We start from the raw sequence: 57,106 nt of genomic DNA on the forward strand, positions 1-57,106 counted from the left end.
CCCATCAGACTGCAGAAGTGCGTCCTTTGGTTCCTTCGTTGAAGTCAATCGTTCATCGCACAACAGTTGTCGAACAAGGCAGTAGTCGCCGACCGTCCGACGAGCCCGCCCATCCCTAGAAGCAGTTTCGGAGGGCATCGCGCCTGCCGGATAGATCGCGAAGGGAGTAGGCAACACTGGCGAGAGCCGCTTGCTGTGGGCTGACGGGAAATTCATCTTCACATAGCAGCGAGGGAATGCTGCAGTTTGCCTGCGTTTGGGCTCGACATCAGACGATTATCGAGGGTAATAAATGGTGGCGAAAGGGCGGTCAACTCGCCGAAAGTTCGAGGTTCGACATGAATGAAATCCGGGAATTCAGATCGTCCAGAGGCATCCAGATCGAGGACGTCTTCGGGGCGGCCGATGCGCTGCTGGCCGAGGGGCTGCGGCCCACCATCGAGCGCGTGCGACTCAAGATCGGGCGAGGCTCGCCGAACACCGTGAGCCCGATGCTGGAGAAATGGTTTTCTTCGCTCGGACAACGGATTGCGGGCGGAACGAATCCTGCGGCCAATCTGGCGGCGGGCAACGACGCGGACGGCGTGCCGGTGAGCGTACGCAACGCGACCAGGCTGCTCTGGGAGACGGCGCGGCGAGAAGCCGATGATGTTCAGCGACAGGAACTGGAAGGCGCCCGGGCACAGCTCGAGGAAGCGGGCAATGTGCTGACGGTGGGCCAGGCCGACCTTGCGCAGCGAGAAGCGGCATTTGAACAAGCCCGGGCGAGCCTGGACGCGGCGCTGGCCTCCTCGCAGCAGGCGCGCGAGACGCTGGAGCGACAACTGGCCGAACAGACGGCCGAGATCGCACGGCTGCGGGCCGCTTCGGAGCAGGAGATCGCCCGGCTCAACGCCCTCCTCCAGGAGTCTCATGCCAGCAAGGAAGTGCTGCGGCAGGAGCAAGCGGCGGCGCTGGCTGCCCGCGACACGGACTGTAAGCAAGAGCGCGACCGTCACGCAGCCCAGGAGCGCCACTTACATGAGGAAGTCGACCGGGCGCGACAAGGTTCGAAGCAACTGGAAGCCGGACTGGCCAGGGAACAGCAACAGCGCCTGCGCAGTGAGGAGGCCGCGGCCCAGACGCTGGAGGCTGGCCGACGGATGCTGCGCGAGACGCAGCAGGCCGCCCAGCACGTCGAGCGCGAGCTTCGCGATCAACTCACCCACCAGCCAGCCTGCTCGCACAAGCGAAGGCGGAGGATGCGGCCTCGGCGCAGCGGCTGGACGACCTTGAACGTCAGTTGGGCGAAGAAAAGAAGGCGCACGAGGGTACGCGCGCGCTGCTGGCCGGCGCCCTCGCGACCGAGCTCAAAGAGGACTCGCGCAAGCGCGGAGTTGGACCCAAAGTCAGGCGGCCCAAGGGGTAGCGACGGGGCGATTACGGCCTCTTGAAACGCGTTCACTTTCGGTTGGCGCGCAGGGCGAGACTTCATGCAGGCAATCGAACCGGTGGTCAGATCCATTGAATGGGCGGCCTCAAATCTGAAGTGCAACACCTCATCGCATAAGGTGTGCACATGAATGAACGAACCAGGTACCAGCAGCTTCAACCCGAGGACCGGATCACGATAGCAAGCATGCGTCAGCAGTCTTTGAGCATGCGGGCCATGGCCCGCATGCTCGGGCGCTCCGCGTCCACGATCAGCAGGGAACTGGAGCGCAACACGCTGGGCGAGTTGCCCTACGCCTCGCACTCGGCTCAAGCCTGCAGCCAGGGGCGTCGCCAGGCCGCGCGTGCGCCGCGCAAACTCGACATGCAGGGCGTGGGCTAAGATCGTGCTGACCTTGCTGGATTGGCGCTGGTCGCCCCAGCAGATCGCGGGTACCCTGAAGCGTGCCTTCCCCAACGAGCCCGAGCGCCACGTGTCCCACGAAACCATCTACAACGCCATCTACGCGCAGCCGCGAGGCGAACTGCGACGCCAGCTCGTCGCCTGTCTGCGCCGCGGCCACAGCACGCGCATGCCCGCACCCGGGGCGATGATCGCCGTGGCCAGATCCCGGACATGGTCAGCATCCATGTGCGCCCGCCCGAGGTGAACGACCGAGTCATGCCGGGGCACTGGGAGGGCGACTTCATCAAAGGCGCAGGTAACAAGTCCTCGGTGGGCGTGCTGGTCGAGCGCACGAGCCGGTTGGTGCTGCTCGCCAAGATGGACGACGCGACCGCCGCCTCGGCGCTTGCGGGCTTTTCTGCCAAGCTGAACTCGATTGCCGAGCCCATGCGTCAGAGCCTGACCTACGACCAGGGCAAGGAGATGTCGCGTCATGCGGATCTCGCTGCACAGACGGGCGTCAAGGTGTACTTTTGCGACCCGCACAGCCCCTGGCAACGCGGCACTTGCGAGAACACGAACGGCCTGCTGCGTCAGTACATGCCCAAGGGCACGGACCTGAGCCTGTTCAGTCAAGACGAGCTCGACGGAATTGCCGGCAGCATGAACAACAGGCCTCGCGCCACGCACGCGTGGCACACGCCGCTTGAGGTGTTCGCGCAGACGGGGCTCCCCCCTCCTCCTCTTCGCCTGGGTGTCGAGTGGACGGTGGCGCTCGGCGGTGTCCGAAGCGGTGTTCGAGAACCTGCACCGCGGCGATGAAGGAACCTATCTGTACACGCTGGCCAGCTCGAAGACAATGGGAAGGTTCGTGCCGAGGAGTGTGAAGCCCTCGTGTCATCTTAAAAGTATGCTGAAAGCGGTAGACCACTAGCCACGGCGACTGAAAAAGAACACATTGTTCGCAGCATATTCGGCTGGAATCCGGTCATAGGAGAAGAACAATGAGGAAACTCGTCTTCAGATGCCGATGGGTGGTGTGGATGCTGCTTTGTGGAGCGGCGTCAAGCCACGCTGACCTGAACGACAGGTGCGGCTGCAATGCAGGGCTTGCACGTCAAGTATTTTCTTCCACTTCTCAGTCGACACTCGAACTCGCCTTCTTAGAGCAAGTCGACGAAACCCAATTCGAGAAGCTTAAAAAGGAAGCGTCGGGCGAAGGCAACTACTTCTACGTGATCTCGGGATCTGCCAACTACAAGGAGTTTCAGACGAAGTTGGCGACTCTCAAGCGGCAAACCAGGTTTGATCTCAAGTCGGCGCAGTCGCAGGCCCTCTTGTTCAGCAAGGTCGATACCAAAGACTGGCTTACGTGTAAGACGCAGTGCATTGCGAAGGACACTGGTTTTTTTTGTGACGTCTCCGATCTCACCATCAAGACGGTTGTTGTGAGTTGCAGTTGGCGCCCGCAGGGAACGGCGAAGCGATCCACGGTGCACGTTGTGGCCGACACAGTAGCAGAGCCGCCCAGACCAATCGATCCCAATACAATCGCAACGTGGCAGTTTCACAGAGACCCCGAGCGACCGATGCTGGTCACACTGTCTCTTCAGGGTGGAGACAGCACGACTCTTCGAGTAGAAGCCATACCAAAGATTGAGGACGTGAAGGTCCAACTGACCGGTGCCACGACTACTGCGACCGCGACTGGAAGAAATCCTCATGCAATCGCGTCGCCCTCAAACTCCGGCAGCGCGCTGGTTGGGGGCGGCTGCGCAGTGTCAGACGCGCAGACAGGGTCGCCTCATGCGCTCGTCATGGTGACGTCCCAACCCACTGGCACTGGTTGGGAATGCAAGGGCTCGGACCCGCCAGGCTTGCCGGTCGCCGGCTGGGCGCGTGCGACGGCAGTTGAGGTGGGGATTGCAACCTCAAGACCATCGGTACGTCTCGCATGCATCTCGACTTCCCAGGCCAGTGCTGTTGTTAGGGAGCCGACAGCAACAGTCAGCCTCAGTCCAACACAGATCAGCGATGGATTTGTCATCGTGTCCGGTGGCTGTGCAACTGCACACGCAGGATTTGGAGCGGCTCACGCCGGGGCCCTAGTCAATGCTGTTCCCGCCAACGGCCTGACCGAATGGACGTGTAAGGTCGTTGATCAACCCAATGTCCCGATCGTCACTCAGGTCACAGCGAGCCTCCGGGCTTGCCGGATCGAAGACAGTTCTCCTACGCCCCTTGCGCCGCTTCCGAGGCTACAAAGCCAGACCTTCGACGGTAAAAAAATCTCCGGAATGTATCCGACTTCTACTGTGCAAGTGGACTCCGGTTGGACGTTGACGGGGGGAGGCTGCAGTCTGGGGTATGCCAACAATGGTGCACCGCATGCCGAGTCCTATGTCGCTGGCGAACCTACGCCACATGGCTGGAAATGCTCGGGCGCTGATCCGCCCGGAACACCAAACAGCGCCTTCGTCGCGCCGGTAGCGATCGGGGTGCGGATCGGTCCGTAGGTTTTTCGTGCAAAGTCTCCGGCCAAGGTCACGTGCACGTGCCGGGGGCGAGAGCCTGTCTTGAATTTTGTGTGCGAGGCATGACGATCAGGAGCGAGAAGGCGGCGATCTCGTCCGAGGGGTAACCGCAACTTTGATGAAAACTGACACCTTTGCCCTCAGAAAACCCAGAGCTGCGGCGCGCCGCATTCAGAGTTGTTGCTGCGCGATCAGAGTGAGCGACCCTGCTTCGCCTGCTTCGCCTGCTTCGCCTGCATCGTTGCGAACTGTTCCACCGTCAATTCACCCCTTGACGGTGCGCACGCCCCGGATGTACGACACTTCGGCCGGAAGATGGGCGGCTTCTCGAACATCTTCGCGTCATGCTTCACGATCGCGCCTGTGGGGGCGAGCTGGTGGACGGTTGTGTCGTCGGCATGCAGGACCTGGCTCAAGCCGTTAGCTGACTACAACACCATCAGCAGCCTGGAACTCGACGCCCTGTCGAATCCTGCAGCTGCTGGTCTACGCTGGTTGGCGCCATCCGGGACGATCCATGGGCAGCGCGCGACTCGAGGCCGGAGCTCGTCTGCAAACCATCGACCGGCCTCGCCGTTTTGGATATCCTGTGCCCACACGCTTTGCATTCTCGCAAGATGCCAACAAGTAACGACCGCAAAGAAGATTCCGAATGCGCCTCTGCTGCGAGCGCATTGGCCTTCGATCGTGAGAAGTGGGAGGCAAGCCGGGAAACAGAAAAGCGAGATTACAGTTTGCGCGAGCGGGAACAAGACTTCAAAGAAGCGGAAGCAAAGCGCTCACGTCTGACCAATCCCCTTGTGATTGCAGTTGTAGGAGGCCTGCTCACGGCTATCGCAAACATCTATTCGACGCGCACCACGTCGGCAAATCAACAAGATATCGAACGGAATAAACTGTCGCAAGAGCGCCAACTTGCCAGCCAAAAGGCCGAAGAAGAACGAATACTTGATGCAATGAAGCTAGCGGGCTGCGATCAGATTAAGGATCGACTAACTGCGCTTATCCATGTTGGGCTGATAAGTGATCTTAATCGCAGGGCGAGTGTCGCTCAATACGTGAGCACTTTGAGCTGTGCGAACCCAATTCCTCCGCAACCGCCGTCGACGTCCCCACCTTTTGAGCTGAGTTCAGATTGGCTCGGCGGTGGCCACAATCAAGGTGAGCTTTGCCAAGCGCTGAGGTCACAAGCGCTCGCGCGCTATCCAAACAGAGTAATTATTCAATTGTCATCCCGCGAGGAGAGCAAAAAAGATTGGCTGGGTCATGTCGAATACAGATATTTTTGTACGTTCCAGCCCCAATAAGTCATACGCGACCGGCTATTCGAGTCGACAAACTGCGTCCTTGAATCTCGGGTCCTGAGTTGACAGCCTACGTTCCCACGTAGATAAACGTGGAAACATGATGTCAAATCTTGAAGATTGGCAGCTCGGCTGTTAACCGGCCGCAAGCGCGACGGGCGCTCCGTATGTGACGAACAGGCCAGGGCCGAGTTGGTTGCCGAGTGTGGCAAGCCGGAGTGCCGCCACGGGTGCACGCTGGCACCGCGTGGACACCGGCGTGGGGAAGCCTCGGTGTGACGACCTGCGCTTTTTGCTTGGCGTCTTGTGGTTGCTTTTAAGGGGTGATCGTCCCTTCCGTGCGCTTTGTCACGGGGGGCGGGTGAAAACGCCCTGAAATCAGCAACTTGCATTCGGATGTCTTGCGCGAGAACCGCTTTACGCAAGTCGCTGATCCATAACGGTACTTTTGCCCTGACCGTGACAATCCGCACGGAAAGGACGTTCACCCCGGGCAGGGACACGGCGGCGATCCTGCCCACGGTGACCGTGTTTGAGCGCACATCACCAACCTCGTGGAGGTCAGGCGAAGGGTGCGAATACTCGTCTAGCCTTGCGGCACCTTGCCCGATAAGCTCGCTGCCCAATATCAATGCGGGCATAAGCCACGCCGACTTCGCGAGGAGGCGATGGAGAATTTCGACGTATTCCTCAGCTACCACTGGCGCGACCATGCGGCGGTGGAGGCGTTGGCACAGCGTCTGCGCGGCGCGGGGCTGCATGTCTTCCTTGATCGTTGGTACCTGACGCCGGGCACGAGCTGGGTGCGCTCCCTGGAGGACACCTTGTCCTACTGCCGCGCGGTGGCCATCTGCACCGGGAGCGAGATGGGATCCTGGCAGCCTGGCAGCAACGCGAGGCTGATGCGGCGCTGGACCGCCAAGTAAGGGACGGCCGCGACGGCAAGGTCTTTCCCGTCATCCCGGTGCTGCTCCCAGGTGCCGAGGCACCGCTGGGCTTCCTGCGCCAGAACACCTGGGTCGATCTGCGCGAGCGCGCCGACGATGCGCGGCGTCTTGCGATCCTGGCCAAGGCCATCTGCGGGGAGCCTCCGGGGCCGGAACTACAGGAGGCCGTTGCCCAGTCGATGGCACTCGTCTGCCCTTACCGTGGCCTGAACTACTTCCGCGAGGAGGACGCAGCCTGCTTCTTCGGACGTGAGGCGGCCACCACCCAGTTGGTCGAGGCGGTGGGCCGCCATAGGCTAGTCGCCGTCGTAGGTGCGTCCGGCAGTGGCAAGTCGTCGGTGGTGCGCGCCGGGCTGGTGCCGGCGCTTCGCGGACGACGCGAGTACGCCTGGGAGATCGTCACGCTGGTTCCCAACGATCGGCCGTTGTACAACCTGTCGGCCGCTCTGCTGCCCCTGCTTGAGCCCGGGATGAGCGAAGTCGCGCGATTGGGCGAGATCCAGCGTCTGGCTGACCAGATCCAGACCGGTAGCACCCGGCTGCGTGACGTGGTCCAGCGCGTGCTGGCCTTGCAGCCGGGCACGCAGCGCCTGCTGCTGGTGGTGGACCAGTGGGAAGAGCTCTTCACGCTGACCGAGAACGCTGAGCAACGCCAGTGCTTCATCGACAACCTGCTGGAAGCCACGCAGACCTCGGCGCTGAATGTGGTGCTGACGCTGCGCGGCGACTACTTCGGCCGCGCGGTGACCAGCCAGCGCGAACTCTCGGACCGGCTGCAGGGCGCCCAGGTCAACCTCGGGCCGATGACGGAGGAAGAACTGCGCTGCGCCATCGTCGAGCCGGCCAAGCGAGCTGGGCTCGAGTTCGAGACGAACTTGGTGGAGCTGATCCTCGAGCACGCGGTGGGCGAGCCGGGCCACCTGCCGCTGCTGGAGTTCGTGCTGCGCGAGCTGTGGGAGCAGCGCCAGGGTCGCGTGATGCACTGCACGGCCTACGACGCCATCGGGCAGCTCGAAGGCGCCATTGCGAAGCGCGCCGACGCGCTCTACGACGATCTGACGCGGAGCGACCCCCAGGCCGAGCGACGCATCCGCTCGATCGTGCTGCGGCTCGTGCGCCCCGGGGAAGGCGAACTGGACACGCGGCGCCGAGCGTTGCTGGAGGACTTCGACGCGCCAACGACCAAGCTGGTTGAGCAACTGGCGCAGGCGCGGTTGCTGGTCAACTCGGCCAATGTTGGCAGTCAATCGCCAACCGTCGAAGTCGCGCACGAAGCGTTGATCGCCCACTGGGCACGGCTGCGCGAATGGGTGAGCGCCGACCGGCAGTTCATGACTTGGCGCCAGCGCCTAGACGACGAGGCCGCGGAGTGGGAGCGCAAGCAACGCAAGGCCGGCCGTGTCTGTCCGGTCTTCCCCGTCGCTTGACGACGGAGAAGCGGCGTGACAGTCAGATGTCGATGACCCGCCGCAGGTGTCCGTAGGACACGCTCCAGGAGGCCTCTCCCGTGTCGATGGTGGCGGTCTTGGGGTTGCTGCGGGTGATGACGCCGACGTGCGTCTGCAAATGACGATCGGTGAAGGAGACCTTGTCGCCGCGCGCGAAGTCAGCGCGTGTGGGTCTCGGGGCAGCAGGAGGCGTGGGTTGCGCCGGCGGTGTTGCGGGGCCCGGTTGCGGTGCGGACTGCGGCGGCTCGATCGCTGCGTAGGGCAACTTCCACTGCACGCGCTGCTGCGTGTCATGCAACGTCACCTGCGCATCGCGCATCTCGATGATGCGCCCCTCGCGCATCGTGTCACGGCGGCCATCGTAGAAACGCACGACCTGTCCGAGGTGCAGATCACGGCGCACGGCCACGATGCGCCGCGGGTCCGTCATCAGTCGCTCCACGAGCGCGCTGAGTTGGTACAACTCGAGGCTCGTCGCCTGGTTCAGCGCGTCGATCAGCGTGGCGTCCTGCATCGGCGGTGTGCGTGCATTCATGCCGGCCTCCAGTTCATCGGCAGCAACTCCTCCAGTCGATCCTGGCGATGGCCGTTGATGCGCTGGAGCACGTCGCGCAGGTACGCGTAGGGCTCCACGCCGTTGAGCCGTGCCGTCTCGATGAGGCTAAAGGCGACGGCCGCCGCGCGCCCGCCGCGCTCGGAGCCCGCGAAGAGCCAGTTCTTCCTCTCATGATCATTTATGCATGAGAGGAATAATGCGAACTGCGGTCTTATGCGAACTCGTCGTCGTTCATCTTGCGCACAACGAGGCGTGGCAAGGCTCGCGGCGCTGTGAGCGAGGTCTGGACTTCTCATAAGAGCGGGCGTCTCCTGCTGTGGCAACCCCACTTCAGGAGACCTCCATGTTTGCGTTCGAGTCCATTCATCCACTGCCGGCCGCTTGGCTTCGCGACAGCGATCTCGCGCCATTCGTATCTGCTTACGTGCATCGGTTGGTCGACCGGCACTACGCAGCCGGCACGGTGCGGGCGTACGTGTACGGCGTGGCGCATTTTGCGCACTGGGCGCGTCACTGCCGCCTTGATGTCCGGGACCTTGACAATGAGATCGTTAAGCGTTTCGTTGACGAACACCTGCCGCGCTGCACCTGCCCATCGCCGGTTCAGCGCTGCCGTCATCAGGTCCGAGCTGCGCTTTACCAGTTGCTGGTTGCTCTGGTCGATGTCGGCGTTCTGATCAGCAATCGCCGACGCGACGCGATTGAAGATCAGCTTGCTCGCTTCGATGCCCACATGCAGCAGGCAAGGGGCCTGGCTGAGACCACGCGGATTCGACGGCTGAGCGCCGTTCGATCCCTGCTGCAATTCTGCATGGCCGGCGACTCCGACGCGGACGCGATGGCCACGCCAAGCGCCGATGAACTGAGGCGATTCATCGCGCAGGAACTCTCGCGCATCAGTCCGGCCAGCGCTGGCTCGCTTGCGGGCGCGCTGCGCGGCTACCTACGCTTCTTGGCGCTCAGCGGCGCTCGTGTAAGTCACCTGCTACCCATCATCGCTACGCCAGCCAATTGGAGGCTGGCGCCGCTGCCGCAAACGCTCTCCCCGGGCGAGGTCGAGCGGCTGCTGGACGCCTTCCCGCCGGAGCTACCGTCGCACTTGCGTGGCTACGCCATGGTGCGCTGCCTGATAGATCTCGGCCTGCGCGAGCGCGAAGTCGTCAGTCTGGAACTCGACGATATTGACTGGGAGGCCGGCACGCTGCGCATTGGCAAGGGCAAGTCGCGCCGCGTGGACGTGATGCCGCAGACCACGGGGCGTGCCATTGCCGCGTACCTTCGCTCGGAGCGGCCAACCACCGTCAACCGGCGCGTCTTCGTTCGTCACGTGGCGCCGCTGGACGAGCCGATCCGGCCGGACGTGGTTCGCAACACGGTGCGGAAGGCATATCTGCGCTGCGGGCTGCCGTATACGCGCGTGCACATCCTGCGCCATACGCTGGCGCGCCGGCTGCTGGAGACCGGCGGCACGCTCAAAGAAGTGGCCGATATGCTGCGTCACCGTTCACTCGACACCTCGATGATCTACGCCAAGGTTGACATCGGCCGGCTGGCCGCCGTGGCGATGCCTTGGCCGGGGAGCATGACATGAACCGCAGCCACACGATGCAGGCCGCCGTGCAGCGTTATCTTGAGGAACGCCGACGGCTGGGCTTCGCGATGAAGAGCCCGAGCACAGAGTTGATGCGATTCGCGCGCTTTGCAGACACCAGAGGACTCCGAGGGCCGCTGACTCTCGAGCTGCAACTGGACTGGGCCCGCGAACATGTTGCGCGAACCGGCCCCTTCACGGCAGCGCGCAGGCTTGAGATCCTCCGACCCTTCGCGGCCCACTACCGGCAATTCGAGCCCGCCACCGAGGTGCCGCCGCCGTTCATCCTAGGCCGAGGCCATCGACGGCTCGCCCCTCATATCTACACCGACCAGGAGATCGCTGATCTACTGGAGATGGCCGGCAGAATGACGCCGCAAGGCGGCTTGCGGCCGTTGACCTACAAGACGTTGTTCGGGCTCATTGCCGCCACTGGCCTCCGAATCTCCGAAGCCTTGAAGTTGCAGGTCGCGGACGTCGACTTGGCCGGCGCGACGCTCACGGTGCGCCAGACGAAGTTCCACAAATCGCGCTGCTTGCCCCTGCACGCCACTGTCGTGCAGGCCTTGTCCGCCTACCTCTGTGCACGCCTCCGGTTCGTCGACTGCGCGGGCGCCTCGCCCGTCTTCGCCATCCCGACAGGCCGCGCGCTGCCGTTGCGCACGGTGCACCACGTATTCGCCCGGCTGCGCGATCAATTGGGGTGGCGTGCTCGCGGCGAGCATGCCCGGCCGCGCATCCATGACCTGCGCCACACAATGGTGGTCCGGCGCGTTCAACTCTGGCATGAATATGGCGCGTCGATCGACCACGCGATGTTCTGGCTATGCACCTACATGGGCCACGCCAAGATCTCGGACACGTATTGGTACCTCAGCGGCACGCCAGAGCTGATGGAGTGGGTTGGCGCGCGGTTCGAGTGCTTCGTGCTGGAGGGGGCGTGTCGTGAATAAGCCACTCTCGCCCAGCTTCGCGTCGCTGGTGCAGGAGTTCTTCACGGACTACATGACGCGGCAGCGCTCGCTCAGCCCTGAGACTGTCGCCTCCTACCGTGACAGCTTCGTGCTGCTGCTGCGATTTGCCGAGCAGACCCTGGGCAAGCCGGCCTCTGCTATGGAGGTGTCGGATCTCCAGCCGAAGTTCATCGCCAACTTCTTGGACCACTTGGAGCGCGACCGGGGCAACTCGCCGCGCAGCCGCAACATCCGCTTGGCGGCACTGCGTTCGTTCCTCAAGTTCGCCGCCCGGCGCGACATCGCCAACCTGAGCATCATCGAGCAGGCTCTGGCGGTGCCCATGAAACGCTTCGATCGCAAGATGGTGGGCTTCCTGACCCGCGATCAGATGCTGGCGGTGATCGACGTTCCAACCGCAACTTGGCTGGGTCAACGCGATCACCTTCTGCTCACGCTGATGTTCAACACCGGCGCCAGAGTGTCAGAGATCATCGGCGTAAGGGTGGCAGACGTGGTCATCGGCTCAACGTCATGCGTCCGACTGCACGGCAAGGGCCGCAAGCAACGCTCGCTGCCGTTGTGGAAAGCAACCGCACGCGAGGTGCGTGACTGGTTGCGTTTGAATCCACAACTGGAGGCAAGCTCAGCACTGCTGCCGCGGCGTGACGGCGAACCGATGACGCGGGCCAACGTCACGCAGCGGCTCCAGCGCGCCGTCGCGGCGGCCGCGACCACGCACCCTGAACTCCACAAGCTCGCGGTATCTCCTCACATCGTTCGCCACTCGACCGCGATGAGTCTGCTGCAGGCGGGCACACATGCCACCGACATCGCGCTGTGGCTCGGACACGAGAGCCCATCAACGACCCACATGTACGTCGAAGCCGACCTCGCGATGAAGGAGCGAACTCTCACTCGGCTGAAGCCGCCCGCGGTCAAGTCGGCTCGCTATCGGCCGCCAAAGGGACTGATGCAGTTCCTGAAGTCGCTGTGATCATGCGAAGCGCCAGCGACGCAGTCGAGGCCTTGCGCCGAGGGAAGACTCGCTCGGCCTCGGTGCGAGTTCGCATAAGACCGCAGTTCGCATTATTCCTCGACAGGGCAACTGGCTTCATTGCACGCTCGCTGATGTTGTTGTCCGCCTCCAGGATGCCGTGCTCGATGAAGGTGTTCAGCGCCGCCCAGTTGCTCAGGGCATAGCCGAACGCCTCGCCCAGCAGCAGCGCGTGCAGTGGAAGTTGCCCTACGCAGCGATCGAGCCGCCGCAGTCCGCACCGCAACCGGGCCCGGCAACGCCGCCGACATCGCCCACGCCTCCTGCTGCCCCTAGACCCACGCGCGCTGACTTCGCGCGCGGCGACAAGGTCTCCTTCACCGACCGCCATCTGCAGACGCACGTTGGCGTCATCACCCGCAGCAACCCCAAGACCGCCACCATCGACACGGGCGAGGCCTCCTGGAGCGTGTCCTACGGACACTTGCGACGGGTCATCGACATCTGACTGTCATGCCCGCTTCTCCGCCGTCAAGCGACGGGGAAGACCGGACAGACACGGCGCGACGCTCGATCGCATGCGCCACAACGCCTATTGCCTGGTGCTCGACGGCAACAGCTACCGGGCCCCGCGTCAACTGCAGGCGGTCATCCGCCAGCGTCTTGCCAGTGAGGCCAAAACCGCTCAAGCTTGAGACCTTCGATGGTGTCCTTCGACCTTGTTGCAGCCGGCTCCAATATGCCGAAAACAGGTGGCTCCACTACGCCGGAAGGTGACACCTGGTCAGGACATAGTTGAGGTAGGCCCACGGGTCGTTCCCATGGAGCTTGCCCGCCTGGACCAGGCTCAGCACGATCGCGGCACGCTGGCCGGCGAGTGCGCTGCTGATCGAGCGATTAACGGCACAAGTGGTTCTGGGCAATGCCTTCTTTTACTACCGAGTTATCGACGCAAACCAAGTGCATCTGCCTTGGATTGGTGAGGTACCAGATAGCTTTCGTCCAGGGCTGACGACAAAATCTGCCAAGCCGCGAAGGAACAAGGCCACTGTTACAGCGGGCTTGCCCCAACGCATTCTCAACCGAGAGGGCACGGACCACAAAATGCGGTGCCGCGCAAGGAGAGCAAGCATGCGAGCTCGATACTTTATTGGCGGCTTGGTGACCAGCCTGTGCCTCCAGAGCGCCGGCTTTGCCCAAGCCGAGACGTTTCAGTTGTGCATCAGGGGGGCGTCCTTCGACCCAGGACGGGAATTCCTTCAGACCCGACAGCTGAAATTGCAAGTAGACGGTCCTCCCCCGGGTGACATGCTGCTTTCATTGGCCGGGCGAGCAGTGCGCCAGAAGCTATGGCCTCATCTAGAACTCGACCAGGTCCAAGTCGCCCTCTTCGACGACCAACTGTGCGGCCACGAGCCCACTGCGCTGCTTGAGCTAACCGTCAACGCAGAGGAACTGGCCAATATTGGCAAAGAGAGTGGCCGCGGACCGACTGAGCAGCCGCAGCTCAATGCCGTGGCTCAGCGCGCGGCAGCGCAAGCCGCACCGCCTCGTCAGGCACCTGCGGGCACTCCTAGTAGCGCCCAACGCCACGACTGGATCCAACTTTACTACGCCACCAATCGCCAACCCACCGGGGAAACGCAGGCTGCCCAAGCCTTTGGCTCAGTAGCCGACTCTGATATTCACTTCGGTGCGATCCAAGTGTCCATCCCCGCCGACCATCGCATGGCCAATCTCGAATCTCCCTCGCTGCTACGGCTGGAGTGGCGCGCCAATCCCGAACACCACGTGACGCTGGGCGAAACCTATCGGAGCATGCAAATAGACGAATGGCGCATTGAACTCGCTCGTCAAGCCGGACCTTTTGGAAACACTGGTGTATTGCTGTTTGTACATGGCTACAACAACAGCTTTCAAGAGGCCGCCAAGCGCGCGGGCCAGTTGGCCTATGACCTTGCCTTCCCCGGCCCCGTGGTTCTGTTCAGTTGGCCGTCGGATGGGGACCCTTTGGCCTACGTGCGAGACGAGCAGAAAGCATTGACGGCGTGGCGCCAGACGGCGCGAGTGCTTGACGAACTAAGCCGCCTCGCCCCCAATGTGAAAGTCAATGTAGTAGCGCACAGCATGGGTAACCGGGTCTTCACTCAAGGAATGAGCGAGTTGTTGAAACTGCGCCCTGGCGCCGATGCAGCTTTCGCGCAAATCGTAAATGTCCGAGCGTCCCCGTTCTTGCGAATGAATAGTTGATGGAGGAAGGTCGACGTCTGTGAACGGAAGGATGTTGACGATGGAACTGGAGAAGGATGAGGTTGTGCGGCCAGCGAAGCATCGCGTGGACTGGCGCACTGGCAAGACGATGGTGGAGCGCGGCGACGCGTTCTGGCGCGACCACGAGAGGCAACGCGTCGAATCCGGCATGAGCGTGCCGCAGTACTGCGAGGCGCATGAGCTTGCGCTGTCGACCTATCGCCATCGGGTCAGCGGTCGGCGCCGCGGAAGCAATGTTGCTGTGACGACAGCGCCTGCAACGGCGAAGCAGCCGATCTCCTTCGTTGCCCTGAACACACCGGCAGCGCCCAAGGCGGCGGCGATGGTCGCGCAGGAAGCTGAGTCGCTGGAGATCTCGTTGGGTGGCATGACCTTGCACCTGAAGGGCAAGGCCGCCGATCGAGTGCTCGAGCGCGTGATGGCGAGGCTGGGGTGATCCTGTCGTCGGCAATCCGGGCCTACGTCTGCAGTGAGGTGGTGGACATGAGGAAGTCGATCGACGGCCTGTCGCAGATCGTGGCGGCTGCGATGGGCATGAACCCGCTGTCGGGTCAGGTCTTCGTCTTCATCGGCCGACGCCGCGACCGAGCGAAGTTGCTCGTATGGGACCGCCACGGATTTTGGGTCCTCTACAAACGTCTCGAGGCGGGCCGCTTCACGGACCCCTCGCGCCTGGCGGGCTCGGGCATCGCGATGAGTGAATTGATCGCGTGGCTCGATGGCATCGACCTGAGCCGGACAAGACGCCTGAGAAGCGTGGAGGCCAGCGCCGTGATCTGATGGCGTGGGGGGCGTTGCCGCAAGGCAATCGGCACTTCACCGAATGGCCCGCACGAGCGCGGGCTGCAATCATTGGCACATGCTTCTGGCCACCCCCATCGACCGCGCTGCACTGCCCGATGCAGTGGAGCCACTGAAGGACCTGGTGGTGGAGTTCGCGCAGGCGCTGGTTGCCGTGCGTGCCCAGGCCGATGCGCAGATGGCCTCGCTGGCAGCCCAGCTGGCAGAGTTCAAGCGCCGCGTGTTCGGCCCGCGTACGGAAGCCCTTGACGCCTTGCAGCCGGAGCTCTGGCAGGACGCGGTCGAAGTGCCCGTGCCACCGGATGAGCATCGCGAGGTCGCCGGCCACAAGAGACGGCGCAGCGGCCGTCCGGCCATTGATGCCGACGTTCCTCGCCAGCGCGTCGAACACGACCTGAGCGATCAGGAGAAGACCCAGTTCCGGCGCGTGGAACGCATCGGCGAGGAACTCAGCGAGATGCTGGAGTACACGCCGGCCAGGCTCGTGGTGATCCAGCACGCGCGCCTGAAGTACCGCTGCGAGGACGAGCGCGGCATGAGCACCGTTCGCACGGCCTCGGCCCAGGCCTCGCCGCTGCCCAGGAGCAACGCCGGCGCTGGCCTGCTCGCGCAGGTGATGGTCTCCAAGTACCAGGACCACTGCCCGTTGGCCCGCCAGGAGCGCATTTTTGCGCGGCACGGCGTGCGCATCGCTCGCCAGACGCTGTGCGACTGGGCGCTGTCGGCAGCCGAGCTGCTGCAGCGCCTGATGGCGCCGCTGCACCGTCATGTGCTGGCCAGTCCGGTGATCTTCACCGACGACACGACGCTCGCGTTGAAGGCCCCGCGCGATGGCCCGCCACGCGGGCGGACCATCACCGCCAGGCTGTGGGTCTATCTCTCGGGCGGCTGGCTGACAGACGAGCAGGGCCGATGGCAGAAGATCGCGCCGGCAGCCCTGTACGACTTCACGACCGACCGCTCGGGTACGCATCCAAGGCGCATCCTCGGGGCGTGGCGCGGGCTGCTGCAGGCCGATGATTTCTCGGGCTACGCCGAGAGCTTCCGCTCGGGCGTCACGCACGCAGCCTGCCTGGTGCATGCGAGGCGGCGCTTTGCGAAGATCGTCAAGGACGCACCGCGCGGGTCACCGCCGGGCCTGGCACACGAGGCCATGCGCTTCTTCGGCGAGGTCTACCGCATCGAGGAAGAGATCCGCGACGACGATCCCGATGAGCGACGCAGACAGCGGCAAGCCAGAACGCTTCCGCTGCTCCAAGACATGCGGTGCTGGCTGGACCATCACGCGCCGACGCTGCTGCCGAAGTCGCCCCTCGGGCAGGCCTTCGGCTACACGATGAGCAACTGGGCCGCGTTAACGACATTCCTGGAGCACGGGATGCTGGAAGCGGACAACAACACCAGCGAGCGCGCCATGAGACCGGTCTCAGTATCGAGGAAGAACTGGCTGTTCGCGGGCTCCGAGCGTGGCGGGCGGGCCGCGGCGGTCGTCTTCAGCCTGGTGGAGACCGCAAGGCTCAACGGCATCGAGCCCTACGCGTACCTGCGTGACGTGCTCCAGCGCATCAACGCTCATCGCCAGGATCGACTGGAGGAACTGCTGCCCATGCACTGGAAGCCGGCGTGAACCGCACGCCGCCGATGCAGGACCAGACGCTGGTGGACGCGTTGGACAACGCGACCAGCCTGGAGTTGTTCCAGCTGAGCATGCTGGTGGAGCGGCTCCTCACGGACCCCAGGCGCATCGTGGCCATCCGGCGCCTGCTGCATCTCGGACAGGTCGTGCGCTTCTACGACTGGAAGCACGACCAGATGCGCACGGCGCGCATCGTGCAGACGAAGGACACCCAGGTGCTGCTGCAGGAGACCGAGACGCGCGTCCAGTGGACCTTGCCCTACGCGGCCATAGAGCCACCAGCGCCGGGCCAGGACATCGAAGCCGCACCCCCGCCACCGCAGCCCCAACCGGCAAGGCCTCTGCGAGCAGACTTCAAGCGCGGCGACAAGGTCTCCTTCGTCGACCGCCATCTGCACGCTCGAGTCGGCGTCATCACTCGGGTGAACCAGCGCACCGCAAGCGTCGAATGCGAGGACGCCTCCTCATGGCGCGTGCCATTCCACATGCTGCGCCACGTGATGGACATCTGAATATTCCGCCAAACAACGGGGCTGCTCGGACAGATACCGCAAATCGTCTTGGCTTCACCCGATGTGGGGGAGGAGGAGTTTCGACAACGCTGGATTTATGAGCTTAAGAGCACTACGGCGCCGCGCTACACGCTGTACGCCTCCCGGCAAGACTTGCCGGTCGCACTTTCATCTTGGCTGCATGGAGAACGCAGGCTAGGCGCCGGCGGCAAGGACATCAGCGTGATGCCACCAATGGATTCGGTCGATGCGAGCGGCATCACTAAAGAATGGTTCGGCTTGTCGCACAGTTACTTTGGAGATAACAGCACCGTGATGAACGACCTGTTCGTGCTTATCCATCACAACGCGGCTCCCAGCAAGCGGCCTCGCCTGCGCAGAGTTCAAGGCAGCCAGGGGGACTATTGGGAATTCAGGCGATGAGTCCGCGAAGTTGGCCTGCCAGACTATTGCTGGCAACCATGGTGGCAGTGATTCCGTTGGCCGCGGTGCCTGATGTAAACCAACTAAATGAGCAGATCGTTCACCTCATCGATGAAGGCCAATATGCACAGGCACTTCAATTAGCGCAGGCGGCCTTGCAGGAAGTGGAGACGATCAATGGATCGAAAGATCTAACTACAGCTACCGCCCTAAGCAACACGGCGCGGGTGTACGCGCTATTGGGGCTTTACGATGAAGCGTTACCTCTTTACACGCGCGCTCTCGCGATCCGTGAGGGCGCGTTCGGCGCGGAGCATCCAACGACCGCTACCAGCCTCAACGACCTGGCGGGACTCTACGGGTCCATGGGGCGCTACGACCAAGCCGTGATGCTGTACACCCGTGCGCTAAAGATTTCGGAGAAAACACAGGGAGTCGAACACCTCAGCACAGCCACGATCCTGGACAACATGGCCGTGCTGTACCACTCCATCGGCCTTTATGACCAAGCATTGCCCTTGCAGACACGCGCGCTGGCGATCCGGGAGAAGGCGCTGGGCGCCGAGCATTTGATAACCGCCTTAAGCTTGAATGATTTGGGAGTGCTGTATAGATCGATGGGCCGCTACGACGAGGCGTTGCCTTTGTACACGCGAGCGCTGGCGATAAGGGAGAGGACGCTAGGCGCCGAGCATCCGGAAGTAGCCGCCAGCTTAAACAACCTAGCCGGACTCTACGAAGCCATGGGTCGCTATGAGAGTGCATTACCGCTATATATACGCGCGCTTGCAATCAAGCAAAAGGCGCTGGGTCCGGAGCATCCCGGCACGGCCAACAGCCTTTACAACCTGGCCTCGTTGTATCGCTCGATGGGCCACTTCGATCGAGCCTTGTTGCCGTATGAACGTGCGCTGCAGATCCGGGAGAAGTCGCTAGGCGCAGAGCATCCTCTTACAGCTACAAGCTTGGCCGGCCTTGCTAGCTTGTATTTTTCCATGGGGCGCTATGACGATGCGCTGCCTCTGTCCGCCCGTGCTTTGGCGATCCGCGAGAAGGCGCTGGGCACGGAGCATCCGGACACAGCTCACAGCCTGAACAATCTGGCCGTCTTGTACGAATCTATGGGGCGCTACGACGAGGCCTTGCCGCTGTACACGCGTGCGTTGGCTATCAGGCAGAAGACGCTCGGCCCACTACACCCGGACACCGCCTACAGTCTCGACAACTTAGCAAAGCTCTATCTTGTCGTGGGCCGCTATGACGAAGCCTTGCCGTTGTATTCCCGGGCACTGGCGATCCGAGAACAGTCGCTAGGGGCGGAGCATCCGGATACAGCTAGGAGCCTCATCGACCTAGCCTCCTTGTATTTCACCTTCGGTCTTTACGATAAGGCCTTGCCGTTGTACACGCGCGCGCTAGCGATCCAGGAAAAGACGCTGGGTAGGCAGCATCCGGAAGTGGCCATCAGTCTCAATGGCTTGGCCGCGCTGAATTCCGCTATCGGACGCAAAGATGAGGCCCTGCCCCTGTACTCGCGTGCGCTATCGATTCGCGAGCAGGCGCTTGGCGCCGAGCATCCGGACACGGCGTTTAGCATCAACAACTTGGCCGCTCTGTACGACTCCCTGGGGCGCTATGACAAGGCGTTGCCGTTGTACGCGCGTGCCTTGGCAATCGATGAAAAGGCATTGGGCGCGGAGCATCCAGAAACGGCTGCCGCGCTCAACAACTTAGCTGAGTTGTATAAATCCATGGGCCGTTACGATGAGGCACTCCCCTTGTTCCGGCGTGCAGTGCGTATTCTTTCTCCTACGAATACGACCGATCAAGCACAAGTTCACGGCGGTATTCAGGATCTAGCGATCTACTCAGCTAATCTGGGTGCATTTCTGGCTCAGCACAACGGTACCGCTTCACCGGACGAAGCGATCTACTACTACAAGCTTTCAATCAATGCCCGGCAGCGCATGCGCATTGGCGCCCGCGGCTTAGATGCGTCGCTACGGCAGTCACTTACCACGAAGGTCGAGCATCCCTATCACGATCTCGTCCAACTTCTCATCCAGCGCGGCCGATTGGCGGAAGCCGAGCAAGTCTTGTTGCTGCTCAAGGAGTCAGAATTCAATGCATTCTTGCGGCGTAATGGTTCCACCGGCGAAGTCAAGGCCGAAGCCTTAGGGTGGACTGCTGAGGAGCAGGCTTTGAATCGCGATCTCGCCGGAATCGCCAAACAGTGGCGCGAATTAGACGGACGCCGCTTGCTTATTCACGAGCGAGTGACGAGAGGCGAATTGCAGATGACGTCCCCGGAAGTTCAGGTGCTCGACAACCAGCGACTTCAGTTGGAAGACCGGACTCAAAACGTTCTCGAGGACGCGAACCGGCGGTTCACGCAGGCAAGTCAACAGGCGAACGCTCGTCGACAGCAAGCCTTCGAGAACGCCCGAACAGCCTTGTCGATGAAGCTAGACGAACTTAAATTGCGTGCTGACGGGGGCTTGCGCACAGCCGGTCTCTTGCTTTTGCCGAGCGAGCGAGGCCTGACGATTATCGTAACCACCGACCAAGGCGCGGTGCCGTTGATGCGCGAAGTTTCCGAGGCCCAATTAGGCGAGTGGGTCAACGATCTTCGCGTGGCCCTGCAAACCGCGAAGGGCGACTACAAACGGCCAGCTCGATTACTGTATGAGCATCTGATCCAGCCGGCGGAAGAGCAACTCAAGGGAGCCAAGGATGTCGAACAGTGGGCAATTCTGCCATTCGGAGTATTAAGCGATGTACCTTTCGCCGCGCTCATCCAGGCGGATGGCAAACATTTGATCGAGCGCTACGCTGTGACAGTACTGACCGCTGACGGGACGGCCAGGCTGGAGGGACTGGAAACGGAACCCAGAGACTCCTGGGAAGGGGTAGCCTTAGGAGCGTCGCAGGGGGATCCCGAATTTGACAATCTGCCGCTGGCCGGCGTGCAGCGAGAAGTTTGCGGCATTGTTCGCGGTCACGCCGAAGCAGCGTGCAACGAGGACGACGGTGTGATCGCGGGAGATCGGTTTCTGGATGCAAGCTTTACTGAGGGCGTTCTGAAGCAATTGATGGGTCGATCGACGTCGGGACGAAATTTCCTCCACATCGCTACTCACTTCAAACTTGAGAATGGAAAACTACAAATGGGGGATCGCAGCAAAGTCTCGATCCACACAATCGAAGCATGGAGACCTAGTATGGGCAAGTACGATTTGGTCGTACTCTCAGCATGCGATACGGGAAGGAGTAATGGGGGGGTCGGGTCGTTGGGGGGGGTGTTTCGCTCGGCCGGCGCAAAGTCAGTGCTGGCCACTCTGTGGCCTGTAGCCGATGTGGGCGCAGCACCGCTCATGGTGGATTTCTACAGGCAACGCGGAGAGAAGCGAAAAATGAGCAAGTCCGCGGCGCTCAGATGGGCCCAACTGGGATTGCTTAGTGGTCGCATCAAAGGGCAGGCTGGCTACGAGGACCTTAGCCATCCCCATTATTGGGCGCCATACGTACTGATGGGCAACTGGCTGTAGGGGTGAAGCGCGCTCGCCGAGAGGGAGCAGCCGAATGCATGCGGGGGCGTCCGAATATCGGTGTGTGAGGCAGTTGATTGAATCGGTTTGACTGCTTTCTCTTCTGTCTTGAGGCCCCTGCCGGGCCGCCGGAGGCACCCCGGTTCCCCGGTTAAGCATGTATTCATGCTCTGTCGGCGAAAATGCTCAGAGCGGGACCTTTACGCAGTGGCGGGCGGCCTACTTGGCGTTCCACCGAGATCGCATATTCAGAGCTCGTTTGCAGCCCTGACGGCTTAGGCCTGCAAGACACGCAGTGCGCGACTGAGAGCGCGGAAGACCACAACGTGGTGTCACAAGACTGCGACACTTGTACGTTGCGCACAATTCCGGCATCCTCAAATCTAGATGCCACTCCCCGCACCTTCCGCCGATCTCAATAGAAAAAGGAAGACTCTGCAACGCCTTCTTCTAGTGTGCTGGTGGCGCACAAGGAAGAGGCTTAAAAAGCTCGTTAAAGACCGCCGCGTCCAAGTGAGCGCCCTTTTCTTTGTTCTTGCAACTGGCTTGGTTTTCGAACTAGAAGAAAAGATCGGGGACATTCTGGATGGCGCCGCGCCACGATCCGCTTTTTCTGCACGCGTATTCGATATTAGTCGTGCATATGAATATTTGGTTACAGGCTGGCCCCGCCACCAAGTTCCAAGATACACCGTTTTGGTCGAACTAGACACCAAAAACGATGTAACCGCAGTTGGATTGGCCTCGAACATTTGCCTGCAACGCGCGTATCTCGCTCAGTTATTACCGGCGATTTCCGAGCAGCACCCAGCCACGATCGTTATCGACAAATCATTTGCCGAAGAAGGCTGCATCCGCGAACAGTCTCCCGACCTACATTCGACCCAAGATTTACAAGAAGCCATCGCGCATGTAAGTTCAAAAATACCAGTAGTTGTTGGATTAAAAATTGAAGGATCAACCTTGAATGCGGAGGGATTTATTACACCCTCTTCGTCGTTGCAACGCGCAGTACAGTTTCCTTTTGCTCCGCTTCAAAGTGGCGGCATTATGTCCTTGGATGTTGACAACCGACGCATTGCTCTGGGGTGGGATATTTCGCGCAACGGGTTGGATCCGCCTCAGCATGTGAATTCACTTGCCCTCCAAGCTGCTCTGGTATACGACGAAAAATTACTAGACAAATACGATCGTTTGCGCGACCTGATTGTAGGCCGCGAAAGTCCGTTTATGAGTTTTATAGATCCATCGAAATTGATTCGATTTAATTCCGGCGATTTGATTTGCGAATGGCCCAAGGTTCACGGGGATTTAAAAATCTTGTGTCAAAAATATGCTTCTTCCCAACAAACGCTTCATTCCAATTATCTTCGCGGCCGCATTGTATTGATCGGAGAAGTGACTGAAAAACTCGATATACATCGAACAATTATCGGTGATGTGAGAGGCGCGGCCTTGCAGGTCAACGCCATCGAGGCAATTTTAGACGAACGATATTTCCTGCCTGCGAGTGGCACGATAAATCTTCTGGTTGGGTTTATCTTTTATTTGCTCTTGGAAATCTCGTTGAGAACCGTGCCCGTTTGGCTATCGATAGTTCGCACTGTCATTCTTACCGTTGGTACTTTTTTCATTTTGGCGTTTTCCGTTCGTTATTTCGCTTATTACATCAGTCCGGCCGCAGGATTAGTTGGAATGGCATTTCGCTTGCTGGCGGCATTCGCTGAAATCCTTTACAGCATAGGTACAAGCCATGAAAAACACTGAGCCAGGGCTTTATCGCGCATTACGCTGTGGCCTATTTGTCTGCCTGAGTCTGAGTGCGGCACTCGCTCCATTCGTTGGAACTGCCCAGACGGAAGAACCCGTGAAAAAGCAGCGACGAGTTGGTAGTGACGCAGGCACTCCCGGGCACACCGAGCCGCGGGTGCCTGCTGGCTATCCAGCGGGTACTCGCGACGCAGCAGCTTCCGGAGAAAACGCCGATCACGCAGCCGGGAACAACAAAGCGCAGCAGCGGGCCGAGTCCCGGAACACATCCAAGCAACAAAGCAAAAAGAATCGAAAAGATGAATTCGTCCGCCCGCAATGATTGAATCCTGATTCCTCGCGTGATTCGACTGCGCATGCTGAGGCGCTAACAGGCACCCGCGCGCAGTGTTTATTTGGTAGCCGGCTCCGTACCTTTCTTCGCTCTCGCATACTTGGGGTAATGGTCCTTTTCGTGAATGTATGGACCCTGCGCCTTTTGCAAGCTCTTTTCAGTGACGTCAAACGGTCTGCATGCATGTATACGGCTTGCCGGTGGGCGCGTCGAAACATGCCCGCAGCCTCGATGAGATCCGCACGCCCCGTCCTCAGTAGATTGACGGCTTGAGCCCGAAGGCGCAGCCGGCACGAAAAGCAGGCTTGTGGGCGTTGGTCCAACCAGTTTTGTCATCACTTCCGAAAGCTTCGCAAACCAGTGCTGGGTGTGATCCTCCTTGATTGAAAGCTGGTGCTCGTCGCCGATCGCTTGCTCAAGACGCTGCGGCGCGGCGGTAAGGCGTGTCGCTGCTCAGCAGTGCCTGGATCACCCGCGCGTTCTTGTTGGCCAGCGCCACTGCCGCGCGGTTGTAGCCGCGCCGAGCGATCAGATCTTGCAGCCATCGACTCTGCGCATCGGTCTTACCGACCGCATAGCGCAGCACGGCCCGCGCGCCGTGTATCAACAAGGTTCGAAGATACTTGTCGCCTCGCTTGCTGATGCCCCTGAGCTGCGATTTGCCGCCCGACGAGTGCTGTCGCGGAACCAACCCTAGCCAAGCCGACAGATGTCGACCATTCTTGAACTCCTTGGCCTCACCGACGGAAGCGACCATGGCCGTCGCCGTGATCGTGCCGACGCCGTCGATGGCGGCGATCTTCTTGCAGAGCGCGGACTGCTTCATGAATGACTTGAGCCAGGTCTCGACGTGCCTGGTGCTCTCCTCGAGCGCCTGAATCTGCCGCGAGATTTCCAGCACCATGGCTTGGCAGACGCTAGTCACTTCGCCTTCACATGCGGCCACCATCTGAGGAACCTCGCGCTTGAAAGCCTGGCGCGTTTGCGCCATTGACACGCCCCGTTCCGTCAGCAGACCTCTGGCCTGGTTGATCAGGGCCGTGCGTTGCTGAACCAGCAACTCCCGGACACGATGAACCGCCTGGATATCCTGCTGCTCGACTGATTTCACTGTCACGAAATTCATCGTCGGACGGCTGGCGGCTTCGACGATGGCTTGCGCATCGTTGCGATCGTTCTTGTTGGTCTTGACGAACGGGGTGACGTACTGCGGGCTGATCAGCCTTACCTCGATGCCCATGGCCCGGAAGCATCTCGCCCAGTGGTGCGCCGAGCTGCATGCCTCCATCGCGACGACGCGAGGGCGTGACTCGCGAACTGTTTCCAAGAACGCAGCGCGCGTGGCCTTCGCGGTATAGAGCGCGCGGCCTTGTCGATCGGCGCCGTGAAGCTGGAAGAATCGCTTGGCCAAGTCGATGCCGAGAATGTCAATTTCCATGATGGGGTAAACGTATTTTTTCAACAAATTGACACGGTCACGTGCAGGCGGGAGTTTGCGACTTGATGCTGCGGTTTGTAACCGCGGCCTCACACGTTCGTGTCAGGAGTAGATTCGCGGCTCCAACTTCTTGGAGCACTTCCTCGTGTCGTCGTTTGCCAAGCGCTTTATCGGCGTGGAGAACTTGCCTGCCAAGATGTCCGAGTTCGATGTCCAGCAGGCGTTTTGTCTGAGCAAGGACGACGTCAATGCGATCAGCGAGCGATTTCGCCACGATCGACGCGTTGCTGCGGCCATCCAGATGCTCTTCCTGCGCGCAAGCGGGCGACCCATGGACCGCTTCGCATCGGTCCTAAAGACGCTGTTACGGTCCGTATGTGACGCGCTGCAAACTTCGGCGGTGAGCATTGCTACCCTGCGGTCGCTATACGAACGCCGCCAGACCTTGTACGAACATCAAGCCTGGTCACGAACTTACCTGGGGCTGCAGGACTTCGACGACGCCAAGGTGAAGCAGCTTGAGCAGGTCCTCGCCGTCGCTGCACTCGAGGCCGCGCATCCAGAGCCGTGGCACGCGCGGCCCACTCACGCTGTTGTCGATCGAGGTCTGCGAAATCCATGGTGTTCTCTTTTCCTTGGCGGTCGATCGCCGCTCGTCTTGCGATCCCAGTGACTTGCCTACTTGAGAAACGACTTCAGAATCACGGGGCAGCTTCGCTGCAGTGGCCGACCCGGTCTCGGCGTCGGACTCAACGCGGTGACGGTCCGTTGTCCTGTGGCAACAAAGACCTGCTCAATCGAACCCGCCATATTTCGAATCTCCCCCACGATTGCGTCAGGTCGCACCTCCAGCTTGATGTCGGTAAGCCCACCATAGGCCGGCGGCGATCCAAACTTGATTTCTATTAACTGCCATTCGCCGCGCGACGGCAGACGCTCGACCCTCAAGCTCCCGTCAGCGGTGGAATACCGATGGTTAATAACCTGCATGACCGGCACCTTGAGTTCCGATTCCATCTTGCAGACGTCGTAGATCGTTCTTTCCACCCTGCACGCAGTAGGTCCGCAGTCAAGGTAAAACTCATACGCCGGCGTTTCCGAATTTCCCGAGCGCTGCTCGGTGGCCGCGAACATGGCGGAGACCTGTGGATAGGTCTCTGCCATGGAAGGCAAGGCGGCCATTGCGGATGCCAGTGCCCCCGTCGCAGCAGTGATTTTTCTCATGCTTCTTTCTGCTTCATGGTTGACCAGCGCTGAATCCAGCTGTCCGTCTTTTCTGTTGATTACTTCATTATTGATGTACATGTACACCAATGTCAAGCCTTGTTCTTGTGACCTTGCCGAACTGCTTTTCAGCGTGTGCCAGGAGTTCATCCTTCAACGGCCGAAAGCGAGATGAGTCAGGGCTGACAAGAAACGCCTTCCATGCGCTTTCGCTGTAGGCCGCGGGGCCAAGGCCTCGGTTGAAGACGGTCAGCGCGACGGCTTGCGTCAAGCCGGAGGCCTCAACTAGCGCGCGCAACCGTTCATTGTTCGTCATGGTGCCAGTGTTCATGTACACCATCATATAGCATGGGTGAACACTGCTTCACTGCGGCCGGCAGGTAGTCGTCCGTGTGATCCAAACTGGCGTGACCAAGCAGCCGTTGAACCAGTTCGATGTCGTTGCCCTGCGCGACCAGCCGTGTCGCAAAGGTTCTGCGACCTGAATGGCTTGAGCATTCGACCAGGCCCGCATCTCGGTATAGCTTGGTCACATGGGCCAGCAGGCTGTCGCACGCTAAGTAGGTCTCCTCGCGACCGTCGCCCATACGCCGACGCTTGCCTGAAAGCTCGAACTCGGTTCCCTTGTGTGTGAGCACCAGGGCAGTTGTCGGGGTCAGGCCGCGAAAGCGCTTGCTATCGAATTCCGTACCCATCCCCTTCGCCCACCGGTGCTCGATGTAGCGATCCAGTGCCTCGGTCGCCTGCGCGTGTGTGAGGTACACGCAGCGTTGCCTGCAGCCCTTCGTGATCGCCGCCCGCAACGATACCTCGCTTCGAAGCGCGCCATTGGGCAGCAGTACATCAGAGACAAGCAAGCGCGCTATCTCGGTCACGCGCATCGCGCACGTGAGGCCTAGCAGCAGTACCAAGGCGTCTCGTTCGGGGTGTCGGTCGGCTTGTGGCTGCTGTGACACGCAGCAGGTGGCGCATCTGGGCGGGCCGCAGTGTGGCCGCACGTTGCTTGTCTGTCATGGCTCCCTCGATCTCTGAATGGTGCTGAATTCAACCGTGTTCCGAGAGAGAAAGCTTCGAGCCTCCTTTCCAGCATATCGCAAGCACTCATGCGGGGTTCTCGGAAACTTGGGGAGACATGGTTGCGTAGACTTTGATCGTCACGCTGCACACCAGAGAGGAATACCTTTGTTCTACCCTCTGCCGTCGTGACGACCTTTTCGATTTCACCTCATGCTTTCGGCACGGAATCTGAGATATCCAGTTGGATCTCCACCAGCGGCGTCTCCCATTCATCCCCCCGCAAGGACGGCAAGTAGTCCTCGGGCGTCTGGGATCGCGTTCGAACCATGACTGCCACGACGGACGCGTTCCGTCCTTGAAGAGGGACCTCGTCCACGCTCGTGGCGAGCCGGCCAACGATCTGACCCGACATCGACTGGACGAATCTCCCCTTCACTTCCACCAGATCTCCAGGCCGAAGTGATGCGATAGCTCGGTGAGTTGGATCCGCCGGCACCTTGCGCCCGGCGAACCCAATGTCCATGCTGGCCGGCCCCAGCATGACATACCGGCGCTCGAGGTCCGCACGATGTCGAGGTCGCGCAGCCGGCAACTGGTCCTGTACTCCATCCACCGTCCCCAGATCGACGAGATAGGGGTTGCGCCCGCCCTCTGCCCGCATCAGGGTCAAGGACTGCCGCGCCCGCGTCATGGCCACGTAAAGCAGCCGCCGCTCATCTTCCTGATCCCAGCGCCAGTCGGCACAGTCCATCACGATGATGTGATCGAATTCCAGGCCCTTGGCAGCATGCGCGGTCATCAGCTTGACGGCGCTTTCCCGGCCGTCGCGCCGCATCTCGCCTGCCATCTCGTAGAAGAGCTCGAGCACTTCTGCGGCGGGCACGATGTCCGCCTGAAGCGTCGATGCGATGTCCTCGACAATGTCCAGCAAGTCCTGCAAAGCGGCGTTCCGCGGTTGCGCCCGTCGTTGCCGATTCACGAGCCTGCGCAATGCGCCTAGCCTGATCATGCGCACCTGGCGCCGTCGAAGCGCCTGCGCCAACGCCCAGCCTTCACGTGTTCGCATGAGCGAGATCTGGCCCTTGGCCGCCTCCGGCCCCGTGACCTCGCAGGACAGCCCTTCGACATCGCAGATGACCCGCATCTTCTCTAGCGGCGCGTGCGTCCGACAAAGCACCGCGATCTCCGAGAGTTTCACGCCCGGGTCGATGCGCCGGATACGCTTGATCTCGGCGTAGACAACCTGGGCCTGGCGGTTCGGATCGGCCGGACTGGTGATCAGGCGCACCGCACCGCGACCCTCCTTGTCCATTTCCGCCCACCGCCCGCCGGGCGGATCGTCCTTGCGCCGCGCGTCGATCCGGATCGGGTGATCGACCTTCATCCGGTCGGCCCCGCGCTGGATCACGTGATTGGCCGCCGAGATGATGTTCTGGGTGGAGCGGAAGTTCTCGACCAGGTAGGTGAGCTCGCCCTCGTAGTCGGCCCGGAAGCGCCGGATGAATTCGATGTTCGCGCCCTTGAAGGAATAGATGTTCTGGTCATCGTCGCCCACCGCCATGATGCTCAGCTTGGTGTCGGCATCGGCGCGCCGGCGGCCGGCCAACGCGCTGACCAGCGCGTACTGCTGCTCGTCAATGTCCTGGTACTCGTCGACGAAGATGTACTCGTAGCCCTGCAGCAGCCGATCCCGGATCTCATCCGCATCGGTCAGGGCCGAACTCCTGCCTTCGAGCAGGTCGACGGCATCCTGCAGCATCTTGCCGAAGTCGATGCTGATGGCCGTGCGCTCGGCCCCTGCGAGGCTGGTGCCGGTCAGGCGCAGCGCCATGGCGTGGTAGGTCATGACGAGCACGCCCCGCGCGTCTTCCCCGGCCAGGGCCAGCAGGCGCCGGCGCAGCTGGATCGCCGCGCCTCGGTTGTAGGCAAGCGCGATGATGCGGCCGGGGCTTACGCGCTCCACCCGCAACAGGTAAGCGATACGGTGCACGATCACCCTCGTCTTGCCCGAACCCGGCCCCGCCAGGACCAGGTGGTTTCCGGTCCTGGCCTGGGTGACCAGCGCCTCCTGCACAGGATGCTGGAGATCGTCCACGATGCGCCGATAGGACTCGTCCGTGGTCTTGCGCTCCAGCAGGACGGTCCTGCCGCGGAAGAACTCCCTGATGAATTGCTTGTGCGGCAATGTGAAATACGCCTGGACCAGGCCCAGCGCCTTCGCCGGATCTTCCACACCGAGCTTCGCGTACTCGTGCATGACGTGGGTCTGCAGAGTTCGTTCCTTGTAGAACTCCTCCAGCGGCGCGAAGGCAGCCTGGTTGAAGCGTCGGGAGGTGTCCCCCTCCATCCGGATGGTCATCGCCGAGCGAAAGACCGAACGCCCCTTGTCCAGTTCGAGCACGCGCGTCTGGTGCAGGTACAGCAGCGCATGCTCCAGCGCCACCTCCGGCTCGCGCAGCTGGACCTTGAGCACCAGGTCCTCATTGAGCGCATCGATCAAGGCCTGGGCCTTGCACTCCACAAGGCAGGCGCCTTTGACGCCGTCCGGTACCTCGGCCAGCAGCCGCATGAGCGTGACCTGGGCGACGGCGCGTCTCAGTTCGCAGATCCGGCGGATCTGGGACCACGGGCGGCGCAAGGTCACGCGCAAGGTGTCATCACCGAGCGATTGCAGCTGGATCATGCCGCGCTTGTCATTGCCGGAGCCGAATCCATCGGCCATTGTTCTCAGACAGGCTCGAACCTGCGTGGGGTCCACTTGCGACGCCCCGTCACCGAGCTTTAGCCGACTGCGCAGCTCCGTGCAGACGGCCCGCAGATTCAGGTGTTGCTGGGCTTCGTCCTGATCGGCGTCGGGTGCGTTCTCCGCCATGAGCGCCAGGAGTTCCTTTTCCAAGGCGAAGAGGAACTCGAGGCGGGACGCGGATGCCCCGCGAACGCCGCGCAACAGGCGCACCGTCAGCCCGAGGTCGTTGACGAGGATCCCCAGCTTGGCCAGCTGGTGGACGATCCGAAAACACTCCTCCGGCTGGATGCCGGCATCGAGCATGAGCTCGTCGGTGCTCAGGCCCTCGGGCGTGTCCGAGCGAAACAGCGCCGTGGCGACGGCCAGGAATTTCTGCTGGTCGCTGGCCGGCAGATTGGCCTTCTCGATCCGGTCCTTGGCCTCCTGCAGCGAGGCCACCCGCAGGCTCGCCGGAAACACCTTGGTCGCGTTCTCGTTGCGCTTCAGAAAGCTGTGCCGCTCCAGCCAGGCGATGGCGGTCGTCACCTTGGTGGAAGCGTCCGGTGCGTCAATGTCGATGGCGGTGCCGCTGCTTTGCGCGAGGAGTTCCTTGGCTGAGATGACGATCTCGTCCTGGCCCAGCTTCTTCGCCTGGCCGCGCAGGGCGCGAAGCAGGCCGGTGAAATCGCGCTGCGACAGCTGGGAGGACGAGGAGAGGCGGAACTGGGTCTCCACGTCCTGGGGATCAAAGAGCAGGACGCACCGGGCTTCGTCGCCGTCACGCCCTGCCCTGCCCGCCTCCTGCAGGTAGTTCTCCAGCGAGCCGGGGATCTCCGCGTGGATGACGAGCCGCACGTTGGGCTTGTCCACCCCCATGCCGAAGGCGTTGGTGGCCGCGATCACCTGCAGCTCGCCCTCCAGGAATCGGCGTTGGGTCTCCTTGCGCAACTCGGCACTCAGGCCCCCGTGGTAGCAGGCGCAGGAGAGGCCTTGTTGCGCAACGATCTGAGCCAGGGTCTCGGCACTCTTTCGGGTGGCGCAGAACACCACGGCGGCGTCTTCCTTGCGCAAGCCGTCGCGCAGCAACTCGACGATGCGCTGGGGTTTTTCACCGCCCGCGGTGGGCACCACCGCATAGGACAGGTTCGTGCGCTCGTGGCCGCCCAGGAAAGTCTTCAGCTCGATCTGGAGGCTTTCCTGGAAGTGGCTGCACAGGTCCTCGATGACATCAGGCTTGGCCGTGGCAGTGAAACAGGCAACGGGCGCCTGACCCGGGAATTGCTCCCGGATGAAGCGGGAGACGTAGAGATAGTCCGTGCGGAAATCATGGCCCCACTTGGACAGGCAGTGCGCTTCGTCGAACACCCAGGCGGCAATCTCGCGCAGGCGGATCGCCTCGACGAAGGTACGGCTTCGGAACTGTTCGGGGGAGACCAGCAGGATGCCGATGTCGCCCAGCCGCACGCGATCCAGCACATCCCTTCGCTCCAGCGGGGTGAGCATTCCGTTGACCGTGGCCGCGCACTGGATGTCGGCCTTCATGAGGTTCTCCACCTGGTCGCGCATCAGCGACTGCAGCGGGGAGATCACGATGGTCAACCGGCCTGCGCGGCGGTAGTGGACCAGCGCGGGAAGCTGGTAGCAGATGGACTTGCCGCCACCGGTGGGTAGAACGGCCAGCAGGCTCTCGCGCGCCAGGCCGGCGCTCACAATGGCGCGCTGCAGGGATGTGCCATCGGGTGCGGCCGGATGGGCCCGGAAGCCCGGCTTGCCAAACAGCGCCGACAGGAGCGACTCGGGCTGGTGGTTTTGGCGGCAGTACGGGCAGTCGACCTGGCCGCAGTCGATCTCGCGCAGTTCGGCAATCAGCTGTCGGACGGCGGGCAGCTCATGAAAGACCCAATGCGGCAGGATGGAGTTGCCGCCGGAGACCCGGATCCAGCCCAGGGCGAAGGCGACGGACCACGGGTCGTGCCCGTCAAACGGGTGCGCGACATCCGCCGCCAGTGCGCGCAGGCGCGTGGCGCAGCATCGATAGGCGAAGCGGGTCGCCACGAGGCGTGCGGCGCCCTCCCCCGTCGGCGCCGTTTCCTCCCGGATCTGGGCCAGCAGCGTGGCCATGCCCTCGTCGTCGCGCAAGAGGAAGTGCAGGAGCGCGAGCCACCAGGGCTCCTGCCCGTGTGTTTCCAGCAGCGCCTCGACGGCTTCCTCGAACACGTCGAGCGCCACCCGCGCATCCTTGGTCGGGTTGTTGCGCTCGTCGGTGAGCAGCTTGTAGCCCTTGACCAGCCGGTGATAGGGATTTCTCGGAAAGGCGAGTGCCGACAACTCGAGGGTGTCGAGCACCGCCCAATGAAGGCATTCGAGCTGTGGCAGCTGCGCGCGCAGCAGAGGCAGATCATGGCGCCGCAGGTTGTGCCCGAGGAGCACCCTGCCCTCGCGTGAAATGCTGTTCAAAGCGGCAACAACCGAAGGGGCCCTGGCGGGTGAGCAAGCGCTGTTGAAGGTGTCCGTGTTGTCGGAGCGCACGGCGCCGACGGCGAAGATCCGGTCGCCCTTCTCGGGATGGGCTTCGACATCGATGGAAACAAGTCGACCCTCGGCAGCAATGCGCCGAGCACGAGCGCGCAGGGAATCGACGACAGGCGTATCCAACGAGAACGCAGCCAAGGGGCTGGGCAGGTGAAGAATCGGTCGCTTGTAACCGACAGCGAGCCCTTCCGACAAGAGGGCCGTCCCCGTAGCCAAATCTGCGCGCCGGAATTGCCAATTCCTACCGTTGTCGGGCGCCCGAATTTGCGCATCAAGGCATGCTGCTGGATCGATGGCGCAAATTCTTCTGCGCAATTACCGGCGCTGCGTCTGAACGACAGTCGGACGCAACGTACGGTGCGGTAGCGAAAAGTGGTGCAGCCAGTTGCGCCACAGCAGGAACTTTCGAGCGTGCAGCCTTCCATCCCATAGACTTGCGGGATTCGCTCCCAAGGATGACAAACAGATGTTGCGCGTGGTGTTCAATCAAAAAGGTGGCGTGGGCAAATCCACGATCGTTTGCAATCTCGCCAGCGTCAGCGCCTCTCAGGGGTTGCGCACACTCGTGATCGACCTCGACCCGCAGGGAAATTCAAGCCAGTACCTGCTGGGCGAACAGGCGCAGGACGCAACGCCCAATATCGCGACCTTCTTCGACGCGGCCCTGAGCTTCAGCTTCAAGGAGCCGCAGTTCGAATCATTCATCCACGAGACGGAGTTCGAAAACCTCGACATTGTCCCGGCGCATGCGGACCTCGACGCGTTGACGAGCAAGCTCGAATCCCGTCACAAGATCTACAAGCTGCGCGACGCGCTCAAGACCCTCAAGGGGTACGACGCGGTGTACATCGATACGCCGCCAGCCATGAACTTCTACGCGCGCTCGGCACTCATCGCGGCTGCACGCTGCCTGATCCCCTTCGACTGCGACGATTTTTCACGCCGGGCGCTGTATTCGGTTCTCGACAACGTGAAGGAAATCAAGCACGACCACAATCGCGGCCTGACCGTCGAAGGAATCGTCATCAACCAGTTCCAGTCCCGCGCAGCGCTCCCCCAGCAACTCGTGAATGAGCTGATCGATGAGGGCCATCCGGTCCTGAATTCCTACCTCTCCCAGTCTGTCAAGATTCGCGAGAGCCACCAGTACGCCACGCCCATGATCTATCTCGAGCCGCGCCACAAGCTCGCCCAGGAGTTCGTGGCATTGCATGAAGAGTTGAGCGCATAGGCGAGGCTGCCACCTCTTGATGCGGCCTCGGGAGGCGCCTATGGCCTCGAAGTTTCATGGCGTACACATGACTATCGGCCGCAAGCGCTTTCTCGCGAGCCTTCCGGTTAAGTGATACCCGGCAGGAGAGGCCACACGTTGAGCCTCGACTCGATCCAGAGGTCGAATCGTTTGCCAGGTGGCCTTCCTCCTTACGGACCCACGCGATAGAAGAAGTACGTGGCCTTGTATGGCACTCGCACGAGCTTCGCGGCATTGGTCGCATCGCAGCGCTCAGTGGGCGCGATTCCGCCGACCGTCCTGACCCGCTGGATGCTTGCCGTTCGAGCAAAGGCCCCGGTGTCACTGGACGCCTTTCGAGCGACTCCCAGGTCGGCCCGGAATAGTGTTTGCCGAGCGGTCGGCCCGATCGATCGGTGAGTGCGGTTTCGGGTGCGCGGAACGTCCATGCAAAGGCCGAAGAATCACCCGGCTTGGGCGCGCATTCGTATATCTGCACGCCCGTTGCCAGCGCTTCGATGTAGGGGGCCTGACCCGCGGGCGTCTTGAGCGGCGCGGGTAGGTCTGCCGGGATCGTGACTCGGCTCGTCGCGCAGCCGGCAAGCGCGAACAACGCCGCCGCCGAGACGAGGATCAGTGATCTGGATGCCTGCATGGTGGGCCCTCTTCGAAACTGGAAGAGATTCATCCTACTGTTCGAAGACCTGCGAGAAGGTTCTCGAAGCAGCTGCAGCAACTCCATCACCGGTGTCGCTCGAGCTTCACCTGGAGAGTTGCTGCAGCACGAGTGCGGTTACGCCGAAGCGACTCAGCGCCCATCGACGGGGGTGGGTAGACGGACGCGGAATGCTGCCAATGCCGCCAGGGTGTACGTTCGGCGGCCCAGGTACCTGATACGCTGCACACGCACCGCCGGCAGGGTCGATTGTTCCTGCAGATGTAGGAAACGGGAAGCAGAGAGCAGCATCATGTACGTGATCGACGTCCGGCACTACCTCGACGACAAAGGCGACATCGGCCCCGGAAAGGGCCCGTCTCGCAAGATGGCCGACTTCGTTACCTCGGTGATCGCCCACGCCTCCGATTTCGACCGCCCGGAAGACACGCCAAGCCCCGCCTGCTTCAAGTGCCGCAAGCGCGACCGTCGCCGCGTGGACACCCGCATCGATCGCGACCAACTGGTTATCTGGCGCTGCCCTGCTTGCGGCATCGAGGGGCGCATTTCAAATTGGCAGGGCACGTTCTGGGATCTGAGCCACGGCACGGCATCCGACTGACTTTCTTCACCGTGACCATGCCACCCCAGCCATCCGAGGACCTCGAGTCTTTCCTGAATCGTCAGGACCCGTCGACGCTGGTGGGCGTTCTGATCGAACTCGCCAATGACGACGATGCGGTGCGCGAGCGCCTGGAGCGACTGCAACTGTCCGGCCGGCCGGACATGCTCGCGGCTGGCTTTCGTAAGTCGCTGAATGCCTGGCGTCGTTCGTCCAGGTTCGTCAGCTACGGGGAGGCGAGCGACTTCGGTCGCACGTTGGAGGCGTGGCTGGATCAAGTCCATCGCGAACTCTTCCCGAAGGACCCCGCTGCCGCGCTGGCGCTATTCGAATCGTTCATTGAAGCCGACGGCACCTTCTTCGAGCGTGCCGACGATTCCGACGGCTGCATCGGCGACGCGGTGCGCGCTGCCTGCCGGCACTGGCTGCAAGCCGCCTCGCAGTGCGAGGAAGCACCCGCGAGCGATTGGCCAAGCCGACTTGTGAAGCTGTTTGGTGACGACCAGTACGGTGCCCGCGATGAACTGCTGCGCCGCGCGGAACTGCTGCTCGACGAGAAGGCGCTGCGCGCCCTGGCGGCACAGTTCGAGTCCCGCATGGCCGGCGCCCTTGTCGCCCCCACGGACGGCGACGGTCATGCGTACGAGGTGTTCAAGATCTCAGCCGCCCTTTCGCTGCTGGCCGAGGCTCTGCACGACCCCGACGTCATGGTTCGGGGTGTGCTCAGTTACAGCCCGAAACCTAACGCGATGCAGCAGAAGGCCTTCGCCGACGCGTATCTCGAGGCCGACCGTCCGAGCGATGCGTTGGCCTGGCTTCAACGGCCATGGGGGCACATGGAAGACACCCGGCAGAGGTTGGAATCGGATGCTCTGGGACGCTTGGGTCGACATGGCGAGAGCGCGGCCATCCGGCAGCGCCTGTTCGAGCAATCGATCTCCGTTTTTGATCTGCACCGCTGGCTTGAACAGTTGCCCGAAGCGTCCAGGCCCGAGGCATTGCAGCGCGCCCGCCAGTTGGCGTTGGGCCATGAGGACCCGGCGACAGCGGCCACGCTGCTGCTGGACATTGGCGACGATGCAGCCTCCGAGGCGATGCTGCTGGGCGAACCGACCCGCATCCGCGGCGACGACTATGGGGCGCTGGTGCCATTGGCCCAGGCGTTGAGGACTCATCGGCGCCTGCGCGGCGAAGCCGCCATCTACAGGGCGCTTCTCACGGCGATCCTCGCCCGGGCTTATGCCCGTGCCTATGGACACGCGGCACGCTACTGGATGCGGCTGGGTGAGATCGCCGCAACGGGTATGGATTTGCTTCCGCTGGAATCGCACGAAGTTTTCGAGGCCGCGATTCGATCGCGACATGCACGCAAGGTCGCGTTCTGGGCGCACGTAAACGGCAAGCGCAGTGGCCGCGTCGAAGAGGACGGGCACGAGGGGCACTCATAGCAAATCGAGGACAGCTGTCCACGGCCGCGCGCGGCGACAACTGCCAGGGAGAGCGAATAATCACGGGCTTCGTCGAATCGGCGGCCAACTACGCTTGTCAGGCGCGGCTCGAGCCCAAGGCAACTGTGGCCGCTGCCCTCTGGAAGGTCAGACTCGGCCGGCTTATTTCAATTTGACCTCGACGTGCACAAAGCCGGTAGCGTCCGGCGCATCCATCACGTCGAGGTAGGTTTGCGAGCGAACAAGGTCGCTCAGTTTTTTGAATCCGTAGTTTCTCGGATCAAACGATGTGTGCGTCTTGCTCACCAAACCCCCGACGGTGGAAAGCCGGGACCATCCGCTGTCTCTGACGGTTTCCCGGATCGCATAGGTGAGCAGTTCCCTCAGATCAGGCACGCCAGGCACTTGCACCGGGACTGCGGCCTCAACGGGCCTTTTGAGAACCTCAAAGAAGATGAACTTGTCGCAAGCAGCGATGAAGGGTTCGGGCGTCTTGCGCTCGCCCAGTCCGTAAACGACCTTGCCAGCCTCCCGAAGCCGAGTTGCCAGGCGGGTGAAATCGCTGTCGCTTGAGATCAGGCAAAAGCCATCGACGTTCCCCGCGTACAAGAGGTCCATGGCGTCGATGATGAACGCCGAATCCGTCGAGTTTTTGCCTTGCGTATAGGCAAACTGCTGGACGGGCTGGATGGCGTGCCGGTGCAGGTTCGACTTCCAGCCCACCAGATTCTGGGTTGTCCAGTCACCAAAAGCGCGCTTGATGGTTGCAGTGCCGAACTTGGCAACCTCCTCGAGAAGTTCCCTGATCACCGATGCAGATGCATTGTCTGCGTCGATAAGAACCGCAAGCCGGGTCGTCTCTGAAATTGCCAAGATTGTTCTCTTTTGCAAGCGTTGAAGGGGATGACTGCGATTTTGGGCGACTGCTTGCATCAAGGTAAGCCGTGGAAGCCCGCGTGTTCGAGCTAGAAGCGTCAAGCGGCGTTGATTGTCTGCCCTATGTTCGCCCGCGGAGTCCACCGCTCGACACCGCGTTGCAGCGCCGTCAATTCAACCGCTTCGCGCAGGCGTGCAAAGAGATCCTGCTCCCAGTTCTGAGGGCCACGCAAAGGCCTGCCAAGTAGACGGCCGGCTTGCTGATCGAACGCCTCCGGCAGCGCATCTCTGAGCACGCGCCATCCTTCGGTCACAGCAAACTCGCGTTGCCGCAGCAATTCGGCTGAAGGCAGCTTGTCCGACTTCTGATTGTTGATCCGCTCATCGACGGGCAGCAGGTTCCATAGATCGTTGTTGCCCCAGAGTGTGAAAGCGATGACATGGTCCACCGCGAAACGTGTGCTCAGCCGTCGGTCGCTCCATACGCAGCGTTCGACGCCCCGGCTGATGTAGATTTCCCTTGCCAATCCTGCAGCGCGTTCTGGCACCGGGCTGGCAAGGAGCAACGGCAATACATCGCCTGAGCGGATCCCTTGCCGACGCGAGAACTGCTCGGTCAGGGCCGCCCATCGGACGACCACGGCGTCGATGATCCAGTGGCCGAGCAAACTCAGCTCCCGCCATATCTCTGCGGACATCTCGACGCGCTGGGTCGTCGCGTCATAGCCAAACACTCGCCCTGTCTCCAACGCTCCTCCCGAGTGGAACACTGGCCCATATCGAATGGCCTCCTTGATCTTTCGCAACGCGCTCACCAATGCCATATTGGTCTGAGGACTCAGACGGCCTGCGGTTCTGGCCAGTTGCCAAGCCGTAAGGCCGCCGTGCTCACCCTGCATTCGGAACTCATCGATCAGCGTCAAGAGCGCCGCCCTGAAGGCGACCGGCTTCTGCTCTCCTTTGCCCTCGGACTGGGACTGTGGGATGTGCCGCTGCGAGGCAAAGATTGGCCAGTAGTACAAAAGCCAGCGCTCAGCGATGGCGTCGATCGGAATGCCGACGATGCCATATGAGTGCCAGACAGCGGTGTGAGCCTCCTGGGTTGCAATCTGCGCCAGTGCACGGAACAAGGCAAGCTTGTAGGTTGCCACTTTGCGATCGCGATTCAGAATCCCTTCGATCTGGTCGACCGCGCGAAGGGTGGACCCGGAACGAAGCTCAAAGAGTAGCGTGTACCAACTGGTCATGTCGCGCCCGAGCGCATCCTCGTTCACCCATCGGCCGATCTGCTGGAAGCCGACGCGCTCGAGCAGCAGGGACATGTACTCCGCCGTATAGGACTTGAACAGGCGGCCCGCGGCATCTCGTTCGTCTGCCAGAACGTCCGACCGTTGCTGGGGCAGCGAGATCAGGAGCCGGCCGTGCGTTTTCAGCAAGCGACGCAACGCGAAAGCCGCGTCAAAGAGGTCAGCTTCCTGCAGGTGCATCAGTACCGCACTGCAGAGAATGCCATCGAAGACCCGCCCCTGCGGGTCCTGCACATTGGGAAGTGACCCGGCTTGAATGCGCCCTTCCAGCTCTGGATGAAGCCTTTCCGCAAGATCGCGGAGGGCGTCACTGGGCTCGATTCCGTAGGCGTCGTACCCGAGCTTCGAGAGCATTGCCAAATCGCGGCCCGACCCCGCGCCAATGTCCAGAACGGTACTGCCGGACGGAAATGCGACAGCTGCCAGACGCTCCACAGGGCTCGGGGCCGACTCGTAGCGTTGCGCAATCGATGCTGCGCGAGCCTCGTAGTAGTCGACGGTCGCTTTGTCCATCGATAGGATATTACAAGTGCGCCGAGGTGGGCTTTCCAGCACTCAACCAGGTGAACGCCAAGGGTTCGCGAAAGAGCAGTAGATTCGCAGACGTCGCATGGGGCCCATCTGCCGCTTTGGCTTCGAACCCAGTCGTCGGTAGAAACAACGACGGCCTTTGTAGAGGCGGCATTCGAACTTTGGTGCGCGAGGGCAAGCGCGCGATGTGGGAACGGCCGAGGACTTGCATTGCGCGCCCTGGGAAAGGGAGATGCTCTCCGAGACTCGCGCTCCACGCGTGTCTCCTCCCTGGCAAGGGAACACCTTGACGAGGGCTAAGGAGCATTCGGTTACATTCATCGTCGATGCGTCAAGATCCCTCGATGAGCAAGCGACTTGAACTGGCCACCGCGCCGGATCGAGCTTTCCGTCCGCCTCCTACAGGCAACTTGCCGCTCTTGCTAACCCTCGCGGTCGTTGCGGGCCTGTTGTGCGTGGCGCTCATGCAGGGCTGGCTCTCCATTGGTCGTGCCACTCCTGATCGAGCCGCACGCGGCTCTCGAGCGCCGGCCAACAATTCGCCAACCGCCCCTTCTGCAAGCGGCTCGCCCGCGACGAGTGGACCGAGAGTCGAACAGATCACAAAGTGCGTTGCCAAAAGCGGGGCGGCAGCTTATGTGGACGGCACATGCCCCGCCGGGACCCGCTCGACGACCATCGCGGTGCGCCCGGATATCAATCTCGCGGATGGCATGCGTTTGAGCGATCGCGAGGCATCGATGCAGGCGAACAGCGCAGCTGCGCAGGCGCGGGCCGACCACGAACGGCGCGTCGCCACGAGCGCTGCCGCCAATACCTCGGTCTCTGAATGCGGTCAACTCGAAACATGGATATCGGCGTTGGACGCAGCTGCAAGGCAGCCGCTCCCTGCTGCTGAGCAAGATCGAATTCGAGGTGAGCGCAAGGCCGCGAGAGATCGCCAATTTGGGTTGCGCTGTCAATAGGTTGGCCAGTCACGGCGACGTGTAGGCATGCGGACTTTCATCAGATGGTTGCCCATCCTTCTCTCGCGGCCGCGTGTGCGTATCCGAGGCGTTTTCCATTGGTGAGGTGCCCGCTTCACCCGTTTTCTCCCAAAGAGATGTCGCATCGTGTCGACTCCGACTTCCGATCTGTGGGATGCGAGGTGTATCGGTGGGCCAACCGTATACGACGATCACCATGACGATGCGTGAAGTGGACCGCTCTGCGCGGGCTGAACATGCCTCTCTGCATCCCTAGTCCAAGACTCTAGTTTTCAAGTTGAAGACCGGCACAACTTGGATTTCGCGGGATCGGGCAAAGTTCGTCCAACTGCCGAGTCGGCCGCTAGCGGTATTCCAACGGCCGGCGCTAACAAGTGCTGCAGACTGATCTGAGTCGTTCCCGGCTCAGAGCCTAGCGGCCGATACCGGCACAGGCGGCCACTGAGCGCCGCAGGCTTGACCGGCAGCTTCACCATCGAAACCTACCTTTCGACTGCTTGCTCCGCCCCGTGCCTGCTTGAAGGGCCGCTTCTGCGCAGCGCGACAGGCTCATGTCGATCCTCGGTGGCATCGCCTCCCCTCATCTTCTCGTTTCCGCCTTGTCCCAGCGATTGGCCGTTCCAAATCACGACGCTGCCATCGTCCGCGTTCGCCGCTGACCTCGTAATCACTGCGGAACGTGCAACGTAAGCACGGTCATAGGTGACGAACAGCAAGCCCTTTCTTTTGCCGATGCTGCCGAACATGAATATGGATTCCCTTGAGATCGTTGTTGACCGCGTCGTTGGCTCGGTGCGGAGTTTGGCGCGGCTAACCAAGCTTACGAAGAAGAGCGGATACTTGGGCAAATAGCATGCGACTTGGGGAGGAACATGGCGCGCATCCGCCGGCTGGAAATCCGCAACTTCCGTTCGATCAAGACGCTCGATTGGGCGCCTTCCGCAGGCATCAACTGCCTCATCGGTCCAGGTGACAGTGGCAAGTCGACCATCCTGGACGCCATCGACTTATGTCTGGGCGCGCGGCGCAGCGTCAGCATCGCCGACACGGACTTCTATGAGCTTGTTGTCACCGAGCCCATCGTCATCCAGGTAACCCTAGGTGCCCTGTCTGACGAGTTGTTGAGTCTGGATGCCTACGGCGAGTTTCTGCGGGGACATGATGCAGCGACAGGGCAGATCGAGCCGGAACCCAGGGCCGACATCGAGACCGCATTGACGCTACGCGTCGAGATCGGCGCCGACCTAGAACCGTCGTGGCTGCTGTACTCGGAGAGGGCGCAAGAGCAAGGTCTGGAACGTGGGCTCGCCTGGAAGCATCGCGCCGCGCTGGCGCCTGCGCGCATCGGCAACTACGCCAGCACTCATCTGTCCTGGAGCCGTAGCTCTGTGCTCAACCGGCTGACCGACGAACGCCCCGATCTCGGCGCCGAGTTGGCTCGTGCAGCGCGAGACGCTAGGACAGGGTTCGGCAACCGGGCAAGAGCCCAACTGGCCGAGACCCTCCAGGTCGTGACGCGTACCGCCACCGCGCTAGGTGTGCCGGTGGGCCAGGCTCAGGCGATGCTGGACGCGCATGCCGTCTCCATTGGAGATGGTGCGATCGCACTGCACAGCGAGACCGGCATCCCGCTGCGCTCACTGGGGACGGGATCGGCACGCCTGCTGATGGCGGGGCTGCAGCGCGAGGCCGCTCAAGCAGCGACCATCGCCCTCGTGGACGAAGTCGAATTCGGCTTGGAACCCCACCGGCTCAAGCGCCTGCTCGATTCCCTGGGCGCCAAGGATACAACCCTGCCCCTGCAGGCATTCATGACGACGCACTCACCCGTTGCGCTGCGCGAGCTCTCCGGCAACCAGCTGTTCATCGTCCGGCGCGAGGGTGATGGCCATGTCGTGCGCCCTGCGGGCGTGACCGATCAGGTGCAAAGCATCCTGCGCACGGACCCAGAGGCCTTCCTTGCGAAGTCCATCCTGGTCTGTGAAGGGGCCAGTGAGATCGGGCTGGCGCGAGGCCTCGACCAATATGGCGTGGAGGATCACAACCAGACCTCGTTCTTCGCGCTCGGCGGCGCGTACGTCAACGCAGGCGGCAGCACGCCGGACCAGTGCCTGGAGAAGGCGCTCGTGTTGCGCCGACTGGGCTACAACGTGACTGCATTCATTGATGCAGACAAGGCGGCAACGCCGGCGCTGCTTGCGACACTTGCCGCCGAGGGCGTTGGCCTGCTCACGTGGCGACCAGGCCGCGCCTTGGAGGATGAACTGTTCATCTGCATGACGGAAGCTGCGATCGACGCCCTGCTGGGCTACGCCATCGAACGCATCGGCCGCGATGACGTGGCCGAGCACATTCGGTCCAAGTCCGAAGGTCAACGGACCCTCGAAGCCTGCGAGGCGGAGAGAGCAGCGCAGGGGGTCTATTCGGCGGCGACCCGTGAGCTCTTGGGCCGCGCATCGCGGGTCAACAAGAACGGCTGGTTCAAGTCCGTCTCTGCCTATCAGCATGTCGGCCGCAGGATCGTGGGACCGCAGTGCCAAAACTCTGAGGCTGGGTTCGTGGATGTGATGAATCGGCTGTGGGCATGGACCCATGCCGCCTGAACTCGACCTGTTCGCAGTCGCACGCGGGTCGGTCACTGCGCCGGCGGGCTGTGGCAAGACGCAGCTCATCGCCGATACGTTGGCGGCGCACACCGGTAACAAGCCCATCCTGGTCTTGACCCACACCAATGCCGGTGTCGCGGCATTGCGGGCTCGCATGGCCAAAGCGGCCATCCCCAGCTCGGCCTACCGGATCTCGACGATCGATGGGTTCGCGATGCGACTCGCCGGGAAGTTTCCGCTGCGCAGTGGCCTTCCTGCCCAGACGCTGGAGCTCGCCAATCCAGCCCAGGACTATCCAGCGATTCGAGAAGCAGCGGCCAACCTGCTTCAAGCCGGACACATCAACGCGCCGCTGCGGGCCACCTACGCGAGGCTCCTGGTCGATGAATATCAGGACTGCAATGCGGCGCAGCATCGCCTAGTGGCCTGGGCTGCGCAGACCCTGCCAACGTGCGTGCTCGGTGATCCCATGCAGGCGATCTTCGGGTTCGGTGGCAATCGCCTGGTCAACTGGCAAGTCGATGTTGAGGCGCAGTTCCCTTCCGTCGGCATGCTCCAGACACCTTGGCGCTGGCGGCTTGCTGGCACCGAGCAGTTGGGGCAATGGCTGCTGAACGCGCGGGCGCTGCTTCAAGCCGGACAGCCCGTAGACCTGCAGGGCGCGCCAGCTGAAGTGCAATGGGTGCAACTGGCCGCGGCGACGGCCGAAGAGCAGCGCCGGGCCGCCGCAAGGACGCGCGGGCGCAACGCGCAGGACAGCGTGCTCATCATCGGCGACGCAATGAATGTCCGCGGGCGGTATCAGTTGACCAGCCAGACACCTGGCGCGACGGTTGTCGAGCGCGTCGACCTCGTGGAGCTCATCCAGTTCGCACGAGTCTTTGACCCCGCTGGCGCCAATCCGCTGGAACAAGTGGTCGAGTTTGCCGCGAGCCTGATGACCGGCGTGGGGGCGGCCGCGCTGCTGGAGCGTGTGCGCGTCCTGCAGCATGGCAGGCCTCGCAATCCACCGACGCCGATCGAGGCTGCAGCCTTGGCGTTTGCTCAAGGTCCCAGCGTCGCGGAGGCTTCTCGTTTGCTGCACGCCTTCGCTCGGCAGCCGGGGACTCATGTGTACCGCCCCGAAGTGCTGCGCTGCTGCCAGGCGGCCATGCAGGTCGCCGCTCGTGGCACCTGCACTTTGCACGCTGCGGCACTCCAGGCGCGCGAGCGTCAACGCCACTTGAGCCGGCCGGTTTCTCGACGGTCCGTTGGCAGCACCCTGTTGCTCAAAGGACTGGAGGCCGATGTTGCCGTGGTGCTCGAGCCGCAGGCCATGACGGCCGCACACCTGTATGTAGCGCTGACGCGAGGCGCGCGCCAGGTGGTGGTGTGCTCTCCCACTCGCATCCTGACGCCGCGCGCGGGCGCCTGAAGACGCGGCCGTCAACGCACCGCGAGCTCGATCTGCAGCCGCACGTCCTCTACCAGCCCACTCAACTGCTGAGCAAGAGCCGTTCTGTGGTCTCCGCCAGCCACGATCTCGCGGGCCAGGGCTGAGGCGTCTTCGAGCGGATTATCGTAGAGCTGGGTCAGCAGCGCATCACTCTGCTCCTGAAGCACTGCATCGAACTGCCGGGCGATGTCGGCGAAGCTGGCCCGCATGTCGGCTCGCAAGGTGCGGAGCTGCCGGTCGGCCTTCTCCTTCGCCTCTTCCGCATGGTAGTTGAAGTAGGCCTCGGCGACAGCCACCAGTGGGCCAGCCACCTTGCCCCCGACTTGCACCCAACGATCGAGCTTGACCATCCCCCACGGCTTGAACTTGCCGCCGAAAAACTTGAAGATGCGTGCCAACACCTCCGTCACCTGCTTGGAGTTTTCCGTGACTGCCCTGGCCGCCATTCGCGCGCCATCGGGTTTTGAGAGCAGGCTCCTTGGCGTGGTCACGCGGCTGGCAGCGGCGGTGATGGACGGCGAGGTCGACGCGGTCTAAGGCTCGCTTGAAATTTGGCGGCGATACGCGTTTCGCCTGAGCGTAAGCGCGCCCCGCCTATGCCGTGCGACGGGATGCGCGATACCGTCAAACGGTATAAACTTACTGACCATGAGCATCCAGTCATTCGATTGCCCAGACACCGAGGCGCTGTTCCGGTCGGGCAGATGCGCCCGATTCGCCAATATTGCCAAGGTCGCAACGCGAAAGCTGCAGATGCTCGACTCGGCTACAACCATCGGCTTCATGCGCATGCCCCCGGGCAATGACCTGAAGGAGTACGGCGGCGTGTGGCACGTCCGGATAAATGATCAATGGCGGCTGACGTTCTCGTGGGGGGACGCCGGCCCGGCAAAGGTAAGGATCGAGGACCCCCACTGAGTATCGAAAACCGCCCTACGGGCAGAAGTGAAGAGGAAACGCCATGACCGCGTCAGGCATGCGAGCAGTTCACCCCGGCGAGGTGCTGCGAGAAGACTACCTCGGGCCGCTCGGCCTGAGCATCAACGCGCTCGCCCGCGCGCTGCACGTCCCGCCGTCGCGCGTGGGCGACATTGTGCTGGAGCGCCGGGCGATCACCGCCGACACGGCGCTGCGCCTCGCGCGTCACTTCGGCGGCACGGCCGAGGACGCGCAGGGCTGGCTGAACATGCAGGCCGCATACGACCTCAAGACAGCCGCCAAGGCGCTCGGGCGGGGGATTGCGAAGGAAGTAAAGCCCCGCGATCCGGGTCTGCGCACCTACCCGGCGGTCTGATGGGTGACGCTGACGCGGAACTTGGGGCCGGCGGTGATGGTGACGAGCGGCATGACTGAGATTCTGCACCTATAGCCCGCCGCCGCGTCAGGCGCCCCCGCAGCGCGCGATCAGGGCACGGGTGGCTGTCCAGACGGCCCGAAGTCCCGCTGCTTGATGTCGCCGCAGTGCAATTCCCAACTGGCCTCCTGTTGATCCGTCGAGCAGCGCACGCTGCATACCCAGAAGCGCCCGGTCGGGTCGAAGCGCGGCTCAATCTCCCACGGGACCCGAATATTTTTCTGGGCGCTTTGAATGTGGTCGATCAACTGCTTGTCGTTCACATCGATTCGATAGTGATAGATCATCAAACCTTCCTCATGCGTGGTCGGGCGCGGCGGGTCATGCATGATAGGCCGCGCTGCTGGTTTGGATAACATCCTTTCCTCCACCAAGGATTGCGATGAGCCACCTCCGCCATGTCAGCGTCTTCGTCGACGATCCAGACCCGGGCCACTTCTGCTGGGTCCTGCACGAGAGCACCGAGGACGCGTCCATCTGGGTCGACCTCGAATCGAGCGAGTTGTCGTACCCGACGTGGCTCGACGCTTTTAACGCCGGGGTCGTCAGCTGATGCAACTGTTCGATGACGACCGCATCGGGCCGCGCGCGCCGGGCGAGGATGAAGACGCGTCCCCGGTGGGCTGAGGGATACCGATGTCTGACACTTCACTCATGGCTGAGGTGCTCGCGAAACTGGGCGGGTACGCAGCGCTCGTCATCCTCGGGCTTGGCGCCGCATGGCAGGCGTTCAAGCACCTGTCAAGCAAGTGGCTGGACAGCCGGTTCGACGAAAAGCTCAAGAACCTGGAACAGCAACACGAAATGTCGCTGCGCCACCTGCAAAGCTCGATAGATCGCGAGCTAGACCGCGCGCGAAAACTCAACGCCCAAGAGTTCGACAGCCTCACCGAAGGTTGGGCCGTGCTTCACGAAGCCTACTGGCGCGTTCGCCAGCACACTGGCCGGGGGCGCACCGTCTATGAATTTCAGCGCATGAATGAGGGGCAAGCCGAGCACTTCATCGAAAACTCGGACATCGACCCATGGCAGAAGTCTGACCTTCGTGCTTTGGATGACGCGGACAAACGAACCGCCTACTTTCGAACCGCAACTGACTGGCTTACGCTGGGCAAGTGCAACGCTGCACGGCAAAAGTTGGTCGTGTTCGTTGATCGCAATGCGATCTTCATGTTGCCGGAGATTCACGCTCTCTTTGATCAGATCGAGCAAATGATTAGAGCGGCGCTCACCGAGTTCAAAATTCGGCTGGAATTGCCGAGTGATGCGCGCCGAGACTTTTCGAGCTTCGAGATCCTTGTCGAGAAGGGCGAGCCTCTTTACCGTGAACTGGAGGCGCTCATTCGCGACCGGTTGTGGTCGGCGGGTGCCGTGCGCCCATGAGGCTGGAGCAGCACTGCCGCTGGCGCGTCACGACCTTGAATGGCAAGGGGCGCGTCACGCGCTTCCACTGCACCGAGGCCGAGATCCGCATCGAGCATCCCGAGGCCGAGCGCATTGAGGGCACGCTCATCGAGCGTTGGGTGCCTGAGACGCCCGAGGAAGTGGCCGAGCACGAGAGGGCCCTGCACGCCAGCAGCACCGTCCACCGGGGTGGCGCGTGATGGAAGCTGTTCCAGAGTTCTGCCTGCGGCTGGGGGGCTTTCAATCGTGGGCGACCTGCATGACCAAGGCCGGGTGGGCTGCGTGGGGACAGGTCATCGCATCATTTATCGCCATCCTGATCGGCGCGGTGGTAATCGCTTGGCAGGTCCACCGCCAGCACCAGCAGCAGCGTGACGCGCATCGGGAAGAGGAGGTCCGAAAGCTCAAGCTCATCGGCGCCGGGATCTTGATGTGCCGTGTGTGCGCCGGGGAGATGCGTCTCACGTTTGAGGTGCCCGATGATCTGATGCTTGCGGCGCTGTCTGAATCTGCTGGCCTGCACTCTCAAATCAGCAAGCTGGCGCAAATCGCTCCGCTTGATTTCCCAGATGCCCGAGCCGCGATGGCTGTGTCCAACCTTGCCGGTTGCTTTCAGGTGGCCGAGCCGCATCTGGCAAGTTCCAAAATGGATGTTCATCGGCGGAACATCTGCCTCAACGCGCTTGATTACTCGCTGGAATTCGCCGAGAAGCAACTTCATGAATGCCTCGTCGACCGCCAGTCGGATCTGGCACGCTGGCGCTGGACGCTCTCCAGCGGGGAAATCATTGAGCCGTTGCCGCCTATTCCAGCCGGCTCGCCAACGAGTGTCACCTCTCCGCCTGGTGCTGGAGTGTAGGCGGCCTCACTGCCGCGTCAGGCGGCCCCACGCGCCGCGTTCAGCCGTCTCCGGTTCCAGCAGGCCACCCGGGTCAGAAGCGGCTCTGGGCGGCTCTACTTGTCGAGGGCCAGCACAACCCAAGCCGCGAGCGCGAGGAGGACCAACACCTGCACCACGAGCACGGCGAGCAGGATGCGGCGCGCCGTCCGGGTCATTTCGGGCCGCGCTTGAATCGTTCGGCCGGCACCGCGCCTTTGCGCTTGACCTTGACCCAGTCTGGCGAGCGCACGCCCGACTGGTAGACGCTGTCCAGGCGCTTGGCCACCAGCCCTTCGAGGTTCAGCGGCTTCACCGCCTTGTCGAAGATGCGCCGGCCTCGACCTGTTCGACAAACGGCTCGCGGTCTACCGCAAAGCTTCTGAGGTCGGAACGCTCGCGATGAAGGGCAAGTACGACGACGTGGCGCGCAACGCCTTCTGGGAGGCCGTCAACGATTCGCGCTGGCTTTTTGGACTGGATGTCAAGTCGCTGCTGCTCACGTTGGATAGCAAGGCGCACGAGTGGAGTGGGCTGATCGACACGCGCACGCGCCAGATCGAAAACGATCCCGGCGGCGACTTCGAACTTCGAGGCCTGCAGGACAACCTGTTCACATGGCTTCGTGAAACCGATCGCGAGAGGGTGCAAGTCTTTCGTAAATACCTGCGTATCGGGTCGTCGGCGCTATGGCGGTAGGGCTGCGTCACGCGGCCCTGTGGCGCGATCTCCGCGCCCGGGTACCAGCGGGCCAGCGGCGGCCTGCGCGGCTCTCTGAGCGGCGCTCACGCGCTGTTGTCGCGGCGTCACGCCAAGAGCATCGGGCCGAAAACTGGAGACGGACTGGGTGCGGGAGCCGGAAGTAAAAAAGCCTGCTACCTTTTCAGTAGCAGGCTTTCCTTATCCCATGCGGGTTTTGGTGGTAGGACGTACAAGATTCGAACTTGTGACCAACGGATTAAAAGTCAGCAGGAGCCTGTTTTAATGTCCTGGGTAGCCACGGTGGCTCCGAACATCGGCTGCGGCCTTTCGCCGCCTCTCTACCCTCGATAAGCGGGGATGATCGTGACCTCACTGGCGCGGGCGCGAGCGCGGGGAGCCGTAATCAATGCGACGGGCAGGAGTCGGCCGAGATGGCCGTGTGAAAACGCTTCATCGATCGTCTCACTCAAATAAAATTATCCGCAGGTGTTCCTTTACGCCGAGCTGACATGCAGTGGCATCACGATATCCCAAGGCACCAGGAGCGAATCGACTTCGAGCTCCTTCGTAGGCGGCAGGACCTTGGCGATCAGCGCGTCCTTGTTCCATGACGCTTGCAGATAGCGATCCTTGTCGTTGAACGGGTCGCCGTCGAAGTACATCTGCGTGACCAGCTTGTTGCGCGCGTCGCTCACCTCGAAATGGATATGGGCTGGTCGCATCCAGTCGGGTGTCGCGGGGTAGCCGCCGGGCTTGATGGACTTGAAGTGATAACGACCTTGCGCATCCGTGGTCTGGAGTCCGAAGCCCTCAAAGTTGGGGTCCAGCGGCTGCGCGTTGCGGTCACTCCCATGTGTGTAGCGGCCGTGCAAGTTAGCCTGCCAGATCTCGATGCGGGCACCGGCGACCGGGTCGCCCCGCACGTCCAGCACGCGCCCCATGACATGGATGACCTGACCTTCGGCGCGCCCGGATCGGCCCGCGGTGATCGTGAGGTCCGCATCCTGATCGAAAGGCTTGACAACCGGATAGAACGGGCCGAGCTGCTGCTCCGGAGTGGGGCGCAGCCTGGTCTGGGCGAAGGCGAGCGGCGCAGACAGCGCCATGCTTCCCAAGGCGACCGACAACGCACGCCGGTGCCAAAATTCGTTCTGAAACGACGTCAATTTCTTCGCAGCGTTCATGATGAAAATCCCCGGTTGTGTTGACATCGCCATTGCATCCGAAGGGCAGCGCGAGGTCGTGAAGGAACCATGAAACTTTCCCCAAAGATCAGCAATGTGGTCCGGACAGCAACGCCTTGTCGCATGCGTTGAGGGCAGACTTGTGGCAGGTCGACTCACACTTTGCTTCGATGGTTGGACGCTCGATCTGGAGCGCGGCGCCTTGATGCACGGCGACCGCACGGTAGACCTGCGTCCGAAGAGCTTCGACGTTCTTCGCTACCTGGCGCAGAACCCGGGCCGCCTAGCCACGAAGGACGAGATCATCCGGGCCGTCTGGGCGAATATCGTGGTGACCGACGAATCGCTTGCGCAGTGCATCAGCGATGTCAGGCAAGCGCTGTGCGACCAGACGCAGCGGATCATCAAGACCGTGCCGCGGCGCGGCTATAGATTCGATGCCGCGCTGACGACCGCGAGCGCCCCTAAGGTTCGCACGGTCGCCGATCCACCGACGATTCTGGTACTGCCGTTCACCTCGGCGGGCGACGAAACTGACGGCTACTTCGGCGACGGGCTCACCGACGACCTCATCACAAGCCTGTCGAATTTCACCGACTTGAACGTCATCGCCCGAGGGACTGCATTTGCCTCGCGCGGCAAGAGGTTCGATGCCCGTCGACTGGGCCTGGATCTGGGTGCCCGCTATCGGGTCGAAGGAAGCGTACGCCACGATGGCGAGCGCGTGCGCGTTACTGCGCAGTTGGTGCAAGCAGACACGGGGCTGCAGCTCTGGGCACAACGCTATGACCGGACCGGCAACGCAATCTTCGCCATTCAGGACGACTTGGTGCAACGAATCGTTGGCAGCATTGTGGGCCGACTCACGATGACGGAGGTGAACCGATCGCTACACAAGCCCCCTGGCTCTCTGGTGGCCTACGACTATTTCTTGCAAGGCCACGCCGTCGCATCGCAACTACTCTGGGGCGAGCGGGCGCAGCGCATACCGGAGGCGCGGCGCCTGCTGAAACTTTCGATCGCCGCGGACCCGGCGTATGCGCGTCCGCGGGTCAGGCTTGCAAGCTTAGACTTGTGGACTTGGCTCGAACCTGTTGAGCAAGGACCGCTGCGCGCCGAGTATGCGCAGGCGTCGACGCTGGCGCGCGCATGCTCCTGGGCCCAGAAGGCGGCGGAACTCGACCCCTGTTCGGCCGAGGCGCATGCGCAGTTGGCAAGTGCACTGCACTGGAACTGGCGTCCCGATGACGCGTGTGCCGAATTCGTCCGCGCGTTCGAGCTCAATCCGAATCTCGTCTTTCATCCATACATGATGGTTCTGGCGCACTACGGGCGGGCACCAGAAGCGATTGAGTACATGAAACGCATCAAGAGCGTCGACCCCTTCATTCATCCGATATGCGATGCCCTTGGCGGCTTTGCTTACTTTCAGATGGAGGCCTACGAGGATGCGTTCGCGCTGTTGCGAGGCGTGGCGCGACAGCTGCCCGAATTCAAGGGCGGCCATCTCTGGTTTGCTGCAGTGGCCGCCCAACTGGGAAAGCACGCTGAGGCGCAAGCAGCGGCCGCGCAGGTCATGCGCTTGACGCCGGACTTCACGATCACGCAGGAATTGGCGATCCGAATGCCGAACGTAGGCCGGCGCGATGCTGATCGATTTGCACGCACCCTGCGCAAGGCTGGCCTCCCGGAGTAGGCGTCGGTCGCGTACGACACTTCCGAGGACCACATCGCCTACCTACGCGATGTCGACCTGCTTCTTGCGTTGGGTACCGAATCGTTCCCCCGCTAGGTCCAGATGGCGTGAAGAGTAATGAAAATGTGTTTGTTGCTATTTAGCAAAACCCATTTAAATCAATGAGTTAACGCGTCGCGGAGTGACTGCGAGCACAACATTACTTCGCATTTTCCGGTAGTAATTTCGTGCTTTTCCGCCTTGCTGTAGTAAAGATGCGCCAATTTGCCGTGATCCGCATGAGCACATGTTTACTACTCAAAGACCGACGGCGTGACGAATCCGGCGCAGCAAATGGCGGCGAACGCCGCGTTTTGAGAGTGAAGGTGCGCCCTCCCCCGGCGTCAAGTTGCAAGCCACGCGTTGAACCCCGCTCATAGACGTTGGGCGCGCTTGCAATGTCGACTGCGCGAACATCGCGCAAGGCGACCCGCGAGCACACTTTTACTACGCTACAAGCACAATTTCATTACACCTCACGCCTTCCTGGTGGGTCAACCCCACTTGATGGAACACAAGGCCCGCTACCAGCTGGCTGGCGACGAACAGATCGTGGCCCGCTTCATGATCGAGCAACTGCATTTCCGGGGCATCACCACCGCCTCCGAGGCGGCCACCTGCCTGGCCAGCTACGACCTGAGTCGCTATCCGGAGGTGACCGGCGACACATTCACCGCGTTCTTCTATCCCTTGGCGTATGGCGCAGGCCTGCGGCTGGAGCATTCGGCCGGGGCGCTGTGGAACGCCTTCGTCCATGCGCACGCGGCCGCGCAGCTGTACGGCATGGCCGAGATTCCGATGGACTACTTCACGCGGGCGGTCGAGTCGATGCTGATCAACGGCGTGCAGTGGGACGCCACGTCCCTGGAACTCGGGCCTTTGCATTGGGAGCGCGCAGTTCAGGAGTCCGGCTACGTGGTCGCGCAGCAAACCGTACCTCTGCAGGTGTAGCAATGGTGCTCCCCATCCTCGTGCTGCCAACTGCGGCACCTGAGGTCCTGCACGCGAGCATGATCGCGCAGGCGCACTGGGTGCGCGCCGGTCTCGCGCAGGCGCGGCACCGCGTGGCCGGTGCTGCACGCGGCGTGCCTGCGCCCGTTCAATCCATGATGGGCGAGCGCGCGAAGCTCGTTCACCACTGGCGCCGCGTGGCACGGCGTCCAAGGCGACGGGGCGGTACCTCGAAGGAGCATGCGATGTCGCGGACAACCGCTCTGGATGCGTCTCCACATTTCGGCACGCAGGAGTTGCTTGGCGATTGCGTGCGCCTCATGCGGTTGCTGCTGCGCAGGTCGCGCGCACGGTTGTCGCATGCGCATCGGCGCGCGATCGCACGGGCAACACTTCGATTCGATCTGCACAGCGCGACGATCAGGGTGTTGCCAGCGCATGCGGACGCCGTAGCGTGGTTGCTCGCGGCGATGCATTGGTGGGGCTGCCGACATCCGGCGGCACTCGTTTGCAAGCCTCTGCATCCGCCCACCGGCATCGTGCGGTGGTTGAGTGGGTTCGAAGTTGTCCAGCAGGTCGATTGCCAGCGTGAGGTCATCTCGAAGCTGCCCAGGTCGATGGCGCTTATCGAGCGGCGAAGCCGCGAGCTCGTTGCGGCCATGATCAGGCGGCGTGGAGTCGTCGCGCTTCTGCCGGAGTTGCTTCGCTAGACCGGCTTCCGGCGTGCCCGTAGATCACATCGCCTGCGAGCACAACTTTATTACTTTAAAAGCACATGTTCATTACACTTCACGCTTGGCTAGCGCCGTTAGCTGACTTCAACAGCTGGTGCGCCGCTACGCCCGGCGCACGGCCGCACGGCCGCCGTCGGTAAGCGCGAGGATCAAGGAGCCGGCACGAACGCTCGAGCTGAGTTGCTTCCTGCGTTACTGCTTGCTCACCGCGACCGATCAGATCATCTTCATGTTTCAGCGCCGCGTGGCTGACCTGTGGCGGCAATGCGCCGACGGTGTTGCGGCGCTTGATTGGGCGCAGCAGTACCAGCAACTGCTTCAGCAGATCTCCGATCTCACCGCTGATGACGCCGTGCCAGATGCCGAGCTTCGTGCAAGCCTGCGCAATCTTGTAGCCTCCAGCCGTGCTCAGCGTCCGCCGACTCGAGCATCGGTCATCCGGCAGCGACTCATCGACGCCATTGCCCCTGTGCGCTCGCTGCTCGCGGGCGTGAGTCGCCTGCCTTGGCAGGCCACTGGGGGTCATCCAGTGCTCGATGCCCTGCACAGGCTGCGGGTCGCGTACGCCGGCGGCACCAAGCGACTTCCTGCCGAAGTCGGGGCATTGCGCCTGGGCCCGGCCTGGCGCGAAGCGATTGCCGACCCTGACCGCGAGCGCGCCTTCAAGGCGATGGAGGTCGCCACCCTCTCGCGCTGCGCCGGGCGGTGCGCAATGGCTCGGTCTGGATCGAGCATTCACTGAGCTTCCGCGGCCGGGAGCAGCTGTTTCTTCCCGACGAGCGCTGGAATTCAGAAGCGCGGCGCCACTACGCCAGGCTGCAAAGGCCCAGGTCGGCTTGTTTCATCGTTCAGATCGTCGCAGGCACATCACGCTCGGGCAAGCAGACTTGCCCGGATTTATGCAGGACATCCCTAATCGTCCGTGGTTCGTCCATCGAAATAGCTCATATCGACATCTAATTCCGGCCCCTTCTGTGTAGCCCGGCTGAATGCCAGCGCTTTATCACGCTTTTTTGGATCCCAATAGTGGGGATTGAGCATAACACCGGTATTTAAAACGCGTGCATTTACAGAGCGGATAATTCCGCAATCGCGCCGTTTGCTGTCATCAAGTACTGGACATCCAGCCTCCCTAAAAAAGCCATAGCGATAACCGAAACCACCGGTCGTTCGAGAACCCTGTGCGGAAAAATATTTGAAGCCAGCAACTGCGTCCGAAAATATATTCAATTCACTCCCAGTTTTATCGATATACGCAAGAAATATTACGGCGTGGCCAGTCTTTTCTCTGTTTAAGTTAATTAGTGATCCGGGCGTCAGTTTGTCGAAGGGGCGCTGCTCTCCCATGCCGAAGTACTCCAGTGCGTACGCCGTTCCCCACGAACCAGAGTCTTCGACCAACCAAATCTTTCCTCGAAGCGTGCCAGGTCTAAGCTTTTGCCATTGTTCAAAAGGCAGGAAGCTGAAAACATTTGATTTCGGGTTGTCTCGCCAATATAAATCCAGCGCGGCGTGCATAACTTCCACCTGGGCTGCCACGCACATTGTGTACGGCGGACGCGTTGCGATCAAGGTTCCTGAGTTGCCAAACTTTAAATCTTGTGTATACGACCCTTTGTCATACCCTAAGCCGGCTCTGCTTCCCGCCACAACATCAACAGCGCGCAGTATGTATTCGTTAAATGTCCGCTCTTCCGTAGCATAGGCCGATTGCAGGCCAACTACCAACAGACCAAGGGTGGCGCACCAAAGATAATGCTTCTTCGATCTAATCATAGCGGAGCCTTTCGATCAAATAGAATCTTAACCCATGTCTGCCCGTCCACATTCACTGAATTCTCGACGGCCGTTACTTCTAATCCCTTCGGAATAGTTCCCATTCGTATCGCGGGAACAACCGTCATCTCTGTGCATCGTTCTGGGGCCACATCTAATAATCTTCCCCGCGCGGGAAAGCATACTACGCGTTTTTGCGGTATATTCGCTGAAACAATTGGATTTGTCAAAAGGGTAATTTTATCGCCCTTCTTGATACTTTTCGTATTGTCGCCTTCCCCCCCGGCAACGGCGACAGAAGTCCAAATCGTCTTGGCATCACTGCCTTGGGCACTACTCTTCAATTGACCAACATTGATAAAGCCAATCGAAGGCTCCTCAATTCCCTTTTGATTCAAAGCGGATACTTTAGTACTGACTACCGCTTCGTCTGTTTTGCGCCATAGAAAATCATTCTCTACTCCCACTTTTTGCACCTCCGTGAACTGCCGCACGTCAAACCGGGCTTTGGAAATTTCGGGCGTTCGACGTTCAACGTACGATACGAATTGGCTGAAGGATACCAGAGCGGACGGATCATTCGCGGCGTCTTTGATGGCCTGGGTAAAAACGCTATTCTCAGCAACTCCCTCGCGGGCATCGTATGAGGGTCGTCCGTTCACCGCTGCAAAGATTGCGATTCTGCCAACTCCGCCTATATCTGCAAATGTTTTTGCGGCGAACGTTGCGCCCTTTTGACCTGATGTTCGGCTCGGCAGCTGAATTGTTTGACGACAAGCGTCGATCATTAGTACAGACAGAAAATCGACATCATTGTCTTTAGGTGTCAAAAAGTTTACGAGTTGTGCTAAGCGATAGCTCTTAGGAACTACATCTTCCAGTTGAGTCCCGGTTGCATCTGTGCCAGGCAAGTACGGCGAGTCATTTAAAGCAAAACCGTGTCCAGAATAGAAGAAGAGCGCAACCACAGCTTCTGAATCCTCTGCGTTTCTGTTTCGGATGTCTCGCTTCACAGTTTCAACTTCGTAAATGAAATTCTCTATGGTCTTTCGCAAGTTTTTGCTGTCAAGGTCTGTCTCAACAGTGACTTTGAATCCCGCTCGCTTAAACATTTCACCGATGTCCACTGCGTCGCGCTTGGGAGCGAACAATTTTGTCCAAAAACCATTGGCGGCGTAGGCCTCATTTCCAATTGACAGCGCTAAACGGTGGACTGTTTTCTGATTCACAACCTCTATTGCAAAAACATGAAACGAAGCCAAAGTCAGACAAACCGTCGTTACCATAGGGAAGAGAGCTTTCGCCGATTGCAGCATGTCATGCCCCTGTTAGTTCTGTTCCGGTCGCCAACTCCCATAAGCGGCTCTTGAATTCACATCTTGCTCCACTGCTTATGCCTATGCAAGGAAAACCACAGCAATAAATTGCGTCTTTGGGTGAGAACCAGCTTCGCAGATTGCCGCCATTGGCGTGGCATCGTAGTCACCGCTCTGCAAGGAGATACGGGGTCTACTTCATTGAGGCTGCCGCAGCCCGAGAGCCCGACTCTCGCCGACAACGGCCTTGCTGATAACCGGTGTTCCTGTGCGACTACTTCACCAACCCGAACTTCCGGCATTAACTCCATCCGCTGCTAAACGCAGTGAGTCAGTACCAACAACTTCAAAATGGTTATCTACTATGGACGGCTCGCACGAAGCGCGGCAGGCGCCATGAATCGAATTGCTGTGCTTCCTGCGCCTGAACCTGCTCAAACTCACCGACATCGCCGTGCAACAAAGCCTCGGTACGGTAAGGAGCAGCATCGGCCTCGAGCCCTAGCCACCCCCCTCTTGCTGGGGACCAACTTCTCTGCCACTTGCGACGCTCGCTGCTTTGCAGCACGATTTGCAGCCAGACGAAGTCAGGCAGCTTCGTTGCGATTGTGCCAGTGACCAGTTAGATCCAAGGTTCCATCTTTCCGTTCAGCCGGTCACTCGCACGCTGCGCAGCTTGTCGTAATGAGCCAGCAGGACTGCCACCGAGGATGGCGACAGGGCCTCCTGCTCGGCTCGCCAAAGATCGAGCCATCGAGAACGGTCAGTGTGTGGCGGATAGCGACGACCTCGGTGAGTTCACCGGCCGCGCGGACAGCACCTGGCCCTGCCAATGCGGCGTGATCGATGGTGTGTTTGGTTCAAGGGAGAGCTTCCGTTCACTGGGCCAACAAGTCGCTCATGCGCCAAAGCACTTGGCGAGCGAAACGACGGCGCGAAAATTTGGCGGCATTCGTCGAGCTGAAGCCCCTTGCATGGAACAATAGAAACGCAAAGGTA

Annotated in this window: 53 protein-coding genes, 1 tRNA gene and 1 pseudogene (1 of these 55 running past the window's edge); 35 read left to right on the forward strand and 20 right to left on the reverse strand. The window is 61.5% G+C overall.

The features are described from left to right. A protein-coding gene (locus HB681_RS20330; RefSeq protein ID WP_256735025.1) for a cytochrome P450 crosses the window boundary here: on the reverse strand, positions 1-216 show its beginning. Its footprint begins 939 nt before the window's first position; the window shows 216 of its 1,155 coding nt (coding positions 1-216); it begins with the start codon at positions 214-216; its stop codon lies beyond the left edge, outside the window. Positions 217-236: 20 nt separating this feature from the next. Here HB681_RS20330 and HB681_RS20335 point away from each other — a divergent pair, with 20 nt between their 5' ends. From HB681_RS20335 to HB681_RS20345, 4 genes are all read left to right on the forward strand, one after another. Beyond that, entirely contained in the window at positions 237-1,433 is a 1,197-nt protein-coding gene (locus HB681_RS20335; RefSeq protein WP_213956687.1) for a DNA-binding protein, read from the forward strand. Between the two features lie 125 nt (positions 1,434-1,558). Next, the gene (locus HB681_RS38180; protein ID WP_256735021.1) at positions 1,559-1,813 is read left to right on the forward strand and encodes a helix-turn-helix domain-containing protein; all 255 of its coding nucleotides are present in this window, start codon (positions 1,559-1,561) and stop codon (positions 1,811-1,813) included. A gap of 21 nt (positions 1,814-1,834) precedes the next feature. After that, positions 1,835-2,638, forward strand: a complete 804-nt coding sequence (locus HB681_RS20340; RefSeq protein ID WP_256735022.1) for an IS30 family transposase — start codon at positions 1,835-1,837, stop codon at positions 2,636-2,638. Positions 2,639-2,820: 182 nt separating this feature from the next. Further along, on the forward strand, positions 2,821-4,332 hold the full coding sequence (locus HB681_RS20345) for a hypothetical protein (protein WP_213956688.1): 1,512 nt from the start codon (positions 2,821-2,823) through the stop codon (positions 4,330-4,332). 209 nt (positions 4,333-4,541) lie between these two features. On the opposite strand, the gene HB681_RS20350 is transcribed toward HB681_RS20345, so the two are convergent. Then, positions 4,542-4,766, reverse strand: a complete 225-nt coding sequence (locus HB681_RS20350) for a hypothetical protein (RefSeq protein ID WP_213956689.1) — start codon at positions 4,764-4,766, stop codon at positions 4,542-4,544. A 201-nt stretch (positions 4,767-4,967) separates the two neighbouring features. Here HB681_RS20350 and HB681_RS20355 point away from each other — a divergent pair, with 201 nt between their 5' ends. From HB681_RS20355 to HB681_RS20365, 3 genes are all read left to right on the forward strand, one after another. Further along, positions 4,968-5,657, forward strand: a complete 690-nt coding sequence (locus tag HB681_RS20355) for a hypothetical protein (protein WP_213956690.1) — start codon at positions 4,968-4,970, stop codon at positions 5,655-5,657. A gap of 665 nt (positions 5,658-6,322) precedes the next feature. Further along, positions 6,323-6,580 (forward strand): toll/interleukin-1 receptor domain-containing protein, encoded by a 258-nt coding sequence (locus HB681_RS20360; RefSeq protein ID WP_213956691.1) that lies wholly within the window; start codon positions 6,323-6,325, stop codon positions 6,578-6,580. 38 nt (positions 6,581-6,618) lie between these two features. Beyond that, a complete protein-coding gene (locus HB681_RS20365) occupies positions 6,619-8,028 on the forward strand; it encodes an ATP-binding protein (RefSeq protein WP_213956692.1) in 1,410 nt (469 codons plus the stop codon). Between the two features lie 22 nt (positions 8,029-8,050). Here HB681_RS20365 and HB681_RS20370 read toward each other — a convergent pair whose 3' ends face one another. Together HB681_RS20370 and HB681_RS38185 are read right to left on the reverse strand one after the other, a co-directional pair. After that, positions 8,051-8,584: a hypothetical protein gene (locus HB681_RS20370; protein ID WP_256354632.1), complete on the reverse strand. Its 534-nt coding sequence runs from the start codon at positions 8,582-8,584 to the stop codon at positions 8,051-8,053. Beyond that, positions 8,581-8,772 (reverse strand): annotated as a pseudogene (locus tag HB681_RS38185) (transposase domain-containing protein); the annotation flags it as partial. The gene HB681_RS20370 and the pseudogene HB681_RS38185, both read right to left, overlap by 4 nt. Before the next feature lie 176 nt (positions 8,773-8,948). On the opposite strand from HB681_RS38185, the gene HB681_RS20380 reads away from it, so the two are divergent. The 4 genes from HB681_RS20380 to HB681_RS38190 all read left to right on the forward strand — a co-directional run bounded on the left by HB681_RS20380 (position 8,949) and on the right by HB681_RS38190 (position 12,654). After that, entirely contained in the window at positions 8,949-10,196 is a 1,248-nt protein-coding gene (locus HB681_RS20380; protein WP_213956694.1) for a tyrosine-type recombinase/integrase, read from the forward strand. Continuing rightward, complete coding sequence (locus HB681_RS20385; RefSeq protein WP_213956695.1) at positions 10,193-11,149, forward strand: tyrosine-type recombinase/integrase; 957 nt, start codon at positions 10,193-10,195, stop codon at positions 11,147-11,149. Before HB681_RS20380 ends, HB681_RS20385 begins: the two co-directional genes overlap by 4 nt. After that, the gene (locus HB681_RS20390; RefSeq protein ID WP_213956696.1) at positions 11,142-12,146 is read left to right on the forward strand and encodes a tyrosine-type recombinase/integrase; all 1,005 of its coding nucleotides are present in this window, start codon (positions 11,142-11,144) and stop codon (positions 12,144-12,146) included. Before HB681_RS20385 ends, HB681_RS20390 begins: the two co-directional genes overlap by 8 nt. Before the next feature lie 232 nt (positions 12,147-12,378). Next, a complete protein-coding gene (locus HB681_RS38190) occupies positions 12,379-12,654 on the forward strand; it encodes a hypothetical protein (RefSeq protein ID WP_256354634.1) in 276 nt (91 codons plus the stop codon). A gap of 253 nt (positions 12,655-12,907) precedes the next feature. Here the strand turns inward: HB681_RS38190 and HB681_RS38775 are convergent, their stop codons facing one another. Then, positions 12,908-13,069 (reverse strand): hypothetical protein, encoded by a 162-nt coding sequence (locus HB681_RS38775; RefSeq protein WP_213956698.1) that lies wholly within the window; start codon positions 13,067-13,069, stop codon positions 12,908-12,910. A gap of 208 nt (positions 13,070-13,277) precedes the next feature. On the opposite strand from HB681_RS38775, the gene HB681_RS20410 reads away from it, so the two are divergent. From HB681_RS20410 to HB681_RS20445, 8 genes are all read left to right on the forward strand, one after another. Next, positions 13,278-14,396 (forward strand): alpha/beta hydrolase, encoded by a 1,119-nt coding sequence (locus tag HB681_RS20410; protein WP_213956699.1) that lies wholly within the window; start codon positions 13,278-13,280, stop codon positions 14,394-14,396. Positions 14,397-14,436: 40 nt separating this feature from the next. Beyond that, positions 14,437-14,853, forward strand: a complete 417-nt coding sequence (locus HB681_RS20415) for a hypothetical protein (protein ID WP_213956700.1) — start codon at positions 14,437-14,439, stop codon at positions 14,851-14,853. Further along, positions 14,850-15,197 (forward strand): IS66 family insertion sequence element accessory protein TnpB, encoded by a 348-nt coding sequence (gene tnpB / locus HB681_RS20420; protein WP_345944707.1) that lies wholly within the window; start codon positions 14,850-14,852, stop codon positions 15,195-15,197. Before HB681_RS20415 ends, tnpB begins: the two co-directional genes overlap by 4 nt. 79 nt (positions 15,198-15,276) lie before the next feature. Then, the gene (locus HB681_RS20425; protein ID WP_213956702.1) at positions 15,277-16,845 is read left to right on the forward strand and encodes an IS66 family transposase; all 1,569 of its coding nucleotides are present in this window, start codon (positions 15,277-15,279) and stop codon (positions 16,843-16,845) included. Next, positions 16,842-17,366, forward strand: coding sequence for a hypothetical protein (locus HB681_RS20430; RefSeq protein ID WP_345944708.1), 525 nt, complete (start codon positions 16,842-16,844; stop codon positions 17,364-17,366). The genes HB681_RS20425 and HB681_RS20430 overlap by 4 nt, the downstream gene beginning before the upstream one ends. A gap of 33 nt (positions 17,367-17,399) precedes the next feature. Further along, on the forward strand, positions 17,400-17,789 hold the full coding sequence (locus HB681_RS20435) for an alpha/beta hydrolase (RefSeq protein ID WP_345944714.1): 390 nt from the start codon (positions 17,400-17,402) through the stop codon (positions 17,787-17,789). A gap of 38 nt (positions 17,790-17,827) precedes the next feature. After that, positions 17,828-21,337 (forward strand): tetratricopeptide repeat protein, encoded by a 3,510-nt coding sequence (locus tag HB681_RS20440; RefSeq protein ID WP_213956704.1) that lies wholly within the window; start codon positions 17,828-17,830, stop codon positions 21,335-21,337. A gap of 513 nt (positions 21,338-21,850) precedes the next feature. Beyond that, a complete protein-coding gene (locus tag HB681_RS20445) occupies positions 21,851-23,104 on the forward strand; it encodes a CHASE2 domain-containing protein (protein ID WP_213956705.1) in 1,254 nt (417 codons plus the stop codon). Between the two features lie 752 nt (positions 23,105-23,856). Here HB681_RS20445 and HB681_RS20450 read toward each other — a convergent pair. After that, positions 23,857-24,879 carry an IS110 family transposase gene (locus tag HB681_RS20450; RefSeq protein WP_213956804.1) on the reverse strand — a complete coding sequence of 341 codons (1,023 nt, stop codon included), beginning with the start codon at positions 24,877-24,879 and terminating at the stop codon, positions 23,857-23,859. A 130-nt stretch (positions 24,880-25,009) separates the two neighbouring features. Between HB681_RS20450 and HB681_RS20455 the strand changes: the two genes are divergently transcribed. Then, positions 25,010-25,552, forward strand: a complete 543-nt coding sequence (locus HB681_RS20455) for a DUF4158 domain-containing protein (protein ID WP_213956706.1) — start codon at positions 25,010-25,012, stop codon at positions 25,550-25,552. Positions 25,553-25,557: 5 nt separating this feature from the next. Here HB681_RS20455 and HB681_RS20460 read toward each other — a convergent pair whose 3' ends face one another. The 4 genes from HB681_RS20460 to HB681_RS20475 all read right to left on the reverse strand — a co-directional run bounded on the left by HB681_RS20460 (position 25,558) and on the right by HB681_RS20475 (position 32,515). After that, complete coding sequence (locus HB681_RS20460) at positions 25,558-26,190, reverse strand: hypothetical protein (protein ID WP_213956707.1); 633 nt, start codon at positions 26,188-26,190, stop codon at positions 25,558-25,560. After that, on the reverse strand, positions 26,171-26,419 hold the full coding sequence (locus HB681_RS20465; RefSeq protein ID WP_213956708.1) for a hypothetical protein: 249 nt from the start codon (positions 26,417-26,419) through the stop codon (positions 26,171-26,173). The genes HB681_RS20460 and HB681_RS20465 overlap by 20 nt, the downstream gene beginning before the upstream one ends. After that, positions 26,406-27,014 carry a site-specific integrase gene (locus HB681_RS20470; RefSeq protein ID WP_256354487.1) on the reverse strand — a complete coding sequence of 203 codons (609 nt, stop codon included), beginning with the start codon at positions 27,012-27,014 and terminating at the stop codon, positions 26,406-26,408. The genes HB681_RS20465 and HB681_RS20470 overlap by 14 nt, the downstream gene beginning before the upstream one ends. A 314-nt stretch (positions 27,015-27,328) precedes the next feature. Then, positions 27,329-32,515, reverse strand: coding sequence for a RecQ family ATP-dependent DNA helicase (locus HB681_RS20475; protein WP_256354489.1), 5,187 nt, complete (start codon positions 32,513-32,515; stop codon positions 27,329-27,331). Between the two features lie 328 nt (positions 32,516-32,843). Here HB681_RS20475 and HB681_RS20480 point away from each other — a divergent pair, with 328 nt between their 5' ends. The 3 genes from HB681_RS20480 to HB681_RS20500 all read left to right on the forward strand — a co-directional run bounded on the left by HB681_RS20480 (position 32,844) and on the right by HB681_RS20500 (position 36,333). Continuing rightward, positions 32,844-33,608, forward strand: coding sequence for a ParA family protein (locus HB681_RS20480; protein WP_213956709.1), 765 nt, complete (start codon positions 32,844-32,846; stop codon positions 33,606-33,608). A gap of 968 nt (positions 33,609-34,576) precedes the next feature. Next, on the forward strand, positions 34,577-34,885 hold the full coding sequence (locus HB681_RS20495; RefSeq protein ID WP_213956711.1) for a hypothetical protein: 309 nt from the start codon (positions 34,577-34,579) through the stop codon (positions 34,883-34,885). Positions 34,886-34,902: 17 nt separating this feature from the next. After that, entirely contained in the window at positions 34,903-36,333 is a 1,431-nt protein-coding gene (locus HB681_RS20500; protein ID WP_345944715.1) for a DUF6880 family protein, read from the forward strand. Positions 36,334-36,495: 162 nt separating this feature from the next. Here HB681_RS20500 and HB681_RS20505 read toward each other — a convergent pair whose 3' ends face one another. Both HB681_RS20505 and HB681_RS20510 read right to left on the reverse strand, forming a co-directional pair. Next, positions 36,496-37,206 carry an NYN domain-containing protein gene (locus tag HB681_RS20505; protein ID WP_256354490.1) on the reverse strand — a complete coding sequence of 237 codons (711 nt, stop codon included), beginning with the start codon at positions 37,204-37,206 and terminating at the stop codon, positions 36,496-36,498. A gap of 101 nt (positions 37,207-37,307) precedes the next feature. Further along, positions 37,308-39,029 carry a methyltransferase domain-containing protein gene (locus HB681_RS20510; protein WP_213956714.1) on the reverse strand — a complete coding sequence of 574 codons (1,722 nt, stop codon included), beginning with the start codon at positions 39,027-39,029 and terminating at the stop codon, positions 37,308-37,310. Between the two features lie 1,876 nt (positions 39,030-40,905). On the opposite strand from HB681_RS20510, the gene HB681_RS20515 reads away from it, so the two are divergent. Next, positions 40,906-42,636: an ATP-binding protein gene (locus tag HB681_RS20515; protein ID WP_213956715.1), complete on the forward strand. Its 1,731-nt coding sequence runs from the start codon at positions 40,906-40,908 to the stop codon at positions 42,634-42,636. Beyond that, a complete protein-coding gene (locus HB681_RS20520; RefSeq protein WP_213956716.1) occupies positions 42,626-44,053 on the forward strand; it encodes a UvrD-helicase domain-containing protein in 1,428 nt (475 codons plus the stop codon). Before HB681_RS20515 ends, HB681_RS20520 begins: the two co-directional genes overlap by 11 nt. An 11-nt stretch (positions 44,054-44,064) precedes the next feature. Here HB681_RS20520 and HB681_RS20525 read toward each other — a convergent pair whose 3' ends face one another. Further along, the gene (locus tag HB681_RS20525) at positions 44,065-44,565 is read right to left on the reverse strand and encodes a hypothetical protein (RefSeq protein WP_213956717.1); all 501 of its coding nucleotides are present in this window, start codon (positions 44,563-44,565) and stop codon (positions 44,065-44,067) included. A gap of 157 nt (positions 44,566-44,722) precedes the next feature. Here HB681_RS20525 and HB681_RS20530 point away from each other — a divergent pair, with 157 nt between their 5' ends. Together HB681_RS20530 and HB681_RS20535 are read left to right on the forward strand one after the other, a co-directional pair. Continuing rightward, entirely contained in the window at positions 44,723-44,992 is a 270-nt protein-coding gene (locus HB681_RS20530; protein ID WP_213956718.1) for a type II toxin-antitoxin system RelE/ParE family toxin, read from the forward strand. A gap of 43 nt (positions 44,993-45,035) precedes the next feature. Next, positions 45,036-45,368: a HigA family addiction module antitoxin gene (locus tag HB681_RS20535; RefSeq protein WP_213956719.1), complete on the forward strand. Its 333-nt coding sequence runs from the start codon at positions 45,036-45,038 to the stop codon at positions 45,366-45,368. Between the two features lie 110 nt (positions 45,369-45,478). Here the strand turns inward: HB681_RS20535 and HB681_RS20540 are convergent, their stop codons facing one another. Further along, positions 45,479-45,715, reverse strand: a complete 237-nt coding sequence (locus HB681_RS20540; RefSeq protein ID WP_213956720.1) for a hypothetical protein — start codon at positions 45,713-45,715, stop codon at positions 45,479-45,481. 95 nt (positions 45,716-45,810) lie between these two features. Here HB681_RS20540 and HB681_RS20545 point away from each other — a divergent pair, with 95 nt between their 5' ends. The 3 genes from HB681_RS20545 to HB681_RS20555 all read left to right on the forward strand — a co-directional run bounded on the left by HB681_RS20545 (position 45,811) and on the right by HB681_RS20555 (position 47,032). Then, positions 45,811-45,981 carry a hypothetical protein gene (locus HB681_RS20545; protein WP_256354491.1) on the forward strand — a complete coding sequence of 57 codons (171 nt, stop codon included), beginning with the start codon at positions 45,811-45,813 and terminating at the stop codon, positions 45,979-45,981. A gap of 101 nt (positions 45,982-46,082) precedes the next feature. Next, on the forward strand, positions 46,083-46,811 hold the full coding sequence (locus HB681_RS20550; protein WP_213956721.1) for a hypothetical protein: 729 nt from the start codon (positions 46,083-46,085) through the stop codon (positions 46,809-46,811). After that, positions 46,808-47,032 carry a hypothetical protein gene (locus HB681_RS20555; RefSeq protein ID WP_213956722.1) on the forward strand — a complete coding sequence of 75 codons (225 nt, stop codon included), beginning with the start codon at positions 46,808-46,810 and terminating at the stop codon, positions 47,030-47,032. The genes HB681_RS20550 and HB681_RS20555 overlap by 4 nt, the downstream gene beginning before the upstream one ends. Positions 47,033-47,133: 101 nt before the next feature. Here HB681_RS20555 and HB681_RS20560 read toward each other — a convergent pair whose 3' ends face one another. Together HB681_RS20560 and HB681_RS20565 are read right to left on the reverse strand one after the other, a co-directional pair. Continuing rightward, positions 47,134-47,553: a hypothetical protein gene (locus HB681_RS20560; RefSeq protein ID WP_213956723.1), complete on the reverse strand. Its 420-nt coding sequence runs from the start codon at positions 47,551-47,553 to the stop codon at positions 47,134-47,136. A gap of 331 nt (positions 47,554-47,884) precedes the next feature. Continuing rightward, entirely contained in the window at positions 47,885-48,025 is a 141-nt protein-coding gene (locus HB681_RS20565; protein WP_213956724.1) for a hypothetical protein, read from the reverse strand. Between the two features lie 86 nt (positions 48,026-48,111). On the opposite strand from HB681_RS20565, the gene HB681_RS20570 reads away from it, so the two are divergent. Further along, a complete protein-coding gene (locus tag HB681_RS20570; protein WP_213956725.1) occupies positions 48,112-48,408 on the forward strand; it encodes a hypothetical protein in 297 nt (98 codons plus the stop codon). Between the two features lie 221 nt (positions 48,409-48,629). Here the strand turns inward: HB681_RS20570 and HB681_RS20575 are convergent. Both HB681_RS20575 and HB681_RS20580 read right to left on the reverse strand, forming a co-directional pair. After that, positions 48,630-48,700 (reverse strand) — tRNA-Ser (locus HB681_RS20575). Positions 48,701-48,905: 205 nt separating this feature from the next. After that, complete coding sequence (locus HB681_RS20580; RefSeq protein WP_213956726.1) at positions 48,906-49,595, reverse strand: protocatechuate 3,4-dioxygenase subunit beta; 690 nt, start codon at positions 49,593-49,595, stop codon at positions 48,906-48,908. 205 nt (positions 49,596-49,800) lie between these two features. Here HB681_RS20580 and HB681_RS20585 point away from each other — a divergent pair, with 205 nt between their 5' ends. The 4 genes from HB681_RS20585 to HB681_RS20600 all read left to right on the forward strand — a co-directional run bounded on the left by HB681_RS20585 (position 49,801) and on the right by HB681_RS20600 (position 53,757). Next, entirely contained in the window at positions 49,801-51,291 is a 1,491-nt protein-coding gene (locus HB681_RS20585; RefSeq protein ID WP_256354512.1) for a winged helix-turn-helix domain-containing protein, read from the forward strand. A gap of 546 nt (positions 51,292-51,837) precedes the next feature. Beyond that, positions 51,838-52,281 carry a hypothetical protein gene (locus HB681_RS20590; protein ID WP_213956728.1) on the forward strand — a complete coding sequence of 148 codons (444 nt, stop codon included), beginning with the start codon at positions 51,838-51,840 and terminating at the stop codon, positions 52,279-52,281. A 2-nt stretch (positions 52,282-52,283) separates the two neighbouring features. Further along, a complete protein-coding gene (locus tag HB681_RS20595; protein WP_213956729.1) occupies positions 52,284-52,991 on the forward strand; it encodes a hypothetical protein in 708 nt (235 codons plus the stop codon). A 223-nt stretch (positions 52,992-53,214) separates the two neighbouring features. Next, complete coding sequence (locus HB681_RS20600; RefSeq protein ID WP_213956730.1) at positions 53,215-53,757, forward strand: hypothetical protein; 543 nt, start codon at positions 53,215-53,217, stop codon at positions 53,755-53,757. Between the two features lie 170 nt (positions 53,758-53,927). Here the strand turns inward: HB681_RS20600 and HB681_RS20605 are convergent, their stop codons facing one another. Beyond that, positions 53,928-54,791 carry a hypothetical protein gene (locus HB681_RS20605; RefSeq protein ID WP_213956731.1) on the reverse strand — a complete coding sequence of 288 codons (864 nt, stop codon included), beginning with the start codon at positions 54,789-54,791 and terminating at the stop codon, positions 53,928-53,930. Then, entirely contained in the window at positions 54,788-56,107 is a 1,320-nt protein-coding gene (locus tag HB681_RS20610; protein ID WP_213956732.1) for a caspase family protein, read from the reverse strand. Before HB681_RS20610 ends, HB681_RS20605 begins: the two co-directional genes overlap by 4 nt. Between the last annotated feature and the right edge of the window lie 999 nt (positions 56,108-57,106).

The sequence above is a fragment of the Variovorax sp. dw_954 genome, assembly GCF_018449755.1.
GTDB lineage: Bacteria > Pseudomonadota > Gammaproteobacteria > Burkholderiales > Burkholderiaceae_C > Variovorax.

What these genes read in the sequence shown, in the direction of transcription:
- HB681_RS20545 (WP_256354491.1), top strand. Translation starts at nt 45,811, where the DNA reads ATGAGCCACCTCCGCCATGTCAGCGTCTTCGTCGACGATCCAGACCCG.
- HB681_RS20515 (WP_213956715.1), top strand. Translation starts at nt 40,906, where the DNA reads ATGGCGCGCATCCGCCGGCTGGAAATCCGCAACTTCCGTTCGATCAAG.
- HB681_RS20425 (WP_213956702.1), top strand. Translation starts at nt 15,277, where the DNA reads ATGCTTCTGGCCACCCCCATCGACCGCGCTGCACTGCCCGATGCAGTG.
- HB681_RS20595 (WP_213956729.1), top strand. Translation starts at nt 52,284, where the DNA reads ATGGTGCTCCCCATCCTCGTGCTGCCAACTGCGGCACCTGAGGTCCTG.
- HB681_RS20465 (WP_213956708.1), bottom strand. Translation starts at nt 26,419, where the DNA reads ATGACGAACAATGAACGGTTGCGCGCGCTAGTTGAGGCCTCCGGCTTG.
- HB681_RS38180 (WP_256735021.1), top strand. Translation starts at nt 1,559, where the DNA reads ATGAATGAACGAACCAGGTACCAGCAGCTTCAACCCGAGGACCGGATC.
- HB681_RS20360 (WP_213956691.1), top strand. Translation starts at nt 6,323, where the DNA reads ATGGAGAATTTCGACGTATTCCTCAGCTACCACTGGCGCGACCATGCG.
- HB681_RS20385 (WP_213956695.1), top strand. Translation starts at nt 10,193, where the DNA reads ATGAACCGCAGCCACACGATGCAGGCCGCCGTGCAGCGTTATCTTGAG.
- HB681_RS20535 (WP_213956719.1), top strand. Translation starts at nt 45,036, where the DNA reads ATGACCGCGTCAGGCATGCGAGCAGTTCACCCCGGCGAGGTGCTGCGA.
- HB681_RS20380 (WP_213956694.1), top strand. Translation starts at nt 8,949, where the DNA reads ATGTTTGCGTTCGAGTCCATTCATCCACTGCCGGCCGCTTGGCTTCGC.
- HB681_RS20610 (WP_213956732.1), bottom strand. Translation starts at nt 56,107, where the DNA reads ATGCTGCAATCGGCGAAAGCTCTCTTCCCTATGGTAACGACGGTTTGT.
- HB681_RS20570 (WP_213956725.1), top strand. Translation starts at nt 48,112, where the DNA reads ATGAAGGGCAAGTACGACGACGTGGCGCGCAACGCCTTCTGGGAGGCC.
- HB681_RS20520 (WP_213956716.1), top strand. Translation starts at nt 42,626, where the DNA reads ATGCCGCCTGAACTCGACCTGTTCGCAGTCGCACGCGGGTCGGTCACT.
- HB681_RS20355 (WP_213956690.1), top strand. Translation starts at nt 4,968, where the DNA reads ATGCCAACAAGTAACGACCGCAAAGAAGATTCCGAATGCGCCTCTGCT.
- HB681_RS20450 (WP_213956804.1), bottom strand. Translation starts at nt 24,879, where the DNA reads ATGGAAATTGACATTCTCGGCATCGACTTGGCCAAGCGATTCTTCCAG.
- HB681_RS20440 (WP_213956704.1), top strand. Translation starts at nt 17,828, where the DNA reads ATGGTGGCAGTGATTCCGTTGGCCGCGGTGCCTGATGTAAACCAACTA.
- HB681_RS20555 (WP_213956722.1), top strand. Translation starts at nt 46,808, where the DNA reads ATGAGGCTGGAGCAGCACTGCCGCTGGCGCGTCACGACCTTGAATGGC.
- HB681_RS20530 (WP_213956718.1), top strand. Translation starts at nt 44,723, where the DNA reads ATGAGCATCCAGTCATTCGATTGCCCAGACACCGAGGCGCTGTTCCGG.
- HB681_RS20510 (WP_213956714.1), bottom strand. Translation starts at nt 39,029, where the DNA reads ATGGACAAAGCGACCGTCGACTACTACGAGGCTCGCGCAGCATCGATT.
- HB681_RS20410 (WP_213956699.1), top strand. Translation starts at nt 13,278, where the DNA reads ATGCGAGCTCGATACTTTATTGGCGGCTTGGTGACCAGCCTGTGCCTC.
- HB681_RS20550 (WP_213956721.1), top strand. Translation starts at nt 46,083, where the DNA reads ATGGCTGAGGTGCTCGCGAAACTGGGCGGGTACGCAGCGCTCGTCATC.
- HB681_RS20560 (WP_213956723.1), bottom strand. Translation starts at nt 47,553, where the DNA reads ATGAAGTTGCTTCTCGGCGAATTCCAGCGAGTAATCAAGCGCGTTGAG.
- HB681_RS20335 (WP_213956687.1), top strand. Translation starts at nt 237, where the DNA reads ATGCTGCAGTTTGCCTGCGTTTGGGCTCGACATCAGACGATTATCGAG.
- HB681_RS20580 (WP_213956726.1), bottom strand. Translation starts at nt 49,595, where the DNA reads ATGAACGCTGCGAAGAAATTGACGTCGTTTCAGAACGAATTTTGGCAC.
- HB681_RS20370 (WP_256354632.1), bottom strand. Translation starts at nt 8,584, where the DNA reads ATGAATGCACGCACACCGCCGATGCAGGACGCCACGCTGATCGACGCG.
- HB681_RS20540 (WP_213956720.1), bottom strand. Translation starts at nt 45,715, where the DNA reads ATGATCTATCACTATCGAATCGATGTGAACGACAAGCAGTTGATCGAC.
- HB681_RS20480 (WP_213956709.1), top strand. Translation starts at nt 32,844, where the DNA reads ATGTTGCGCGTGGTGTTCAATCAAAAAGGTGGCGTGGGCAAATCCACG.
- HB681_RS20345 (WP_213956688.1), top strand. Translation starts at nt 2,821, where the DNA reads ATGAGGAAACTCGTCTTCAGATGCCGATGGGTGGTGTGGATGCTGCTT.
- HB681_RS20590 (WP_213956728.1), top strand. Translation starts at nt 51,838, where the DNA reads ATGGAACACAAGGCCCGCTACCAGCTGGCTGGCGACGAACAGATCGTG.
- HB681_RS20605 (WP_213956731.1), bottom strand. Translation starts at nt 54,791, where the DNA reads ATGATTAGATCGAAGAAGCATTATCTTTGGTGCGCCACCCTTGGTCTG.
- HB681_RS20415 (WP_213956700.1), top strand. Translation starts at nt 14,437, where the DNA reads ATGGAACTGGAGAAGGATGAGGTTGTGCGGCCAGCGAAGCATCGCGTG.
- HB681_RS20495 (WP_213956711.1), top strand. Translation starts at nt 34,577, where the DNA reads ATGTACGTGATCGACGTCCGGCACTACCTCGACGACAAAGGCGACATC.
- HB681_RS20585 (WP_256354512.1), top strand. Translation starts at nt 49,801, where the DNA reads ATGCACGGCGACCGCACGGTAGACCTGCGTCCGAAGAGCTTCGACGTT.
- HB681_RS20500 (WP_345944715.1), top strand. Translation starts at nt 34,903, where the DNA reads ATGCCACCCCAGCCATCCGAGGACCTCGAGTCTTTCCTGAATCGTCAG.